General features: G+C 36.4%; 36 protein-coding genes and 3 tRNA genes. 19 read left to right on the plus strand and 20 right to left on the minus strand.

Annotated elements, in window-relative coordinates; genetic code table 11:
• Positions 1-46: 46 nt before the first annotated feature.
• Positions 47-122 (minus strand) — tRNA-Val (locus tag HMPREF1052_RS01025).
• A gap of 194 nt (positions 123-316) precedes the next feature.
• Between HMPREF1052_RS01025 and gltX the strand changes: the two genes are divergently transcribed.
• Positions 317-1759, plus strand: a complete 1443-nt coding sequence (gene gltX / locus HMPREF1052_RS01030) for a glutamate--tRNA ligase (protein ID WP_005758695.1) — start codon at positions 317-319, stop codon at positions 1757-1759.
• Positions 1760-1805: 46 nt separating this feature from the next.
• Positions 1806-1881, plus strand: a tRNA-Ala gene (locus tag HMPREF1052_RS01035).
• A gap of 106 nt (positions 1882-1987) precedes the next feature.
• Here HMPREF1052_RS01035 and nanQ read toward each other — a convergent pair.
• Positions 1988-2464: an N-acetylneuraminate anomerase gene (nanQ, locus tag HMPREF1052_RS01040; RefSeq protein ID WP_005758714.1), complete on the minus strand. Its 477-nt coding sequence runs from the start codon at positions 2462-2464 to the stop codon at positions 1988-1990.
• Between the two features lie 254 nt (positions 2465-2718).
• Here nanQ and pnp point away from each other — a divergent pair, with 254 nt between their 5' ends.
• From pnp to HMPREF1052_RS01055, 3 genes are all read left to right on the plus strand, one after another.
• Positions 2719-4857, plus strand: a complete 2139-nt coding sequence (pnp, locus tag HMPREF1052_RS01045) for a polyribonucleotide nucleotidyltransferase (protein ID WP_005758759.1) — start codon at positions 2719-2721, stop codon at positions 4855-4857.
• Between the two features lie 110 nt (positions 4858-4967).
• Entirely contained in the window at positions 4968-5936 is a 969-nt protein-coding gene (gene nlpI / locus HMPREF1052_RS01050) for a lipoprotein NlpI (protein ID WP_005758703.1), read from the plus strand.
• Between the two features lie 104 nt (positions 5937-6040).
• A complete protein-coding gene (locus tag HMPREF1052_RS01055) occupies positions 6041-7939 on the plus strand; it encodes a DEAD/DEAH box helicase (RefSeq protein WP_005758772.1) in 1899 nt (632 codons plus the stop codon).
• Between the two features lie 163 nt (positions 7940-8102).
• Here HMPREF1052_RS01055 and dauA read toward each other — a convergent pair whose 3' ends face one another.
• The gene (gene dauA / locus HMPREF1052_RS01060; RefSeq protein WP_005758731.1) at positions 8103-9857 is read right to left on the minus strand and encodes a C4-dicarboxylic acid transporter DauA; all 1755 of its coding nucleotides are present in this window, start codon (positions 9855-9857) and stop codon (positions 8103-8105) included.
• Positions 9858-10040: 183 nt separating this feature from the next.
• Here dauA and HMPREF1052_RS01065 point away from each other — a divergent pair.
• The 7 genes from HMPREF1052_RS01065 (at position 10041) to hemB (ending at position 15210) form a co-directional block, all read left to right on the plus strand.
• Positions 10041-10130: transfer RNA gene (locus HMPREF1052_RS01065), tRNA-Ser, on the plus strand.
• A 164-nt stretch (positions 10131-10294) separates the two neighbouring features.
• The gene (locus HMPREF1052_RS01070; protein WP_005758774.1) at positions 10295-10996 is read left to right on the plus strand and encodes a 7-cyano-7-deazaguanine/7-aminomethyl-7-deazaguanine transporter; all 702 of its coding nucleotides are present in this window, start codon (positions 10295-10297) and stop codon (positions 10994-10996) included.
• A gap of 18 nt (positions 10997-11014) precedes the next feature.
• A complete protein-coding gene (locus tag HMPREF1052_RS01075) occupies positions 11015-12328 on the plus strand; it encodes an MFS transporter (RefSeq protein ID WP_005758762.1) in 1314 nt (437 codons plus the stop codon).
• A gap of 109 nt (positions 12329-12437) precedes the next feature.
• A complete protein-coding gene (gene tatA / locus HMPREF1052_RS01080; RefSeq protein ID WP_005758750.1) occupies positions 12438-12665 on the plus strand; it encodes a Sec-independent protein translocase subunit TatA in 228 nt (75 codons plus the stop codon).
• Positions 12666-12668: 3 nt separating this feature from the next.
• The gene (tatB, locus tag HMPREF1052_RS01085) at positions 12669-13298 is read left to right on the plus strand and encodes a Sec-independent protein translocase protein TatB (RefSeq protein WP_005758724.1); all 630 of its coding nucleotides are present in this window, start codon (positions 12669-12671) and stop codon (positions 13296-13298) included.
• 18 nt (positions 13299-13316) lie between these two features.
• A complete protein-coding gene (gene tatC, locus HMPREF1052_RS01090; protein WP_005758737.1) occupies positions 13317-14096 on the plus strand; it encodes a twin-arginine translocase subunit TatC in 780 nt (259 codons plus the stop codon).
• A gap of 91 nt (positions 14097-14187) precedes the next feature.
• Positions 14188-15210, plus strand: a complete 1023-nt coding sequence (gene hemB / locus HMPREF1052_RS01095) for a porphobilinogen synthase (protein ID WP_005758733.1) — start codon at positions 14188-14190, stop codon at positions 15208-15210.
• Positions 15211-15285: 75 nt separating this feature from the next.
• On the opposite strand, the gene HMPREF1052_RS01100 is transcribed toward hemB, so the two are convergent.
• The 3 genes from HMPREF1052_RS01100 to epmB all read right to left on the minus strand — a co-directional run bounded on the left by HMPREF1052_RS01100 (position 15286) and on the right by epmB (position 18369).
• On the minus strand, positions 15286-15723 hold the full coding sequence (locus tag HMPREF1052_RS01100) for an MliC family protein (RefSeq protein ID WP_005758710.1): 438 nt from the start codon (positions 15721-15723) through the stop codon (positions 15286-15288).
• A gap of 15 nt (positions 15724-15738) precedes the next feature.
• Entirely contained in the window at positions 15739-17112 is a 1374-nt protein-coding gene (oapA, locus tag HMPREF1052_RS01105; protein ID WP_005758701.1) for an opacity-associated protein OapA, read from the minus strand.
• Positions 17113-17358: 246 nt separating this feature from the next.
• A complete protein-coding gene (gene epmB, locus HMPREF1052_RS01110; protein ID WP_005758732.1) occupies positions 17359-18369 on the minus strand; it encodes an EF-P beta-lysylation protein EpmB in 1011 nt (336 codons plus the stop codon).
• A 34-nt stretch (positions 18370-18403) separates the two neighbouring features.
• Between epmB and efp the strand changes: the two genes are divergently transcribed.
• On the plus strand, positions 18404-18970 hold the full coding sequence (gene efp, locus HMPREF1052_RS01115; protein ID WP_005758743.1) for an elongation factor P: 567 nt from the start codon (positions 18404-18406) through the stop codon (positions 18968-18970).
• Positions 18971-19112: 142 nt separating this feature from the next.
• On the opposite strand, the gene lpxH is transcribed toward efp, so the two are convergent.
• Positions 19113-19820: a UDP-2,3-diacylglucosamine diphosphatase gene (lpxH, locus tag HMPREF1052_RS01120; protein WP_040596145.1), complete on the minus strand. Its 708-nt coding sequence runs from the start codon at positions 19818-19820 to the stop codon at positions 19113-19115.
• A gap of 133 nt (positions 19821-19953) precedes the next feature.
• Between lpxH and HMPREF1052_RS01125 the strand changes: the two genes are divergently transcribed.
• A complete protein-coding gene (locus HMPREF1052_RS01125) occupies positions 19954-20679 on the plus strand; it encodes a 1-acylglycerol-3-phosphate O-acyltransferase (RefSeq protein ID WP_005758763.1) in 726 nt (241 codons plus the stop codon).
• 5 nt (positions 20680-20684) lie between these two features.
• Entirely contained in the window at positions 20685-22088 is a 1404-nt protein-coding gene (locus tag HMPREF1052_RS01130; RefSeq protein WP_005758708.1) for a multicopper oxidase domain-containing protein, read from the plus strand.
• A 91-nt stretch (positions 22089-22179) separates the two neighbouring features.
• On the opposite strand, the gene HMPREF1052_RS01135 is transcribed toward HMPREF1052_RS01130, so the two are convergent.
• From HMPREF1052_RS01135 to HMPREF1052_RS01165, 7 genes are all read right to left on the minus strand, one after another.
• Positions 22180-22902: a DUF554 domain-containing protein gene (locus HMPREF1052_RS01135; RefSeq protein WP_005758765.1), complete on the minus strand. Its 723-nt coding sequence runs from the start codon at positions 22900-22902 to the stop codon at positions 22180-22182.
• Positions 22903-22993: 91 nt separating this feature from the next.
• Positions 22994-23791 carry an energy transducer TonB gene (locus HMPREF1052_RS01140; RefSeq protein WP_005758697.1) on the minus strand — a complete coding sequence of 266 codons (798 nt, stop codon included), beginning with the start codon at positions 23789-23791 and terminating at the stop codon, positions 22994-22996.
• Between the two features lie 2 nt (positions 23792-23793).
• A complete protein-coding gene (gene exbD, locus HMPREF1052_RS01145) occupies positions 23794-24180 on the minus strand; it encodes a TonB system transport protein ExbD (RefSeq protein ID WP_005758719.1) in 387 nt (128 codons plus the stop codon).
• A gap of 1 nt (position 24181) precedes the next feature.
• Positions 24182-24640 (minus strand): TonB-system energizer ExbB, encoded by a 459-nt coding sequence (exbB, locus tag HMPREF1052_RS01150; protein WP_005758722.1) that lies wholly within the window; start codon positions 24638-24640, stop codon positions 24182-24184.
• Positions 24641-24845: 205 nt separating this feature from the next.
• A complete protein-coding gene (locus HMPREF1052_RS01155; RefSeq protein WP_005758694.1) occupies positions 24846-26840 on the minus strand; it encodes a TonB-dependent receptor domain-containing protein in 1995 nt (664 codons plus the stop codon).
• Between the two features lie 226 nt (positions 26841-27066).
• Positions 27067-28326: an HlyC/CorC family transporter gene (locus HMPREF1052_RS01160; RefSeq protein WP_005758748.1), complete on the minus strand. Its 1260-nt coding sequence runs from the start codon at positions 28324-28326 to the stop codon at positions 27067-27069.
• Positions 28327-28418: 92 nt separating this feature from the next.
• Positions 28419-29216, minus strand: a complete 798-nt coding sequence (locus tag HMPREF1052_RS01165; protein ID WP_005758718.1) for a cytochrome C assembly family protein — start codon at positions 29214-29216, stop codon at positions 28419-28421.
• Positions 29217-29355: 139 nt separating this feature from the next.
• Here HMPREF1052_RS01165 and ffh point away from each other — a divergent pair, with 139 nt between their 5' ends.
• On the plus strand, positions 29356-30735 hold the full coding sequence (ffh, locus tag HMPREF1052_RS01170) for a signal recognition particle protein (protein ID WP_005758706.1): 1380 nt from the start codon (positions 29356-29358) through the stop codon (positions 30733-30735).
• An 88-nt stretch (positions 30736-30823) separates the two neighbouring features.
• On the opposite strand, the gene HMPREF1052_RS01175 is transcribed toward ffh, so the two are convergent.
• The 4 genes from HMPREF1052_RS01175 to dapF all read right to left on the minus strand — a co-directional run bounded on the left by HMPREF1052_RS01175 (position 30824) and on the right by dapF (position 34040).
• A complete protein-coding gene (locus HMPREF1052_RS01175) occupies positions 30824-31540 on the minus strand; it encodes an HAD-IA family hydrolase (RefSeq protein WP_005758721.1) in 717 nt (238 codons plus the stop codon).
• A 9-nt stretch (positions 31541-31549) separates the two neighbouring features.
• Entirely contained in the window at positions 31550-32437 is an 888-nt protein-coding gene (xerC, locus tag HMPREF1052_RS01180) for a tyrosine recombinase XerC (protein WP_005758745.1), read from the minus strand.
• 15 nt (positions 32438-32452) lie between these two features.
• The gene (locus HMPREF1052_RS01185; RefSeq protein ID WP_005758741.1) at positions 32453-33148 is read right to left on the minus strand and encodes a DUF484 family protein; all 696 of its coding nucleotides are present in this window, start codon (positions 33146-33148) and stop codon (positions 32453-32455) included.
• 67 nt (positions 33149-33215) lie between these two features.
• Positions 33216-34040, minus strand: coding sequence for a diaminopimelate epimerase (gene dapF / locus HMPREF1052_RS01190; RefSeq protein WP_005758726.1), 825 nt, complete (start codon positions 34038-34040; stop codon positions 33216-33218).
• A 357-nt stretch (positions 34041-34397) separates the two neighbouring features.
• Between dapF and clpB the strand changes: the two genes are divergently transcribed.
• Positions 34398-36968 (plus strand): ATP-dependent chaperone ClpB, encoded by a 2571-nt coding sequence (clpB, locus tag HMPREF1052_RS01195; RefSeq protein ID WP_005758699.1) that lies wholly within the window; start codon positions 34398-34400, stop codon positions 36966-36968.
• Between the two features lie 157 nt (positions 36969-37125).
• Here the strand turns inward: clpB and cysK are convergent, their stop codons facing one another.
• On the minus strand, positions 37126-38076 hold the full coding sequence (cysK, locus tag HMPREF1052_RS01200; protein ID WP_005758739.1) for a cysteine synthase A: 951 nt from the start codon (positions 38074-38076) through the stop codon (positions 37126-37128).
• A 181-nt stretch (positions 38077-38257) separates the two neighbouring features.
• Positions 38258-39106, minus strand: coding sequence for a sulfate transporter CysZ (cysZ, locus tag HMPREF1052_RS01205; protein WP_005758735.1), 849 nt, complete (start codon positions 39104-39106; stop codon positions 38258-38260).
• A gap of 266 nt (positions 39107-39372) precedes the next feature.
• Here cysZ and zipA point away from each other — a divergent pair, with 266 nt between their 5' ends.
• Entirely contained in the window at positions 39373-40500 is a 1128-nt protein-coding gene (zipA, locus tag HMPREF1052_RS01210; RefSeq protein WP_005758769.1) for a cell division protein ZipA, read from the plus strand.
• A gap of 72 nt (positions 40501-40572) precedes the next feature.
• On the plus strand, positions 40573-42591 hold the full coding sequence (gene ligA / locus HMPREF1052_RS01215) for an NAD-dependent DNA ligase LigA (protein WP_005758712.1): 2019 nt from the start codon (positions 40573-40575) through the stop codon (positions 42589-42591).
• Positions 42592-42629 lie beyond the last annotated feature (38 nt).

A 42629-nucleotide genomic window follows, 5' to 3' on the forward strand; every position in this document is an offset into this window, starting at 1 on the left:
TCGTTAGTTTAAGCATATAACAGGAAACTTAAATTAAAAATAAAAGTGGTGGGCGATACCGGTCTCGAACCAGTGACCCCCTCCTTGTAAGGGAGGTGCTCTCCCAATTGAGCTAATCGCCCCTGTTGTGGGTTGGCATTATAATTGTTATATGCTTTCAGTCAACTTATTTTTGCAAAAAACTAGTTAATTGTTGTAAATTTAGCCATAAATTTGCATTTTATTTTATCAAGAATAAAACTTTCCTTAAAGATTAAAACACGTTGTAGTACAATACTTACAATTTTTTGACATCCAAATTCAAAGGTTATAATAAATGGACATTAAAGCATTATTTAATTTAGATCCGAATATTAAAGTACGTACTCGCTTCGCACCTAGCCCAACAGGTTATTTACATGTAGGTGGTGCACGCACAGCACTTTATTCTTGGTTATATGCAAAACATCATCATGGTGAATTTGTATTACGTATTGAAGATACGGATTTAGAACGTTCAACACCTGAAGCCACAGCTGCAATTTTAGAAGCAATGGAATGGTTAGATTTGGCTTGGGAACATGGTCCATATTACCAAACTAAACGTTTTGATCGTTATAATGAAGTTATTGATCAAATGATTGAACAAGGTTTGGCATATCGTTGTTATTGCTCAAAAGAAAGATTAGAAGAATTACGCCATACACAAGAAACCAATAAAGAGAAACCTCGTTATGATCGTCATTGTTTAAATGATCATAGCCATCTTAGCGATGAGCCTCATGTTGTTCGTTTTAAAAATCCACAAGAGGGATCAGTTATATTTGATGATGCAGTTCGTGGCCGTATTGAAATTAGTAATAGTGAATTAGATGATCTAATTATTCGTCGTACTGATGGTTCTCCAACTTATAACTTCTGTGTAGTAGTAGATGACTGGGATATGGGGATTACTCATGTTGTTCGAGGTGAAGACCATATTAATAATACTCCTCGTCAAATTAATATTTTAAAAGCATTGGGAGCACCTATTCCAACTTATGCTCATGTTTCTATGATTAATGGTGATGATGGTCAAAAATTATCAAAACGTCATGGTGCGGTTAGTGTAATGCAATACCGTGATGAAGGTTATTTGCCAGAAGCATTATTAAACTATCTAGTTCGTTTAGGCTGGGGACATGGTGACCAAGAGATCTTTACTCGTGAAGAAATGATTAATTTATTTGAATTAGATCATGTAAGTAAATCGGCGAGTGCTTTCAATACAGAAAAATTGTTATGGTTAAACCAACATTATATGCGAGAGTTACCCGCTGAATATGTGGCTAAACACCTCGAATGGCAATATAAAGACTTAGCCATTGATACGTCAAATGGCCCAGCCTTGACGGATATAGTGACCATGCTCGCTGAACGCAGTAAAACTTTGCGTGAAATGGCATTAGCAAGCCGTTATTTCTTTGAAGATTTTGAAGCATTTGATGAAGCTGCTGCGAAAAAACATCTTAAAGCGAGTGCAATTGAGCCATTAGAAGTGGTTAAAGCTAAATTGGCTGCATTATCTAGTTGGGATTTACATAGCACTCATCAAGCTATTGAACAAACTGCGGCTGAATTAGAAGTCGGAATGGGCAAAGTAGGAATGCCTTTGCGTGTTGCTGTTACTGGCGTAGGACAATCTCCGTCAATGGATGTTACCCTAGTAGGAATTGGCCGTGAACGTGTATTAGCGCGTATTAATCAAGCAATTGAGTTTATTAAAACAAAAGTTGCTTAATTTTCATTGACAATTTAAGCGTTGGATTTTATTATTCACCGCATTTGGGGATATAGCTCAGTTGGGAGAGCGCTTGAATGGCATTCAAGAGGTCGTCGGTTCGATCCCGATTATCTCCACCAAATTTACAGCCTTGAATTTTATTCAAGGCTTTTTTTGTGATAAATTTTCATTAAAAAGACCGCACTTTTTACGCCTAAAGTGCGGTCTTATTTTAAAAAATTTTAATTAAACAACCATTTCAACGGGAATTTTTACGACTAATTTTTTTAAACTGATAACTTTACCATCGACATTACAGCATGGACGATGTAATTCCCCCGGGAAGAAAACTGCAAACATTTTAGGTTTTAAAGTAATTGTATGCATGACTAAACTATCAAAATTTGGTGATAATTGGTAGTCATCTTCCTCATTGTATTCATTACATTGACTTAAGTCGATTTGGTTTGTACTGCATTCAATGGTTTCAGATTCACTGATTAATACTTGAACATCGATATATTTGCGGTGCACTTCCGCTTGTTTTTCAGAAGGTGCGGTAGTCGTCGGCTCCATTACATTCATATAGATTTTATCTGTAATATCATGACGACCTTTTTCTAAGCTTACTAAGTCTAAAGTATTTAAGTAATCGCAAATATCTGCAATCACTTTAGGTAAACCTACTTTGAAGGTTTTACTTGTTAAATCACCAATAATCATAGTCACTCCTTGGTTTGTAAATAAAGTATAGCTATCATACATTTTCCTTATAATGGAGTAAAATGTTGGAGTGGAAAATAATATTACAATTCATCTAAAACTCTGTATAATAAACAAGTTTTATTTTCCGTTTTAGCGTGCGGCTATCAAAAGTGATTTTTATAAATTTTTTCAAATTTATTTTAAGATTACTTTTGCTAGTCGCAATTTGGAGAATAGAACATTGTAACTTATTAATATAAAAGGAAAAAATAATGACTCCAATTGTTAAACAATTTAAATATGGTCAACACACGGTGACATTAGAAACTGGTGCTATAGCACGTCAGGCAACTGCTGCAGTAATGGCGAGTATGGATGACACCACAGTATTTGTTACCGTAGTTGCAAAAAAAGAAGTCAAAGAAGGACAAGATTTCTTTCCATTAACAGTTGACTATCAAGAACGTACTTACGCCGCAGGTAAGATTCCTGGTGGTTTCTTTAAACGTGAAGGCCGCCCTTCAGAAGGTGAAACACTAATTGCTCGTTTAATTGACCGTCCAATTCGTCCATTATTCCCAGAAGGTTTCTTAAATGAAATCCAAATCATTGCTACTGTGGTTTCTGTAAATCCACAAATCACTCCTGATTTAGTGGCAATGATTGGTGCTTCAGCTGCGCTTTCCTTATCTGGTGTACCATTTAATGGCCCTATCGGTGCTGCTCGTGTTGGTTTTATCAATGACCAATTTGTATTAAATCCAACTATGACTGAACAAAAACAAAGCCGTTTAGATCTCGTGGTTGCTGGTACAGATAAAGCAGTATTAATGGTTGAATCTGAAGCTGATATTTTAACTGAAGAACAAATGTTAGCAGCAGTAGTATTCGGTCATCAACAACAACAAGTGGTGGTTGAAGCGATCAAAGAATTTGCCGCAGAAGCAGGCAAAGCACGTTGGGATTGGGTTGCTCCAGAACCAGATACAGCCTTGATTAATCAAGTTAAAGCTATTGCTGAAAGTCGCTTAGGTGATGCTTACCGTATTACTGAAAAACAAGTTCGTTATGAACAAATTGATGCACTTAAAGCAGAAGTTATTGCACAAATTACCGCTGAAAATGAAGAAGTGAGTGAAGGTAAAATTATTGATATTTTCACTTCTCTTGAAAGTCAAATTGTGCGCGGACGTATTATTGCTGGTGAACCTCGTATTGATGGACGTACGGTAGATACTGTACGTGCTTTAGATATTTGTACAGGGGTATTGCCTCGCACTCATGGTTCAGCAATTTTTACTCGTGGTGAAACACAATCTCTTGCTGTTGCAACTCTGGGTACTGAACGTGATGCACAAATTCTTGATGAATTAACAGGCGAACGCCAAGATACTTTCTTATTCCATTATAACTTCCCTCCATATTCTGTAGGTGAAACTGGTCGTATTGGTTCGCCTAAACGCCGTGAAATTGGTCATGGTCGTTTAGCAAAACGTGGTGTGGCAGCAGTGATGCCAAGTATTTCTGAATTCCCATATGTTGTTCGTGTTGTTTCTGAGATAACAGAATCTAATGGTTCATCTTCAATGGCTTCTGTTTGTGGCGCATCTCTTGCGTTAATGGATGCTGGTGTGCCAATTAAGTCCGCCGTTGCAGGTATTGCCATGGGCTTAGTAAAAGAAGAAGACAAATTTGTCGTGTTATCAGACATTTTAGGCGACGAAGACCACTTAGGTGATATGGACTTCAAAGTGGCAGGTACTCGTACAGGTGTGACTGCACTTCAAATGGATATCAAAATTGAAGGAATTACGCCAGAGATTATGCAGATTGCATTAAATCAAGCGAAAAGTGCTCGTATGCATATTCTAGGTGTGATGGAACAAGCTATTTCTGCTCCTCGAGCTGAAATTTCTGATTTTGCACCACGCATTCATACTATGAAAATTGATCCTAAGAAAATTAAGGATGTGATTGGTAAAGGTGGTGCGGTTATTCGTGCGTTAACAGAAGAAACTGGCACATCAATTGATATTGATGATGACGGTACTGTGAAGATTGCCGCGGTTGATGGTAGTGCGGTAAAACAAGTAATGGCACGTATTGAAGAAATTACTGCTGAGGTGGAAACTGGAGCAATTTACACAGGTAAAGTAACTCGTCTTGCAGATTTTGGCGCCTTTGTTGCTATTTTAGGCAATAAAGAAGGTCTTGTACATATTTCTCAAATTGCAGAAGAACGAGTTGAGAAAGTGAGTGATTACCTTGCTGTTGGTCAAGAAGTGCAAGTTAAAGTAGTTGAGATCGATCGCCAAGGTCGTATCCGTTTAACCATGAAACTTGCGCCTAAAGCAGAGGTACAAGAGCAAGTTGCTGAACAACTTCAAGAAGATGTTGTTGAGCAAGAATAATTCTTAAAATTTAGACCGCACTTTACTGAATTTCCTTGTTATTAGAGGAGTGATTAGCTGTAAAGTGCGGTATAAATGTAAGAAATTTGTCTAACTAAGGCTTATCGGTAATGATACAACTGAGAAAGTTGTTTAACTTTGTATTATTCTTACCTAGTTTGTTTTTTATTTGCTTGATATCTGGCTGTATTAGTAGCTCGGATCAAGTTTTTGTCTCTAAAAATAAAGTTGTTTTAGGTGAGCAATATCCCAATGCACATTTTGATCAAGAAGTGATGATTGTGCGTATTAGCCAAATGCTGATTGTTGGACAATTGAGTAAAAAAGAACGTGCTGATCTACATTTTGAACGAGGTGTTTTATACGACAGCCTTGGTTTGTGGGGACTGGCTCGTTATGACTTTACTCAAGCCTTAGCATTGCAGCCAAAATCGCCTGCAATCTATAATTATTTAGGACTTTATTTATTATTAGATGGTGAATATGACAGCGCATTGGAAGCTTTTAATGCGGTGTTAGAACTTGATACTAACTATGAATATACATACCTAAATCGTGGGTTGGATTTTTATTATATGGAACGTTATAACTTGGCTCAGAATGACTTACTTAAGTTCTATCAAGCAAATAAAAACGATCCTTATCGAGTGTTATGGTTATATCTTAACGAATTAAAATTTAAACCTACCGAGGCAACGCAAAATTTAGTAGAACGAGCTAAAACACTCTCTACTGAATACTGGGGAACCTATATTGTTCAGTATTATCTGAACCAGATTTCTGTTAAAGATCTTTTAGACAAAGCGAAAGCTTTTGTTGATCCGCAGTCTTCTCAATATGCGGAAGTATTAACAGAAACTTATTTTTATCTAGCAAAACAAAAACTCAATGCAGGCCATATAGAAGAAGCGGAAACGCTATTTAAGTTAGCTATGGCAAATCAGGTGTATAACTTTGTTGAGTATCGTTTTGCATTGTTCGAGCTTGCAAAACTAAAAGATGCAAGTGAGTTAACAGAACAGGCTGTTGTGCAACAAATGAAATTTACTCAAGATAGTTCTAATTCTAAAAAGAATTAACTACAGAGTAATCTGCAATTACTGCATACTTATTTTTTCTCAACAAAATTTTTATACATATAGGAAGCATTGAGCTTTCCTTATTTTATATTCGAGTATTTTTAATGACTGAAACTACAATTACTTTTGGGGATTTAGGCTTGCCTGAATTCATTCTTTCTGCTGTTTCCGATATGGGTTTTGAAACGCCATCACCTATACAACAAGCTTGTATTCCACATCTTTTAGAAGGCCGTGATGTACTTGGTATGGCACAGACAGGGAGTGGTAAAACTGCGGCATTCTCTCTTCCATTATTGGCACAAGTAGATATTGAACAAAGACATCCTCAAATGTTAGTTATGGCACCCACGAGAGAGCTTGCTATTCAAGTGGCAGATGCTTGTGAGCAATTTACAAAAGGTGCAAAAGGCATTCATACAGTAACTTTATATGGCGGACAACGCTATGACATTCAGTTACGTGCATTACGTCAAGGTGCGCAGGTTGTTGTTGGCACACCAGGTCGTATTCTAGACCATATTCGTCGTGGCACTTTAGACCTTTCTGAATTGAAATTTATTGTTCTTGATGAAGCAGATGAAATGTTACGCATGGGCTTTATTGATGATGTTGAAACTGTGATGGCAGAATTACCTGAAAAACATCAAACGGCCCTGTTCTCTGCCACTATGCCAGAGCCAATCCGTCGCATTACAAAACGTTTTATGACGGATCCACAAGAAGTTAAAATTCAATCTACACAACGTACGAATCCAGATATTGCTCAAAGTTGTTGGTATGTACGAGGCTTCCGTAAAAATGATGCATTGTTACGCTTTTTAGAAGTAGAAGATTTTGATGCAGCAATTATTTTTACAAGAACTAAGACTGGCACCTTAGATATTACGGAATTACTAGAAAAACACGGTTTCCGTGCTGCAGCGTTGAATGGTGATATGACACAACAATTACGTGAGCAAACTTTAGATCGTTTGCGTAATGGTAGTCTTGATATTTTAGTAGCAACTGATGTAGCAGCTCGTGGTTTAGATGTTGAACGTATTAGTTTGGTGGTTAATTATGATATTCCATTAGATGCGGAATCTTATGTTCATCGTATTGGACGTACTGGTCGTGCAGGTCGTTCTGGTAGTGCTATTTTATTTGTAGAACCTCGTGAACGTCGTTTATTAGGTAATATTGAACGATTAATGAAGAAGCCAATTGAAGAAGTGGAAGTTCCGAACCATGAGGCATTACAAGCAAGTCGTCGTTCAAAATTTACCGCCAAAGTTACTAAGCAATTAGAACATCGTGATTTAGAACAATATCGCTTGTTGTTAGAAGACTTATTTACAGCGGATCAAGATCAAGAAGATATTGCAGCAGCCATGTTGATGTTACTTCAGGGCAAACAGAAACTTATTCTTCCACCTGATCCACCAATGGAAAAACGCACTCGTCGTGAACGTGATGATCGTCGTAGTGAACGTGGCGATCGACGTGATCGTCGTGATAGTCGTTCAGAAGAGCGCCGTGGTTATGGTAATCCTATTCCAATGGATTTATATCGTATTGAAGTGGGTCGTGCTGATGGTGTGGATGTCCGCCATATTGTCGGTGCTATTGCAAATGAAGGCGACATTAATAGTCGTAATATTGGACATATCAAACTTTATGATGAATATTCAACGGTTGAATTACCGCAAGGCTTGCCGAAAGAATTATTAAACGTATTTGCTAAAGCACGCGTCTTAAATAAACAAATGCGTATGACGTTTGTAAGTGAAGCCAATGGTTCAACAGGGCGTGAGCGTGGCGAACGTCGTAGTAACGGTAATCGTCGTAGTAACGGTAATCGTCGTAGCAATGACCGTAATGACCGTCGAGATAGTGGCAGACGCGAAGAGCGTCGTTTTAATGAGCGTGGTGGTCGTTCATTTAACGAACGCGAACGCTCTCCTCGTAAGGAATTTAAAGAGCGTGGTGAAGCTAAAGAGCGCTGTCAACGCCGTAGCTAATAATCATCAAATATTAAAAAAGGAATCGTAAAGATTCCTTTTTTATTAATATGCTATAAGATGACTAGTCGCTACGACAAAGTGCGGTTGAAATCTGAAAAATTTTCTTTAATAAAATAATAAAAGGAGATATATCCCTTTTTATGATCAATTTAACTTCAATTTATTCTAATGATGATTTATATCCTGCTTCCAATGTACGGATTTTATTATAAGTAATTTGTAGATTCTTACTGAAATGAATACGTTTTATTTCTGGTACAGAATTAGATTTCACAATCATACGTAATGGTTGGAACTGCATGTTACACATATATAACTCTTGGTGGGGTAGCATATGTTGTACAAAACGGCTTAATGCGTGAATTCCACCTGCATCGAGTACGGTTACCGAATCACAACGTAGTACAATATGGCGAATAGTATAGTCTGTATGAACAGTTTTTTCATGTAAATCTGCAAATAAGTTGTCTGCTGCTGCAAAGAATAATGGGCCACTAATTTTATATACTAAAACATCATCTAAATCTTCTGGCGGGACAACTTCAAATGATTTCGTCATTTCTGCAATTGTTCGGATAAATAATAAGCTTGCTAATAACACACCAACAGTAATAGCAATAACCATATCAAATAATACAGTTAAAATTAAACAGGTTAATAATACGGCAATTTCATTACGACCTGAACGACGAATAAGGCTGATAATTTGTGGTACGTTAGCCATATTCCACGCCACCATGAGTAATAGAGCTGCCATTGATGATAATGGTAAATAAGAAAGTATGTCAGCGAAAAGTAATAATGCTAATAATACTAAAATTGCATGTACAACACTTGCGATAGGGGATTGTGCTCCTGCTTTTACATTTGCTGCTGAACGTGCAATAGCTGCTGTAGCGGTGATCCCTCCTAAGAATGGAGAGACAATGTTGCCTAATCCTTGTGCTAATAATTCATTATTTGAATGGTGTTTAGTATCAGTCATGTGATCTAATATTACGGCACATAATAATGATTCTATTGCACCGAGTACAGCCATTGAAAAGGCAGCGGGTAAAAGTGCTTGTATACTATCAAAATTCCAATTGACTACTTCACCTTGTGCATTAGGAATGTTCCAAGGTAAGGTAATTTCAGGCAGAACATTAGGAATGCTGTGACCAATAGAACCATCAGCTAATGTAAATGTAAAGGCTGAACCAATACTTGAAACATGAAAACCACAGCTAATTAAGCCTAAAGAAAGTAATGTACCAATAATGACCGCAGGAAGATGCCCAGGAATGGATAAACGGAGTTTATGCCAATTAATCAGCACTAATAACGTTACTATACCAACAGCTGCATCAGCCCAATTAATCGTTGGCATCGCTATGATTAATGTGTGAAGTTTATCCAAATAGTGTTCAGGCATTTTTGTGATATTTAAACCAAAAAAATCTTTGATTTGTAGTGTACCAATCGTAATGCCAATACCAGAGGTAAACCCTAAAGTTACGGGTAATGGAATATATTCAATAAGACGACCTAAACGTAGGAATGCCATGATAACTAAAATAATACCAGATAATAAGGTTGCTATGAGTAATCCACTTAATCCAAATTGTTGTGTTACTGGGTAGAGAATAACCACAAATGCAGCAGTAGGGCCAGAAATATTGAACCGAGAACCGCCTGCGAGTGCGATAATGATACCTGCCACAATAGCAGTATAAAGTCCATGCTGTGGAGGAACCCCACTTGCAATGGCAAGTGCCATAGAAAGGGGGATAGCTATCACACCAACAGTTAAGCCTGCAATGATATCTTTGATAAGGTGTTGTTTGGTATATTGATGATGAAAGCTATCCTTAAGTGCACTGAAAGGTTTAACAGTAAGAAAGGCATTTTTAGTAATAAACCATTTTTTTAACATATAAATCCAAATATAGGGGTAAAAATAGAAGATTAACTCTGTTGATGAGTAACAATATGTATATTTTATCCTTAAATTGTTCATATATTCATGAGATAACTCAATAAAAAACAAAAAAAACTTGACGAAAGCCAAGTAAATTCTTATAGTTTCTGCCCCAGTTACATTCTGTAACGCCAAAATGGTGAGATGTCCGAGTGGTTGAAGGAGCACGCCTGGAAAGCGTGTATGTGCGAAAGTGCATCGGGGGTTCGAATCCCCCTCTCACCGCCATTCTATTTATTATTAAATTTATTCATATAAATCCATAAACTCTTTCATTTGATTTCTAGTTGCATATTTTTTTATATTAAGTATTATTCTGCGCTCGTATTACATTTTGTGATGTAGTTTTTCAGTTTGGGTTCCCTAACCCCAATTTTCAAAAAGGTATATCAATGAAAGCATATCTTCAGATCTTCAATGATCAACAAAAACAACGGGCGTTAATTTTTATAAGTTTGTTTCATATTTTAGTGATCGCCGCTAGTAATTATTTAGTTCAAGTTCCTTTTGAAATTCATTTACCTCTGACCGCACTTGGTGCTCAAGAGGATTTTAGTTTTCATAGTACTTGGGGGACTATTACTTTTCCATTTGTATTTTTAGCAACAGATTTGACAGTTCGAATCTTTGGGGCAAAAGAGGCTAGATGGATTATTTTTGTTGTAATGGTTCCTGCGCTGGTGATTAGCTATGTGATTTCAACATTATTTTCTGATGGTCAATTCCAAGGTTTTGGAGCATTGCTATCCTTTAATAGTTTTGTGTTTCGCATTGCAATTGCAAGTTTTTTGGCTTATGCCTTTGGCCAATTATTAGATGTATTGGTATTTAATCGCTTAAGACAATTAAAACATTGGTGGATTGCACCAAGTAGTTCAATGGTATTTGGTTCAATGGCAGATACCTTTTTGTTCTTTGCGGTCGCATTTTACCAATCAACTGATCCCTTTATGGCTGAGCATTGGCTAGAACTTGGGATTGTAGATTATTTATTTAAGTTATTTGTCGGTATTGTATTGTTTGTACCTGCGTATGGAATTGTTTTGAATTTTATTCTTCGCAATTTATTAGTAGTCCAATCATGCAATAACTAATATTAAGAAGGACCCCCTATGAACCTAAGAGAAACAATTGATAGTAGTATCATGTCAGCATACCAATGGATGATAATTATTATTGCTAGTGTCATGAATTTATTAGATGGTTTTGATGTGTTAGCGTTGGCTTTTACTGCTACTGCTATTCGAAATGACTTAGCTTTAACTGGCACTGAACTTGGCTCTTTATTGAGTGCTGGGCTTTTAGGAATGGCAGCAGGTTCATTATTTTTGGCTCCTGTGGCTGATAAAATTGGCCGCCGACCATTATTACTTATTTCTGTTAGCCTCTCAGCATTAGGAATGTTGGGTTCAGCCTACAGTGCAAGTTTCAATAGTTTAGCCATTTGGCGTGTAATTACTGGACTTGGTGTTGGTGGAATATTAGTGGGCACTAATGTCCTTACTAGTGAATATTCATCTCGTAAATGGCGTAGCCTAGCAATTAGCATTTATGCTTCTGGATTTGGCGTAGGTGCTGTATTAGGCGGAATGTTTGCGGTCATGCTACAACAGGAATATAGTTGGCACGCGGTTTTTATTGCCGGCTTTGTATTAACGACAATTTGCTTATTTGTTTTGGTATTTTGGTTGCCAGAATCTATTGATTTTTTAATCACTAAACAACCTCGTAATGCCCAATGTAAATTGAATAAAATTACAAGGAAAATGGGGCTGAAAGGTGAATGGTTACTGCCTGAAAAAGTAACTTCGACAGTGAGTAAATTACCAATTAACCAATTATTTAACCAAAATTATCGAAAATCTACCGCACTTATTTGGATTGCTTTTTTTTCCATAATGTTTGGCTATTACTTTGTCAGTTCTTGGACACCGGCTTTATTAAAAGACGCGGGAATGACTACAGAACAAAGTGTTAGTGTAGGCATGATGATTTCTCTAGGAGGAACTTGTGGTTCATTGCTTTATGGTTTACTTGCGAGTCGTTGGTCAGCTAAAAGCATTTTATTAGCTTTCACCATATTATCAGCGATAACTGTTGTAGTATTTATCCTTTCAGCTTCTATGCTTTGGTTGGCAATGATCTTTGCTATTTTAGTTGGTGGGTTTATGAATGGTTGTATTAGTGGGCTTTATACATTAAATCCAAGTATTTATGCTTCTGATATTCGTAGTACTGGTGTTGGTTGGTCTATTGGTATTGGTCGTATTGGTGCAATTTTGGCACCTATTGTAGCTGGCTTGTTATTAGATGATGGTTGGAATAAACAAAGTTTATATATCGGCGTCGGCTTTGTATTGTTTATTTCAACATTAGCATTATCATTTCTAAAAATACGAACAACTTTGGGCTCGATCAAAGAGTGATGAAATAAATACAAAAAATAGAAAATAATCCCTGTTGGCTATTGTTCATCTTGACTAAACGAGGTATATTCACCGACAATTTATTCATTATTATTAAAAAGGAAAATCTATGGGCGGAATTAGTATTTGGCAATTACTTATCATTGTGGCAATTATTGTTTTATTATTTGGTACTAAAAAATTAAGAACTTTAGGTACGGATTTAGGTGAATCAGTAAAAGGTTTCAAAAAAGCAATGAATGAAGATGCTCCTAAAGATGCTGAATTTAAATCTTTAAATAAAGATGATTCAGCGGCAGCAACTTCTGAAAAAGTAAAAGATAAAGAACAGGCTTAATCTGTGTTTGATATTGGTTTTTCTGAGTTATTTTTAGTTTTTGTTGTGGGCTTAGTGGTGTTAGGTCCACAACGTTTGCCTGTGGCAATAAAAACGATCATGGGATGGGTTCGTACAATTCGTGGTTTAGCAGCCAATGTACAAAATGAGTTATCTCAAGAACTAAAACTTCAAGAATTACAAGAAAGCATTAAAAAAGCTGAAAATCTCAATTTGAAAACGCTTTCTCCTGATCTGGCAAAAACAGTCGATGAATTAAAAGCTTCAGCAGAAAAAATGAAGGCTGACTTGGATAAAGCTGCCGCTGAAACTAATACGACAATGCAGGAACAGATTCAAAAAATGCGTGAAGAAAATGCGCTTGCAGAAAATGTTTCAGACCAAGTTGCTCAAGTATCTGAGCAGGTAGAACAGATTGCGCAATCTACAGAAAATTCACTGAATGTAGAAATTTCTGAAAATCTTACCGCACTTTCAGCTAAAGCAACGGAACAACTCGAAGAAGAAGCAGCTGAGTTAGACACTCAAGCAGAGTTAGAACGTCAACAGGCTGAGATTGAACATCAAGCAGCAGAAATGCTTGCAAAATATGCACCCCCAGATGATGACATGGTCATTGAGCGTAAAAGCTAAATTAATCTAGAGAATCCTATGAGTAGCGTTGAAGAGTCTCAACCCCTAATTACCCATTTAGTTGAATTACGTGATCGTTTACTGCGTTCACTTATTTTTGTATTACTGGTGTTTTGTGGATTGGTTTATTTTTCTAATAATATTTATCATCTAATCGCAACACCATTGTTAGATCAAATGCCACAAGGTTCAACAATGATTGCAACGAATGTGGCAGCCCCATTTTTTACACCGATAAAACTTACTGGTATTGCGGCAGTGTTTCTTTCTGTGCCGTTTATTTTGTATCAAATTTGGGCATTTGTTGCTCCAGCTTTATATCAACATGAGAAAAAATTGGTTTATCCATTGTTATTCTCAAGTACTATTCTGTTTTATGCAGGTGTGGCATTTGCATACTATGTTGTATTCCCATTAGTATTTAGTTTTTTAACTAAAACCGCACCTGATGGCGTAGCTATTGCGACGGATATTAGTAGTTATTTAGATTTTGTTTTAACCTTATTTTTAGCTTTTGGCGTGTGTTTCGAAGTTCCTGTAGCTATTATTTTGCTATGTTGGACAGGGGTGACAACACCAGAAGATTTAAAAAACAAACGCCCTTATATTATTGTGGGTGCGTTTATTGTTGGTATGTTACTTACACCTCCAGATGTTTTTTCTCAAACCTTATTAGCCGTTCCAATGTGCTTATTATTTGAGATTGGCGTCATGTTTGCTCGATTCTATAAACCTAGAATTGAAGATGAAGAAGATAGTGTGAGTAGTCAATCAACAGATGTTGTAGAACATAAATAGTAAAAAATGATTTACGTGTAGGCGCGAGCAATAGTTCGTGCCTTTTTATTTTCTTTAATTTCAAAAAAGAACAAAGAAAAGGATATATCTTATGACCCAACAAATTTTTACTGGCTTCCCATCTCGCCGTTTACGTCGTTTACGTAAACATGATTTTAGTCGTCGTTTAGTGGCTGAAAATACGTTAACTGCAAATGATTTAATTTATCCCGTTTTCGTGATTGAGGGCGAAAATTATCGTGAAGCTGTTCCATCAATGCCTAATGTTGAACGTTTAACAATCGATCAATTGCTTATTGAAGCAGGGTTATTAGTGAAATATGGTGTGCCAGTAATTGCTTTATTCCCAGTGGTAGGGGCTGAACATAAGTCATTGATGGCTGAGGAAGCATATAATCCAAATGGTTTAGTACAACGAGCTGTAAAAGCATTAAAATCTGCTTATCCTGAATTAGGAGTATTAACAGATGTAGCATTAGATCCTTATACATTACATGGTCAAGATGGTATTATTGATGATGATGGTTATGTGCTAAATGATGTGACTACAGAAGTATTAGTTAAACAAGCTTTATCTCATGCTCAAGCAGGTGCAGATATTGTCGCTCCAAGTGATATGATGGATGGGCGTATTGGTAAGATTCGAGAGGTATTAGAAGCTAATAATTGCATTAATACCCAAATCATGGCGTATTCTGCAAAATATGCATCAAATTACTATGGTCCGTTCCGTGATGCTGTGGGTTCTGCAGGTAATTTAAAAGGTGGCGATAAGAAAACTTATCAAGTAGATCCAGCTAATAGTAATGAAGGTCTGCAAGAGGTAGCTTTGGATTTACAAGAGGGTGCTGATATGGTGATGGTAAAACCAGGGATGCCTTATTTAGATATGGTTCATCGTGTTAAAGACTATTTTGGCGTTCCAACTTTTGCCTATCAAGTTTCGGGTGAATATGCAATGCATATGGCCGCGATTCAAAATGGTTGGTTGAAAGAGAAAGAATGTATTATGGAAAGCTTGTTATGTTTTAAACGTGCGGGTGCAGATGGCATCTTGACTTATTTTGCTAAACAAGTTGCAGAATGGTTATATGAAGAAAGTAAAAATAAATAATTTCTCTTAATATAAAAAATGCAGAGATGGGTATAAGCTTATCTCTGCATTTTTTTATTAGCTGATTAAGAACAGTTATTTTTGTTTGGTTGCTGTATGAGCTGAAAATGAACTATTTGCGATAATACATTGTTCTGCTAATACTTGACCTACACTTGTTGTGAGAATATTGAAATCATCACGTTCAAACCAATGCCAGTGAATATTCGTATAGCTATTACCGCTTTCTGATACGGTTGAGGTGAGTTTTTCCGTAATATTGTTAAAGGTTACATTAATGGAGGAAAATCGGTTTTGTTTTCCCATTTTAGCCTTTTTATTTTGAATATTGCGGATAATTCTTACTTCTTTGTCATCTTTACAACGATAAAGTATGGCGCTTCCTTTTTGAAATGATTTATCTGAAACCTCGTTAGTTTTTGCTATAGGTTTCGGATTTTCTGGCATTGTATTCATTATTTGAGTACAAGCAACTGTCATAAAAGGAATAAGAAGTAAGAATGCTTTTTTCAAAATATTTGCTCCATATTATTTTTTATATTGGTATGTGCCATCAGCTTGACGTGTGAATGTTGCACCATTTGATAAACGCATAGTGCTAACACGTCCTTGAGGGTTCAATGAAACCTGAACTTTATCACCAGGTTTAAAGCCACTTAATGCACCATTTGCACCATTTGCTTTTGTCATGGCATTGACATCAGATATATTTAAATTGTTATCACGAAAGACTTGCATTAATGATGTACCTTGTGGAATCGTTAATGTCTTTTGGCTAGTGCTTTGCGTGATTTTGGTGCTAGCACTGCTTGTCGTCGCTGGTTTAGCTTCTGTCACCATTGGTTTATTAGTTGCTGAATTTTGCGGTTTTTCAGCAGGTTTAGCTTTGACTTGTTCCACTACCTTAGTTTTTTCTGTTGGTTTCACTTTAGTGACTTCAACGGTTTTAGCTTTTTCAACAGATTTTGTTTTAACTTGTTCTTGTGGTTTTACTTTTTCAATTGCTTTAGGTGCTTCAGTGGTAACTGGTTTTACCGGTTCTGCTGTTATTTGTGAAGCAATTGGAGTGGATTGTGTAGTTGGCATTTGTGGTGCATTTGTTGTTTCTGGAGCTGGTGTTGCCGCTTGGCTAGCATCTACAGGTGCAGCGCCATCTTGAGTAGCAACAACATTATTTGCATCAGCGTTTTCAACAGGTTGATTTTGATCTAATGGTTGGAATTCAATCGGTAAATTGTTATTTCCACCAGTTTGAAAATCTTGCACGGTATCAGAGCTTGGTTTTAACCACAGTAAGGCTAATAGAGCAAGCAACGCAACAACAATTGCAATTACTAAACGGCGGTGTTTACGAGGTAATTTTTGCATTACTTTCCAATCCTCAGGATTTTTAATTTTTGCTTTTTCAGTATTATCTGATAAATGCTGAGGTTGATTTGTAGGAGAGGCTTCGGACAATGTAGATTGTGCTTTTGGAATTTCAGTGTTTGGCTCAGTACGGATTGGCTCAACATTGGATTTTAATGTTTCTGTCGAAGCTATAAATTCTGATTTAATCTCGTGTGCAGTAGTATTAGACTCATTTCCTATAGATGTTGAACTGTTTTCTACTTTGACTACCGTTTCTTCTATTGCTTTTTCTACTTTAATATTTGATGTAGCGGGATTCATTGAACTTGGTTCGCCAAAAGTAGGTTCTTTACGAACAGCAAATTGATTTGGTGATAGGTTTTCTTTTTTAGCAAAAATACCTTTGAAGCCACCTTTTGCTTTATCAAAAATTGATGTTTCTGAGGTGTACACTTTTTTAGGTGTTACAGGCTCAATTTGGTTAATGCCTAAATCCAATTCTTTTTGTGATGGATTTTCTGAAGATGGATTATTTTCTGGCGTTCTGTCCACAATATACCTCAATGCTAAACTTTATTTTACTCAGGGATGCACTTAAAAGTGCGGTCACAAAATGAAAAATTTTGTGGTTGAAATTGTTCTAATGAAAACTCACTAGATAATATCATCTTGATTATTGTTCTACTCAATGAGTTGATATCAATAAAACTGATTTATTTTATCGGATCTTTCAAGTTTTGCCTAGAATATTCTCATGCTAAGCACTGCTATGTTAAATCTAAAATTTATTTATTTCAATTAGCCTACATAAAGGGTTTTATTGGGTTCATGAGCAATTTCTCTAGCGAGTTTTGGTACCAAATAACCAGAGGTTAGCGTTTGTAATTCTTTATAAATTTTTACCGCACTTTCATCGGGAATATAAAAATGGCTTGCGCCTTGAACTTTGTCAAATAAATGTAAGTAATAGGGAAGAATACCGACTTTAAATAATTTATCACTTAAGGTTTTTAAGGTTTGTGCATTATCATTCACATTTTTTAATAATACCGATTGATTGAGTAAGGTGACATTGGCCGCCTTAAGTTGAGCTAAAGCCAGTGCTAATTGTTCATCAATTTCATTTGCATGATTAATATGTGTGACGATGACTATCTGTAAACGAGAGCGATTAAGCAGATTGCAGAGTTCTACGGTAATACGCTGCGGGATAACTACAGGTAAACGGGTATGAATACGTAAACGTTGTATATGGGGTATGTCTTCAAGATGTTGAATCAACCACGCCAGTTCGTGATCTTTCGCCATAAGTGGATCGCCACCTGAAAAAATCACTTCTTCAATTTGTGAATTTTGTTCAATATATTCCAATGCTTTTGTCCAACTAGCCTTATTGCCAGGATTTTCCGCATAAGGGAAATGGCGACGAAAACAATATCGACAATTAATTGCACAACCACCTTTGACCATTAATAACAAGCGATTATGGTATTTATGTAAAACATTCGGTGCTGCGAGTTGTTGTTCTTCGAGTGGATCGGTAGAAAAACCTTCAACTATAGAAAATTCTTCTTTTGATGACATCACCTGTAAGAAGAGTGGGTCATGCATATTTCCTTTCTCCATTTTTTGCACAAATGGCATAGGTACACGCATAGCAAATAATTTACGTGCAGCAATATCTTTTTCAAATTTTTCAATAGGTAAGTTAAGTTTCTCTAATAAAACTTTAGGATCCGAAATAGAATTTGCAAGAATTTCTAGCCAATTCTCTTCTCTAATTGGGGGATTTTGGGTTAAAATACGCACTTTAAAAAACAACTCTATCAAATTGAGGATAATAATGGCTACATATACTACCAGTGATTTCAAACCAGGTCTAAAATTTATGCAAGATGGTGAACCTTGCGTTATCGTTGAAAATGAATTTGTAAAACCAGGGAAAGGCCAGGCTTTTACGCGTACTCGTATTCGTAAATTAATTTCAGGTAAAGTATTAGATATTAACTTTAAATCAGGAACCTCTGTTGAAGGTGCCGATGTAATGGATTTAAACTTAAATTATTCATATAAAGATGAAGATTTCTGGTATTTTATGCATCCAGAAACATTTGAACAATATTCAGCAGATGCTAAAGCCGTGGGCGATGCTGATAAATGGTTATTAGACCAAGCTGAGTGTATTATTACATTATGGAATGGTAATCCAATTACAGTGACTCCACCAAACTTCGTAGAATTAGAAGTTGTTGATACTGATCCAGGTCTTAAAGGTGATACCGCAGGTACCGGTGGTAAACCAGCAACATTAAGTACAGGTGCTGTAGTTAAGGTTCCTCTATTCGTTCAAATTGGTGAAGTGATTCGAGTGGATACTCGTTCAAGTGAATATGTTTCACGTGTTAAGTAACTTGCATATTTGATGTTACTTTAGGATTACAGTTTTTTTGCACTAGTTGTACGCTATATCTAAATATTTCCTGTGCCTTAGTGCAGAACAAATCTGGATTTTTAACACAATGATCAAGCCCATTATGCAATGGGCTTTTTTATTAGATAAATTGATATCCCTGTTCACTAAATTCTAATACGGAAGGTGCGTTAGGTCTCCAGTCACCTAATACAATGCGAGTAAAGTGCGGTGGAATTTTATGAATATTTTGACGGTGAGTATGGCCGTGGAGCATTAGAGTAACATTAAAATCTTTAAAGGTTTGTAGTACAAACTCACCATTTACATCCATAATATCTTCAGATTTCAGTTTCTTATCTGCATTACTCTGCATGCGAATTTTTTTACCAATGGCAATACGAATTTTTAATGGTAAATGTAAGAATAACCATTGACGCCATTTTTGATGGACTTTTTTGCGGAATAATTGATATTTTTCATCATCAGTGCATAAGGTATCACCATGGCAAATTAAGGTTGGCGTGCCATATAAATCAATTACCTGATATTCAGGTAAGAGTTGTAATCCACAAGGCTCCGCAAATTTTTTACCAACTAAGAAATCTCGATTGCCATGAATGAAATAGCAAGGAATTCCTTGTGTAGTAATAAATTTTATTTGCTCTTGTACCGTTTTAATTACTGAAGACTTCTCATCATCTCCGATCCAAAAATCAAATAGATCGCCAAGAATATAAATAGATTCTGCTTGTGGCGCTTGATTTTGCATAAAGTCAATAAAAAGTGCGGTGAGTTCTGGATGATTTTCACTAAGGTGAAGATCGGCAATAAAATAAGTTTTTTTCATTAATTTCATTCAGTTAACTTGTTATCAAAATAGAAGCTAAAATAGGTAAGAACCCGATTTTTTATTGCGATGTTCTACACTTATTTTCCTAATTTCGTTATACTTTACCAAATTTATCAAAGGTATCAAATTTATGTTGAAATTACTTCGAATTATTGTAGTGACGGTCTGCTGTATCTTAATTTGTGTATTAGGCACAATTTATTCATTTATTCGTTTTAAAAAACCAAGTAATGTAGGAGTAATGGCGCGTTGTTTTGGGCGTTTATGTCCATTATTTGGATTAAATGTGGAACATCGTTTTCCTGAGGGTGTAGCTACCTATCCTCGAGCTGTCTATATTGGAAATCATCAGAATAACTACGATATGGTGACCATTTCTTATATGGTGAGAGATCGCACGGTGACCGTGGGTAAAAAAAGCCTTATTTGGATTCCTTTCTTTGGACTTTTATATTGGGTGACAGGCAATATTTTTATTGATCGTGAAAATAAAAGTCGTGCTCATAATACTATGGCTGAAGTTGCTGCCCGTATTAATAGTGATAATTTATCAATTTGGATGTTTCCAGAAGGAACGCGTAGCCGAGGTAGAGGATTGTTGCCTTTCAAAACGGGGGCTTTTCATGCCGCTTTAACTGCTGGCGTACCTATTATTCCTGTGGTTTGTTCCACAACACATAATAAAATTGATTTAAATCGTTGGGATAATGGTAAAGTAATCTGTGAAATTATGCAGCCGATTGATGTATCCAATTATACAAAAGATAATGTACGTGAACTTGCGCAATATTGTCATGATTTAATGGAAAAGCGCATTGCAGAACTTGATGCTGAAATTGCTCAGTCAGGAAAATAGTTTTTATGGAAAATTATTCTCGTCGTCAATTTTTTAAAAGAACCTTAATTGCGACAGCTCTTACTGCTATTCCCATGCCTTTATTAGCGGCTAGCCGTCAACCGTTAATAATCCCACCCGTGCTAGAAAGTAGTCGAGGACGTCCTGTGATTCTCAGCACAGAAACTACACAGTTTGAATTCAATTCAGGAAAATTAGTGGAGGTTTGGGGATTCAATGGTCGTTATTTAGGGCCGACAGTTCGAGTAAAACAAGGTGATTTTGTTAAGTTAACCTGGCGAAATAATTTATCTCAACTGGTGGCGTTCAATATTCAGGGCCTACAGGCTTCGGGTGAATTAATTGGGGGAATTGGTCATGGCTTAAAGCCCGGTCAAGCTTGGTCTCCTATTCTTCCAATTAGCCAACCAGCGGCCACTTGCTATTATCATGCTTGTACCTTAGCCAGTTCCGCATATCAAACCTATCGAGGGCTAGTAGGGCTTTGGATTGTCGAAGATGAGGAAAGTCGTAAAGCAAAATTGCCCAATAAATATGGTGTAAATGATATTCCTTTAATTTTACAAGATCATAAAATTAACAGTACTGGCACACAATTATTTCAACAAAATGAACCGCACTTTTATGGTGAACGCCTATTAGTAAATGGTCAAGAATCTCCTTATTTATCGGTTAGTCGAGGATGGATTCGTTTACGTATTGTTAATGCTTCTCTTTCTCGAGCTTATGATCTACGAATGGAAGATGACCGTGATTTATTCGTCATCGCTAAAGATCAAGGTTTTTTACCGCAAAGTAAAGCTGTGAAGAATATTTTTGTTGCTCCTGGTGAGCGTGTTGAATTATTAGTTGATCTCAATGAAGGCGGAAATGTTTCTTTAATTGCAGGTGCGAAACGAGGAATTGTAGATAAAGCGAAGCTATTATTTGATTCAGATAATGAGCTATCCGAAAACACAGTTCTTGAATTTAGACCTGAAGGGCTATTATCTGTATTTAATGGTAATCCTAATTTACAATTTACTAGTCATGCAATGTTGCCGAAACAGATTACTCAAGAGCGTTCATTCCATATTGATGCGAGTAACGGTATGATTAATCAAAAACGCTTTGACCCTCGTCGTATCGATATTAATGTGAAACAAGGCTCAATTGAACGTTGGCATTTAACCAGTTCAATTCCAACTGGGTTTTATATACAAGGCGCTAAATTCCTGATCGAAAGTATTGATGGACAAGTCACTGAAGAAAGTGAATTAGTTTGGAAAGATACAGTTTGGATTAAGGGAAATGTTCAACTAATAGTCAAATTTGATAATCTATCTTCTAATATGCAACCTTTTCTATTTGGTGCATCTGATTTAATGCAGGCGGATAAGGGAGCGATAGGATTAATTGTCGTGCAATAAATTCTTAAACAGCCAGGCATAATGCCATACCTCTTTGTAAGAAAGTGCGGTAAAAAATAATAAAATTTAGACCGCACTTTTATTAATTCCATTAGACCATAAATTTAATCCATAATGCAGAAATAGGCATGACGATAAACAGCGCTGGGAGCATATTGGCAATTTGGAAATTTTTTAATCCACAAATGCGAAAACCCGTTGCGACCATGATCATCCCTCCTGCTGCTGCAAAATCAGCTCGCATTTCAGGCGTGATTAAGGGAATAATAAAGATTGCACAATAGGCTAATATAACTTGTAAAATAGTTTGCGGTATTGCAGCTGTTGCTACAGCCATACCTAATGAAGTGGCAAAGATCATTGCGGTTAGAAAGTCTAAAAAAGCTTTTATAATTAAAATATTATTATCTCCAGTTAACCCCTCATTCATCGCCCCAAAAATTCCTGTGCCACTAAATGAAAATAAAATAATAATGCCTACAAATTTTTGTAGAAACTCTTCATACGATAAACCTTTCTTTTCATTATTTGGGAAAATTTTTTCAATAATAACTTTAGCTGAAGAGGCAATTCTATTAATACCACTTTCTAATAAAATTATTTCACCAATAATAGTCCCTAATAATAATGCGAGAATCATAGCAGGCATATTCGCTACTTTAGCGATCATCACGATCCCCATGCTCATGGAGCATAAACCAAATAATAGGGTAAGATTATTACGTAAACGCTCAGGAACACGTCCACCAAGGGCAGCACCAATAAGCGCACCAGTAATAATAGCCACAGCATTAATATAAGGCCCGATAATCATGATAAATCCTTAGAAAAATATGTATGAAATAAAAAAATGCGGTTAGAATTAACCGCACTTATTTTACGCTGAATTGTCGACAGTAGCAAAACTACTGGATTGTAAAAGAAATTGGCACACTAATTGCACTCGCCATACCATTTGGTTTTGGTCCTACTGAGTTTGCACTTTGTACCGCACTTAATGCAGAATTATCAAGATCGTCACTTCCTGATGACTGGACAATTCGTTCCCCAGTTAATGAACCATCTGCTCCAATATTGAATGCAACGATAACGGTACCTTGTTTACGCATCATTTTAGCTCGTTGAGAATATCTTTTATGGCGTTCAATTTCACGTCTAATCGCACTCTTATAAGCATCAATTTCTGAAGAGCTTGCCCCTTTTCCAGCTAAGCTTGTATCTGAGGTATTAACATTTCTATTAACACCAGTTATTTGTGAATTTGCATTCGCATTTGAAATAACTGCCTGATTCGCTTTTACTCCCACTTGTTGTGGTGAGACAGTGGCTTTTACAACTGTTTCACTTTCTTTTGGCTTCTCTTTTGGCTTCTCTTTTGGTTTTTCCTTAGGTTTTTCTTTAGGCTTTTCCTTCGGTTTTTCTTTTGGCTTTTCTTTTGGTTTCTCTTGAACTTTCTTCAATGTAGGATCTTCAACCGTTTCTTTTTCTATAACCTCTTCTTTCATTTGAGGTTCTGGTTCTGCTGGCGCGGATTCTTCAATCACTGTTGCTATCATCATTTCCATTGAAATATTCGTATCAATTACCTGTGCAGCGATTCCATTTGCACTATCATCACTTTTAAAACATGCAAATAATAAAGCTGCAAGCCCACCATGAAAAGCAAGAGACCCGAGAAAGCCCACCATGGAACGTTTCTGCATATCTATTTGCCTTTTTCTTTCATTGTAACTATGGCAACATTTTTAATTTCATTCTTTGCCATAAGATCAGTAATGGACACAAAATCTTGGAATGAAGCTTTCGAATCTACTTTTAAGGTAACCTTTTGTTCTTTATTCCAGGTATTGATTTCTTGTTCTAAACTCGCCAGTTGAATAGGTTTATCATTAAAAAAGATTTCGCCTGTTTCAGTGACTGTTAATAATTTTGCGAGATCATCTGCTTTAAAGGCTACTGTAGAAGAAGCTTTAGGTACATTTACTTGGATTTTACCTTGTGAAATAAATGAAGCAGTGATCAAAACAATTGCCAGTAGCACCAACATAATGTCGATGAATGGAATAATGTTAATTTCATCAAACTTTTTCACGTTACTCACCTATATTTTTTTGGCTATTTAAAGCTTTCCATTTTAAGCGGTTAACTTCTACTTTACGGAGGAGAGCACTATAAAAGACCATAGATGGGATTGCTACTAATATCCCCACTGCAGTTGCTTTTAAGGCAAGTGATAAGTGAAGCATAATGGCTGAGGCATCAATATCGCCACCAGAGTTACCTAAATCATAGAAAGTTAATAAAATCCCTACAACCGTACCTAACAAGCCAACATAAGGCGCATTTGCACCAATAGTAGAAATAATGGTGAGATGTCGATTGAGATCAATATCTAATTCGTGAATATTACTATATGTTTTTACTTTAACACGACCTAAGAAAATAAAACGTTCAATGACAAACCAAATCATTATAAAGCTCATTAAGCATAATAAACCGAGCACAATATAGTCACTATAAGCTTTTAAAAATTCAAATAATCCTTCTACCATGGTAAAACCTTAATAACGTTAATAAAATGTAAATATAATTGAGAATGAATTTCAATTAGATAGAGAATTCTAGCAAAGTTCGGTTTATTGGTAAATATTTCTATTGCTGTAATTGATAGAATTAATGATTTTTATTAAAAGTGCGGATAAAAAAAGGGAGAATTTTCATTCTCCCAATAAAAGGTCATCATGAGATGAGGAGGTATTAAAACTTGTAAGAGATACTTAATTTATAGTTACGACCTGGATCTAAATCTACAGCACCATAATATTGAGTACTTTGATCTACATAAGCTTTATTAAAGATATTATCAACACCAAAGGTTAATTCTAATCCTTTAACTTGTTTAGGTGCCCAAGAAATATAGGCATTACTCACAGAATAAGCTTCTTTATAAGTATATCCTGGATAATATCTTGCGCTTGGTCCACGGCCTGTGCTTAACTCATCATATAAGTTGATTCCTTTAACCCATAAAGTATTCCAACCTAACTCAATTTGTTGTTCAGGCAGATAATAATTTAAGCCAAAGCTATATCTATCACCTGTATCATCAAAGGCAGCATAGCCTGCGACAGGAGGATTCGCCATAGAACCAATGTTGGTATTTTGTTTACTTCTTGCTCTTGCATAAGAAAGAGAAGCGGTTAAGTTTTCAATACGGTATTTAACGGAAGCTTCCACACCTTTTAAAGTCACTGGGCCTAAGTTACCATAAGCAGAGCGGCCTGCAATTTTTACCGTTCTGCTAATATTGTCGTAATGGGTATGGAAATATTTTGCAGTAAAGGATAGATCATCATCCCCTGTGAATAAATTCGCTGTAGCAAAATTAAAACCAGCTTCATGGTTTTCACCTTTAGTCGCTTCAATGCTGGTATGGTAATTTCTAGCACCACTACGTACCACTAAATCTCCTGCATCAGGGCCTTTAAATAGTTCTGTATAGTTACCAAAAATGACTAAATTTTCGGTTAAAGCATAGCGTAAGCCTAATGCTTTAGAAAAACGATGATAGGATTTATCCACGGTTTCTGATAAATCTGCACGATAGTGATCATAGCGAACACCTGGAATAACAGTGAAATCACCTATTCCAATTTGGTCTTCAATATAGGCAGATGTGCTGTCTAATTTTACTTCATAATTATTAACAGTCGAACCTAAAGCTTTTTCGGTTGTTTTATAATATTCTCCACCAACTAAAATTCTATGATGGGTAAAATTTAGATCTGTTTCAGATGTATTAGATAGGGTTCCACCAACAGTTTTAATATTCGTTTTAGGATTTCCCATCACGGTTGTTTCAGTTTCTGTGCTATAAACATTAGCCTTGAAATTTACCCACGGATTATCAGTTGGATTAATCCCATAACCTAATGTATAGGTTTTACGCAATAATTTTGCATATTGTTTAGCTTCATTTGTCGGACTAGTTTCTAAGCATCCTGACATATTGGCTTTAGCGCAAGCAAATGCACTATTTGAATAGCGTTCTGCAGAAATTTTTACCCATTGATCTTCAGTAATATTATATTTAGCTTTAATTAAATAATCTTGAGCATGGTCTTTATTCGCATTTTTCGTACCATTTCCATCTTTACCATCTAATTGATGGCGATAGTTAAAGTAACCTAATAAATCTAAGTTATTCGCACGACCATATAACATTGCCATGGATTGGTGAGAATTACCGTTGCTGCCCCAACCATATTTAACTTTACCACCTGCATTTTGACCATCTTCTAGCATGTCAGCAGCTTCAACTGTTTCAAATTTAATTGAACCACCTAATGAGCCAGCTCCTGTTGCAACAGAGTTAGAGCCAACATCAATATCAACACGCTTTAACACTTCTGGATCGATTGCATAGTTACCACCATGGTGGAAAGCAAAACCATTTTGACGAGCACCATCAACAGTTACATTTAAGAATTCTTCTGTTACCCCACGAATGTTGTAGCGTTCAACCACAGAACGAGCACCATTTACATTAACACCAGGTACACCACGTAGCACATCAGACATTTTAGTTGCCTGACGTACTTTTACAGTACCTTTACCATTGATATTTTCAGTTTGAGGAGAGTAGTTATCACTTACAACATCAATAGTATCTAACTGGGCAGTGGATTGTGCATGTAGGGTTGTTGCCACAAATAAGGTAAGTGGCAATAAAGTCAACGTTACTTTACGCATTATTTTTTCCTTAGGTTGTTTATAAAAATAAAAACAATTATCATTCATGTGTCAAGTGAAATCAATATATTTATATAAAATTTAATTAAATTAATATTTGATTAAATTAAATTCTAATAAAACTTTACAAAAAGAAAGGGTATTTAAGAGAATATGAATAAAAATAAATTTTATATAAAATAGAAAGCGATGAAGATTTCATCGCTTTCAGAGGAATAACATGAAGTTATAATTTAATAACTTTAGCCTGTTTGACCATATTATCACTTGCTTCTAATATGGTGATTTTTAAACCATCGATCTCACATTCAGTACCTTCTTGAGGGATTTCTTCAAGATGTTCTAGAATCAGTCCATTGAATGTGCGAGCTTCATCTGTATTAAGATTCCAATCAAGTAATTTGTTGATGTCACGAATATTAGCAGAGCCATCAATAATCATTGAACCATCAGATTGCTGAATAATTTCTTCATTAATAGAAGGTGCTGTTGAGGTAGTAAATTCACCCACAATTTCTTCTAAGATATCTTCAAGTGTGACTAGCCCTTGAATACTGCCATATTCATCAACCACTAAACCAATTCGTTCTTTATTATTACGGAAATTGAGTAATTGAGCCGTTAATCCTGTGCCTTCAGGAATATAGTACACTTCATCCACCGCACGAACCAAAATTTCTTTGGTAAATTCATTTTTATCCATCATTAACCGATAAGCTTCACGTACCCGCAAAATACCGAGAATATTTTCTTCCATATTTTCTTTGTAGATGACCACACGGCTATGGGGAGCATGGTTGAGCTGACGCATAATTGATTTCCAATCATCGCTAATATCAATGCCTGAAATATCATTGCGAGGCACCATGATGTCATCCACAGTGACTTTTTCTAAATCAAGGATAGAAAGCAACATTTGTTGGTGGCTTGAAGGAATAAATTTACCTGATTCATTAACAATAGAACGTAATTCATCAGAACTTAATGAATGCGTTTTGTTATCTAATTTTAAGCCTGTAAGTTTGATCACCGCCTTAATAATTAAATTCATTAAGTATACTACTGGTGTCAAAATCTTCATCAAAACCAGAAGAATATGGCTTGATAAAGTTGCTATTTTTTCTGGATAGTTGGCTGCCACCGTTTTAGGATAGATTTCTGAAAAAATCAGCATGACGAAAGTTAATAAACCAGTGGCAATAGCTACTCCAGCATCACCAGAAATACGCATACCAATAATCGTTGCGATTGCAGATGCCGTTATGTTGACAACGTTATTACAGATGAGCAATAAACTGAGTAACTTATCAGTTTGTTTCAGCAGTTTTTCAGCCTTTTGTGCTCCTCGATGGCCTTTTTCAGCAAGGAAACGTAGACGATAACGATTAGCAGCTAAAAGTGCCGTTTCTGAACCTGAAAAGTAGGCAGATAAGATTAAGAGAATGATAAGGGTAATAAATAAGCTACTAAGGGGAATACTGTCCAAAGTATAAAATCCTTTTGTTAATTAACAATAAAAGTGCGGTGTTTTTCAAAAAAATTTTCTATTTTATTACCGCACTTTGTGAAATAGGTTGCCTATGATGAGATTAATCTACTTCCAAAATAAGCAATGGTGAGAAGGATCATACCTGAAATTGTATAAACAATCATCTTTTTTCCTTTCCAATGATATTTCCAGTGTCCAACTAGTCCAATCCCAAAAATAAGCCAGCCTGCACAAGAAAAGGCGGCTTTATGAATAGTTTCAATATTAATTGATTGCAAAAGGTGATAAGTGCCTGAAATTAAAGTGAATGTCAATAACAATTCACTAATTGTAAACAGACAGAAAAAATGACGTTCTACGGTCATTAATGGCGGTATAGCTGGCGAAAATTGAGTTTTTCTTGCTTTTAATGAACGATCAATCCAAACCAATTGAATAGAATAAAGCATTGCAATAAAACATAGGGCATAAGTGAATACGGATAAACCGATATGGAATAGCAATGATGTGTTTTGATTAAGTAATTGGATAATATGGCTTGGGATAAACGTGGCTGCCACGATATTGATAATAGCAAAAGCATAGACTATTGGTAGTAACAACCACATGGTGTTAACACGCAACATAAATAATGCCGCAAATATCGCAATGATAACGCTAAATAATGAGCCAATTTCTAACAAAGTAAAGTTTTGACCCGTAACTAAATCGGTGAGTAATGGATAAATACTAAAGATATGGAACACAATGGCACAAAGTGCGGTAATAAATAAAGGCAGTTTTTGTGGTCTTTTACTATCTTGCACAGATTTTGTATTTAGTAAAATAGGGGCAATCAGCAGCAATGCCAGTACATAAAATACAATAGATAAAATTGAAAACCACATAAATTACTCACTCGATAAAAAACATATGTCTGTTATTTTAGCTATGTACAAGTAAAATCGCTATAAATTTATTTGAAATGATGAAAATCTATTAGATTTCAGTATAATTACAAAAATTTTGAAAAAAGTGGAATTAACAATGTTTGAAAATTTATCCGATCGTCTATCGAAAACTCTGCGTAATATCACAGGGAAAGGACGTTTAACAGAAGATAATATTAAAGAGACATTACGCGAAGTGCGTATGGCTTTGTTAGAAGCTGATGTAGCTTTACCTGTAGTACGTGAATTTATTAATAAAGTTAAAGAACGTGCGATCGGTGAAGAGGTAAATAAAAGCTTAACGCCAGGTCAAGAGTTCTTAAAAATTGTTCAATCTGAGCTTGAACTGGCAATGGGCGAATCAAATGAAGAGCTTAATCTCGCCACTCAGCCTCCTGCAGTCATTTTAATGGCAGGTTTGCAAGGGGCGGGTAAAACAACATCTGTCGGTAAATTAGCAAAATTCTTAAAAGAACGTCATAAGAAAAAAGTATTAGTGGTTTCAGCTGACGTTTACCGTCCTGCGGCAATTAAACAATTGGAAACCTTAGCAGAAGCTGTTGGTGCAGATTTCTTTCCATCAGATGTGCAACAAAACCCAGTTGCCATTGTTCAAGCCGCATTAGCTGATGCAAAATTAAAATTTTATGATGTATTAATTGTCGATACTGCGGGGCGTTTACATGTCGATAGCGATATGATGGATGAGATCAAACAGATTCACGCTGTATTAAATCCAATTGAAACACTATTTACTGTTGATGCGATGACTGGTCAAGATGCTGCTAATACGGCAAAGGCTTTTAATGAGGCTTTACCATTAACAGGTGTAATCTTGACTAAAGTTGATGGTGATGCTCGTGGTGGTGCTGCTTTATCTATTCGCCAAATTACCGGCAAACCAATTAAATTTTTAGGTGTCGGTGAAAAAACAGATGCCTTAGAACCTTTCCATCCAGAGCGAGTTGCCTCTCGTATTTTAGGGATGGGAGATGTGCTTTCATTAATAGAAGATTTACAACGGAATGTGGATCATGAGAAAGCTGAAAAAATTGCCAAGAAATTTAAGCAAGGTAATAGTTTTACTTTAGAAGATTTTCGTGAACAATTAATTGAAATGAAAAAAATGGGCGGTATGATGTCCATGCTTGATAAATTGCCTGGTGCGAAAAATTTACCTGATCATGTTAAAAATCAAGTAGATGATAAAATGTTCGTAAAAATGGAGGCAATCATCAACTCAATGACCCTTAAAGAACGTGCAAATCCTGATATTATTAAAGGCTCACGTCGTCGCCGTATTGCATTAGGTTCAGGTACACAAGTTCAAGATGTGAATAAACTTTTGAAACAATTTGATGAAATGCAACGTATGATGAAAAAAATGCGTAATGGCGGTATGGCGAAAATGATGCGTAGCATGAAAGGCATGATGGGTGGTATGGGCGGACTAGGCGGATTGTTCGGAAAACATTAATAAAAGCCATTTAATTTATATAAGCGGACTTGAATAAGCAGAATATGGCTTAATGAATTGGTGTTGGGAACGTTTCATATGAGTTTTATCATTTATGAATTAAGTTTAATAAGTCTGTAACTGCAAAGATTTCCAAAGTCGGGAATAGACTTGCCTCCACCAATTGATCTAATGATTGATTGGATAAATTAATCCATGCAGCTTGGCAGCCCGCTTGAATAGCACCTTGTACATCGGTAATTAAATTATCACCGACATGCAGAATTTCATTAGGTTGTACTTTGAAATAATCCGCTGCTTGATGGAATAAATCTTGGTGTGGTTTTGCTCGACCATGCACACCTCCAGTTAAAACTAAATCAAATTGATTCAAGCCTGCACGCTGAGGAGTGACATTGCCATTAGTAATCGCAGCTAATTTATAATAGTTTTTTAATTGATTGAGTGCCTCTAGGTTGGCTTGAGGCACTTGCATTTTATGACGCCATTCAAAGAAATTTTCCATCGCTATATTAGAAATTTTTTCAATTTCTACCGCACTTTTCTTATGATGAGTAAGTAACTCATTAATCGTTTGAATACGCCACTCTGTGACATTTTCCATTAATAATGGAAGGCGTTTAGCAATCTGTTCTTTCCATTGGTTCCAATAATCACGGTTTAATTCAGCGATACCACTTAATTCATGTAGTACGTCAACACAACGTTGTTCAGCACCTAAGATAACTTGTGAGTTATCATATAACGTATCATCTAGATCAAAGCTTATCACTTTAAAGGGATAAAGAGTGCGGTAGTATTTCATAAAATTTTCCTATTTATGTCGTTTAGCCCGAGGGTGTGCTTGGTCGTATACTTCGGCTAGATGTTGGAAATTTAAGTGTGTATAAATTTGTGTTGTTGCCAAATTACTATGCCCTAAGAGTTCTTGTACTGCCCGTAAGTCTGAGCTGGCTTCTAACATATGGGTGGCAAAAGAGTGACGTAATTTATGAGGATTCAAATGGCTACTTAATCCTTGGCGTATTCCCCAAATTTCTAAACGTTTTTGAATTGAACGATGGGACATCCGATTACCTAATTGACTCACAAACAATGCATCATCTTTTGGATTAAACAGTGAACGGACTTTGAGCCATTCTTGAATAGCATGAGAAGCATGATGACCAAAGGGTAAAATGCGTTCTTTATTCCCTTTACCTAAGACTTTTACTTCACGGGCTCGGAAGTTTAAATTAGTAAGATTCAATCCTTGTAGCTCTGATAAGCGTAATCCTGAGCTATACATGAGTTCCATCATCGCATGATCACGTATATCAATCGGTTCTTTACTATTTGAGCTTAACAGTTTGTTCACTTGCTCTGCATCAATATTTTTCGGTAAATGTTTAGCTTGTTTAGGTGCCGAAATACCAATTGCTGGATTGACCTTAAGTTCACCTTGGGCAACTAGAAAGCTTAAAAATTGACGTAATGCAGACAGACGTAAGGCAAGGCTTTTTTCATGTAAACCTGATTTTTTACTTTCTGCCAAAATGAAACGGACAACACTTGGCGAAAGTTGTTGCCAACTGCGAATATCATTTGCTTGCATAAGTCCTAATATTGCGTCCATTTGACGCTGATAGTTTGTTAGCGTATAAGGGCTTACTTGGCGTTCAATACGTAAATAATTCCAGTATTTTTGTAACCATTCCGTCATAGTATTATCTTTCAATTATTTTTGATAGTTTAATAACCAACGATGTAAATGTAATTCAACAATATCAATAATATGTCGAATAAAGGTTGTGTCTTGTCCATTATAAAAACGATCAGTTTCTCTTGCACTAAAAATTAGTAAAGCATTGGACTGATGTTGATTAGCTCGCATTCCTAATAAACAACAAGCAAGAGAGCCTACAGGTAATTCTTGAGGAAAAAACAGTAAGGATTTTTCCTTATTGGTTAATTCGCCTAGATAGATTTTACGTAATCCTAAACGCTCTAAACGAATCAATTCAAAGCCTTTACGATCTAGCCAGTATTGTGCTGGTACATCCAAACTTTTTTCCCAGCTATCCGTAAAAAGTAAAATTTTTACTTGTTGTAATTCAAACTCTTTTGCCCAATGATCTAAAACTTCAACACCTTCCATAAAATGTTGAGTGTTAGCCAGCCGCTTTTGTAATGGTAGCAGTGCTAAGAATATATCTTGATCTTGAATGGCTAACCGATAAAACCGCTCTAAATGTGATTCTAATTCTTTAATTCGTTCACGTTGTCGTTCTAATTGCATTTCTACAAGAGATAAATTGCCTTTTTGAACATGAGGAATGACTAATTGTTCAAGCAGATCTAAATGAGTTTCGAAAAAGTGCGGGTGCTTTTTCAAAAAATTGATGACAGTATCTTCAGTTTGTTCATGATACATAATTATGATCTCAATAATTTTATAACGCTAGAGAGAATAAAAGGCGTGATCAGACGCCTTAATCAAATTAAAGTTTAATGAAACCATCATACACATGAGTTGCTTCACCTGTCATATAGAGTGGATGCCCCTCACCTTCCCATTCGATCAGTAAGCTACCACCCACTAAATCTACTTGAACTTTCTTGTCTAATAAACCTTGCATGATACCGATTGCTACTGCTGCACAAGCACCGCTACCACAAGCTTGAGTTTCGCCAGCACCACGTTCATACACACGTAATTTGATATGACCAGGATTCATAATTTGCATAAATCCTGCATTCACACGTTCAGGGAAACGTTCATGGCTTTCAAGTAGTGGACCTAATTCCGCCACATTGGCAGTATCAATATCCTCTACAACTAAAGTACAGTGGGGATTCCCCATGGATACGGCGCCACAAAGCACAGTTTGAATATCAGTACGTAAAATATAGTTTTTCTCAAATTTGTTTGCTGTAAATGGAATTTTTGCAGGCTCCCAAATTGGTTCACCCATATTCACACGAACCATTCCATCTTCTTTTACGGTTAGCACCATACGCCCATTTGATGTACTTACGGCAATATCTTTTTTATCTGTTAAGCCTTTTATAGTGACAAAACGAGCAAAGCAACGAGCACCATTACCACATTGAGCGACTTCGCTACCATCGGCATTAAAAATACGATAGTGAAAATCTAAATCAGGATCATAAGGTGGCTCAACGATTAACATTTGATCAAAGCCAATACCACGATGACGATCTGCTAATTTACGAATTAGCTCTTCAGGAAAATAAACATTTTGTGTCACCGCATCTACAACGACAAAGTCGTTACCTAAACCGTGCATTTTTGAAAATTGCATGCCAATACCTATAAAATTATTTTTATTGAAGGCATTATAGAGGGCAACAAGAGGAGAGTAAATGAGATTATACCGATGAATAGTATTGTTTAATTTCTTCTAACGCTATGGCTAATGGGGGATTCCTCGCTAGCCATTAAGTCTATAAAAGTGCGGGTAGATTTTTGAAAATTTGAACAACGAGAGAAATTCTATTGCGCTCAGAAATTTTGCTAAATTTATTTATTCAGGTAACTCCAGTAATAGATTATTTATTTAACATAAAATATTTTATTTTTAACCTTGAAAGCGAAGAAATCGATCTTATTTACTGTTTTGTGAACAAAAAACGTTCTAAAGATTATAAGGAAGGCAAATATGAATATTGAAAAATTTACCACAAAATTTCAACAAGCTTTAGCCGAAGCACAATCATTAGCCTTGGGTAAAGATAACCAATATATTGAACCTGTCCATGTATTAAGTGCATTACTTAATCAACAGGATGGTTCAGTGGCTCCGATTTTAACCTCTACAGGTGTGAATTTAAGTGCGTTAAAATCAGAATTAGCCAGCGAAATGAATAAATTACCGCAAGTATCAGGCAATGGTGGGGATGTACAAATCTCCCGTCAATTACTTAACTTATTGAATTTATGTGACAAAATCGCGCAACAAAAACAAGATAAATTTATTTCATCAGAATTATTTTTACTTGCTGCATTAGAAGAAAAAGGTGGCGTAGGTGATGTGTTGCGTAAGTGCGGTGCGAAAAAAGAAAATTTACAACAAGCGATTCAACAGATTCGTGGAGGAGAAAGCGTGAAGGATCAAAACGCAGAAGAAAGCCGTCAGGCACTAGAAAAATATACAATAGATTTAACTGCTCGTGCAGAAAGTGGCAAACTTGACCCTGTAATTGGACGTGATGAAGAAATTCGCCGTGCAATTCAAGTGCTACAACGCCGTACCAAAAATAATCCAGTGCTAATTGGTGAGCCAGGTGTGGGTAAAACGGCGATTGTGGAAGGTTTAGCCCAACGAATTGTTAATGGTGAAGTGCCAGAAGGGCTAAAAGGTAAACGTGTACTTTCATTAGATATGGGTGCTCTGATTGCTGGTGCCAAATATCGTGGTGAATTTGAAGAACGTTTAAAAGCGGTTTTAAAAGAGCTTGCTCAAGAAGAAGGCAAAGTCATTCTCTTTATTGATGAAATTCATACTATGGTGGGAGCTGGTAAAACAGATGGAGCAATGGATGCGGGGAATTTATTAAAACCAAGTCTTGCTCGAGGTGAATTGCATTGTGTTGGTGCAACAACTTTAGATGAATATCGTCAATATATTGAAAAAGATGCGGCTCTTGAACGTCGTTTCCAAAAAGTATTTGTAGATGAACCAACGGTGGAAGATACTATTGCAATTTTGCGTGGTTTAAAAGAGCGTTATGAATTGCATCATCATGTGCAGATCACTGATCCTGCGATTGTTGCGGCTGCCACTTTATCTCATCGCTATATTTCTGATCGTCAATTGCCGGATAAAGCCATTGACTTAATTGATGAAGCAGCATCTAGCATTCGTATGGAAATTGATTCTAAACCGCAACCTCTAGATCGTTTAGATCGCCGCATTATTCAATTAAAACTAGAACAGCAAGCTTTGAAAAAAGAAGAAGATGAAGCTAGCCGTAAACGGCTCACCATGCTTGAAAAAGAACTCGCAGAAAAAGAGCGGGAATATGCAGAACTTGATGAAATTTGGAAAAGTGAAAAAGCCACACTTTCAGGTACACAACATATTAAAGCCGAGCTTGAAAATGTGCGTATGCAAATGGAACAAGCACGTCGGGCTGGTGATTTAAATAAAATGTCTGAATTACAATATGGTGTGATTCCTACTTTAGAAAAACAACTTTCTGATGCAAATAAAGCAGAAGGTAAGGAAATGACCTTATTGCGTAATCGAGTGACAGATGAAGAAATTGCAGAAGTGCTTTCACGTGCTACAGGAATTCCTGTTTCTCGCATGATGGAAGGTGAAAAAGAAAAATTACTTCGTATGGAAGATGAATTACATAAACGTGTGATTGGTCAAGGTGAAGCAGTTGAAGCCGTTGCTAATGCTATTCGTCGTAGTCGTGCTGGATTATCTGATCCAAATCGTCCGATTGGCTCATTCTTATTCTTAGGTCCAACGGGGGTTGGTAAAACAGAATTATGTAAAACATTAGCAAACTTTATGTTTGATGACGAAGATGCCATGGTTCGTATTGATATGTCTGAGTTTATGGAAAAACATAGCGTATCTCGTTTAGTTGGTGCACCTCCAGGTTACGTAGGTTATGAAGAAGGCGGATATTTAACTGAAGCGGTACGTCGTCGTCCATATTCAGTGATTTTATTAGATGAAGTGGAAAAAGCACATCATGATGTATTTAATATTTTGTTACAAGTATTAGATGATGGTCGGTTAACTGATGGCCAAGGTAGAACAGTAGATTTCCGTAATACCGTGGTGATTATGACCTCAAATCTTGGTTCAGATTTAATTCAAGGTAATCAAGATCTTGGTTATGATGGCATGAAGGAACTTGTTATGTCGGTAGTCGGACAACATTTCCGCCCTGAATTTATCAATCGTATTGATGAGACTGTGGTATTCCACCCATTGGCTAAAGAAAACATCAAATCTATTGCACAAATTCAATTAGCTCGTTTGATTAAACGAATGGCTGAACATGGATATGACATTCACTTTAGTGATGCTACTTTAGATTTTATCAGTGAAGTAGGTTATGACCCTATTTATGGTGCAAGACCGTTGAAACGTGCAATTCAACAAGAAATCGAAAATCCATTGGCACAACAAATTTTGTCTGGTAAATTATTGCCAGCAAGTCCAGTTACCGTGGATTATGTAGATGGAAAGGTTATTGCTAAGCAATAAAGCATAAAATTTTGTCAATTTATACCGCACTTTGGGAAGACTCAAAGTGCGGTATTTTTTTGGGAGTTTTTAGAAAATTTAAAACAACAAGCGGTCAATTCGCAAAATTGACTGTAAAGGGATTATAGGAAAGAAATTTATAGTTATTAGAAATTGATCAACCCTCGATATCTTCAAACAGTGCAGTACTTAAATAACGTTCTGAAGCAGAAGGAAGAATTACCACAATAAGTTTATCTTGGAATTCTGGTAATTTCGCGATGCGATCTGCTACAGCAACGGCGGCACCTGATGAGATTCCAGCAAGAATGCCTTCTTCAGCCATTAATCGACGGGCGGTGCTGATAGCGGTGTCACTATCTATGGTTTCAACACGGTCGATTAGGCTTAAATCTAAGTTTTTGGGAATAAAGCCTGCACCGATACCTTGGATTTTGTGTGGACCGGGTTTCGCTTCTTCACCTGCAAGGGTTTGTGTAATAACTGGGCTTTCTGCCGGTTCTACGGCAACAGAAGTGATTGCTTTGCCTTTGTCTAATTTGATAGCACGTGAAATACCTGTGATCGTACCGCCAGTACCAACACCTGCCACAATAACATCTACTTTACCTTCGGTAGCTTCCCAAATTTCAGGGCCTGTCGTTTGTTGGTGAATTGCTGGATTAGCAGGGTTTTCAAATTGTTTTAAGGTCACATAACGATTAGGATCTGATGCTGCAATTTCTTCTGCTTTGGCGATTGCACCTTTCATGCCTTTGGCACCTTCTGTTAATACTAGGTTCACACCTAAACCACGCAATAAACGTTTACGTTCTAAGCTCATAGTTTCAGGCATGGTTAAGGTGATTTTATAACCACGTGCAGCCGCTACATAAGCAAGGGCAATACCTGTATTACCACTAGTTGCATCGACAATTTCTTTGCCTTTGGTTAACACACCATCTTTTTCAGCTTGCCATACCATATTTGCACCAATGCGACATTTCACACTAAAACTCGGGTTCCGACTTTCAATTTTAGCAACGATGTTACCGTTGTTGCCAAAGTGTTTTAAACGAACTAATGGAGTATTACCGATAGAATATGAATTATCTGCAAAAATTGTCATAGTTATATTCTCCTTAAAAACTATCAATTTAGTAGCAATAGTTATATCACTGCAACTTATATAAAAAAATAGTTATTAGATCTATTTTATAACTAAATTCTATTTAAGAAAAATTGTCTTATTTTTTAAATAGATACAAAAAAAGCAGATAACCTATCTGCCTAATAACATGAAGAAATAATTATTTAGATTGGATATCCCTATTAGCTCGAACCACTACATCAGCTGCCTTGCTATTATTTTCTTGTGTTGAAACTGCGGTAGATTTTTCTGAATTTTTATTGAGGTATAATTGTTTACGATAAGTATCTACCCACATAGCTGTTGAGCCACAGACGGCGACGGGAATAATTACAAAGTTAAGTAATGGAATAAACGTACAAAGGGTAACAAATGAGCCAAACACTAAACTTTGTGTGCGATTTTCAGCTAATTTAAAACGCATGGTGCCAAATGAAATTTTATGGTTATCAAAGGCATAGTCGCAATATTGGATCGCCATCATCCATGCGGTAAATAAAAAGGTAAGCACTGGAATAATACTTTGTCCCACCACAGGAACAAAATTTAATAAAAATAAACCAATATATTTAGGTAAGCTATAGATTAATTTTTGCCATTCTCGAGCAAGCATACGGGGAGTATCTTTAATAAATTCTGCTGTAGTCATATTTTCAGGGCCTTCGCCTGTTAACATGACTTCAACTTTTTCCGCTAATAGGCCATTAAATGGTGCAGCAATAAAGCCTGATAACGCATTAAAAATAAAGTAGAAGACTAACAGAATCATCAGAATGGATAAGGCTAAGAGAATACCGCTTAACCAGCTTAGCCAGTCAGGAATAAAACTCATAATACTTTCAATCATACTTGAAATTTTACTCACGAAAAGCCAGAATAAGCCACTTAAAAGTACAATATTCAGCAAAATAGGCATAATCACGAAACGGCGTAAGCCTTGTTGTGTAATTAAATGCCAACCCATTACAAAGTAATGAAATCCTGATTTTATTTGTTTTTCTTCAATCATAGCAAATCCTAAATTTTACTTTCCAAATCATGTTAAATCACAGTTAGCATACAAAGTGCGGTAGGAAAATACAATATTTTTTGAACATTGCTTAGTCAGTGTGGACTAAGTGTGAGAACAACACTTGAATTAAATGTGAAGTGTCTTGCAATTTATCAAGATAAACATATCACTAAATTAATAAAATATGATAAGCTAATACCATTTTATAGGTCACATTGATTATGTGATGAGGTTGTAAAAACAGGAAAAGGAATCGCTTAGCAATGGATTTAAATACAATTTTAATTATTTTAGGCATTCTAGCGCTAATTGCTTTAGTTGCTCACGGATTATGGTCAAATCGTCGTGAAAAGTCTCAATATTTTCAGAATGCTAATGCCTTCAGCCATTCTGGACAAGCCCTTAATTCAACTCCACATAATGGACCTTATAATAAAGCAACCAGTGTTGCACCGACATTTACGCAGCCTAAACAGGCGGTTATTCATCAAGAACCGCCCGTGCCAGCAGAACCTTCTATTGCATCAACACAGCAAACCTTGAATTTTGAAAATTATCATGATGATCATTTGCAAGCGGCTCAAGATATGAGACCCGATCCTCAATCTGTCGATCAAATTAAAATTACTTTGCCTAATGTTGATATTGCCCCTATAGAAACGGCTCCTGTATATGAAATGAGACCTTCTACAGCAAGAGTTCAAGCAACATCTCATCCGCAATATTATGCACAAAATGCTTCTGTTCAACCTCAACCTGTACAAAATTTAGCACAGCAAAGTATTGCCGATATTGAAGCTAATATGGATTTAGATGAAGGTATTAATTCTTCATCAGAGTTATTACGTGTACAATTACAAGAAGCTTCACAAGCAGGCAATCAAGTCTTTGCACAGTCACCGATTTCAAAAGCACCATTACAACAACCGATTGAAGTCCAAGAAGAACCTGTTGTTACTGTTCAGGAACAAGCTACACTAGCTTCAGATGAAGACAGTGAATTTGTGATGTTATATGTGGTCGCTCCAGAAAATCGTGAATTCCACGGTGTGACTTTAGTTCAAGTGTTAGAAGACCTCGGCTTTATTTATGGAGAAGGTAGCATTTATCACCGCCATTTGGATTTAACCGTAGCAAGTCCAGTGTTATTTAGTGCTGCCAATATTACTCAACCAGGTACATTCAATCCTTATGCATTGCAAGAGTTATACACTGTCGGTGTGGCAATCTTTATGCGTTTACCTTCGCCTGGTAATAATCTTACTAATTTAAAAATTATGATGCGAGCCGCTAAAACTTTAGCAGAACAGCTTGGTGGTTTTGTGTTAACGGAACAACAAGAATTATTAACTGAGGCATCGGAACAAGAATATTTTGACCGAGTAAAATAAACTTAAATTTTTTGAAAAATCGACCGCACTTTTGAGCACTTGAAAGTGCGGTTTGTTTTGTTGGAAAATCCCATGACAGATATTAATCAACAAATTAAACAATTAAGAGAACAACTTCGTTATCACGAATATCAATATCACGTATTGGATAATTCGCAGATTCCAGATTCGGAATATGACCGTTTATTTCATCAATTGAAAGCTCTAGAACAGCAATATCCTGAATTAGTTACTGCTGATTCACCAACTCAACGTGTAGGCGCCAAACCACTTTCAGGGTTTGCTCAAATTACTCATGAACTGCCGATGTTATCCTTGGATAACGCTTTTTCTGATGAAGAATTTTATGCCTTTGTGAAGCGTATTCAGGATCGTTTAGTTGTTTTACCTGATCCTTTAACCTTTTGTTGTGAGCCTAAGTTAGATGGTTTAGCCGTAAGTATTTTGTATGTGAATGGCGTGCTTACTCAAGCAGCGACAAGAGGTGATGGTACTACTGGCGAAGATATTACCTTAAACATTCGTACGATTCGCAATATTCCATTGCAGTTATTGACTGATCATCCACCAGCACGTTTAGAAGTGCGTGGTGAAGTATTTATGCCTCAAGATGGTTTTAATCGTTTGAATGAACGAGCGTTGGAACATGGTGAGAAAACTTTTGCAAATCCTCGTAATGCTGCCGCAGGCTCATTGCGTCAACTTGATCCGAAAATTACTAGCCAACGCCCATTAGTCCTTAATGCCTATAGTATTGGCATCGCTGAGGGAGTGGAATTGCCACCAACCCAATATGAACGCTTACAATGGTTAAAATCTATTGGTATTCCAGTGAATCCAGAAATTCGCCTTTGTCATGGTGTGGATGACGTATTAGGTTTTTATCGTCACATTCAAGAAGTGCGTCCAACTCTTGGTTATGATATTGATGGAACCGTATTAAAAATTAATGATATTGCGCTTCAACAACAACTTGGTTTTATTTCTAAAGCACCACGTTGGGCAATCGCTTATAAATTCCCTGCACAGGAAGAAATGACTGTACTGAAGGATGTAGAATTCCAAGTGGGACGTACTGGTGCGATTACCCCTGTAGCAAAATTGGAACCTGTGTTTGTTGCTGGGGTAACGGTCAGTAATGCCACACTACATAACGGAGATGAAATTGCTCGTTTAGATATTGCTATTGGTGATACGGTAATTGTTCGTCGTGCAGGTGATGTTATTCCACAAATTATTGGCGTGGTGCATGACCGACGTCCAATGGATGCACAATCGATCATATTTCCTTCAGAATGCCCTGTATGTGGTTCGCAAATTGTCCGAATTGAAGGCGAAGCTGTAGCTCGCTGTACAGGTGGGTTATTTTGTGATGCACAACGTAAAGAAGCACTCAAACATTTTGTTTCTCGTCGAGCCATGGATATTGATGGTGTTGGTGCAAAACTCATTGAGCAATTAGTGGATCGTGAATTGATTCATACACCCGCAGATTTATTTAAACTTGATTTGTTTACCTTGATGCGTTTGGAACGAATGGGCGCTAAATCCGCTGATAATGCCTTAACAAGTTTAGAACGTGCAAAAAATACGACATTATCTCGTTTTATATTTGCTTTAGGTATTCGTGACGTAGGCGAAGCAACCGCTCGTAGTTTAGCAAACTATTTTAAAACTCTTGAGGCTTTACAAGTAGCAAGTTTAGAACAATTGCAAGAAGTACCTGATGTAGGTGAGGTAGTTGCAAACCGTATTTATGTATTCTGGCGTGAGCAACACAATCTTGATGTGGTAAATGACTTAATTCAACAAGGTGTACATTGGGAAACCGTGGAAGTCAAAGAGGTCGGTGAAAATCCATTTAAAGATAAAACTGTGGTTTTAACCGGTACGTTAACCCAAATGGGGCGTAATGAGGCAAAAGAGTTGTTACAACAACTTGGTGCAAAAGTAGCTGGCAGTGTTTCAGCCAAAACACATTTTGTGATTGCGGGAGATAATGCTGGTTCAAAACTGGCTAAAGCTCAAGAGTTTGGTGTACAAGTAATGACTGAAAACGAGTTTTTAGAAATTGTGAATACTTTTCTATAATGCTTGAAATGAATAAGTGCGGTCAGAATTTTGAAAAT

Source organism: Pasteurella bettyae CCUG 2042 (assembly GCF_000262245.1).
Classification (GTDB): domain Bacteria; phylum Pseudomonadota; class Gammaproteobacteria; order Enterobacterales; family Pasteurellaceae; genus Basfia; species Basfia bettyae.

Excerpts from the sequence above, each read along its gene's own strand:
- gltX (WP_005758695.1), top strand. The coding sequence starts at position 317 with ATGGACATTAAAGCATTATTTAATTTAGATCCGAATATTAAAGTACGT.
- nanQ (WP_005758714.1), bottom strand. The coding sequence starts at position 2,464 with ATGATTATTGGTGATTTAACAAGTAAAACCTTCAAAGTAGGTTTACCT.
- pnp (WP_005758759.1), top strand. The coding sequence starts at position 2,719 with ATGACTCCAATTGTTAAACAATTTAAATATGGTCAACACACGGTGACA.
- nlpI (WP_005758703.1), top strand. The coding sequence starts at position 4,968 with ATGATACAACTGAGAAAGTTGTTTAACTTTGTATTATTCTTACCTAGT.
- HMPREF1052_RS01055 (WP_005758772.1), top strand. The coding sequence starts at position 6,041 with ATGACTGAAACTACAATTACTTTTGGGGATTTAGGCTTGCCTGAATTC.
- dauA (WP_005758731.1), bottom strand. The coding sequence starts at position 9,857 with ATGTTAAAAAAATGGTTTATTACTAAAAATGCCTTTCTTACTGTTAAA.
- HMPREF1052_RS01070 (WP_005758774.1), top strand. The coding sequence starts at position 10,295 with ATGAAAGCATATCTTCAGATCTTCAATGATCAACAAAAACAACGGGCG.
- HMPREF1052_RS01075 (WP_005758762.1), top strand. The coding sequence starts at position 11,015 with ATGAACCTAAGAGAAACAATTGATAGTAGTATCATGTCAGCATACCAA.
- tatA (WP_005758750.1), top strand. The coding sequence starts at position 12,438 with ATGGGCGGAATTAGTATTTGGCAATTACTTATCATTGTGGCAATTATT.
- tatC (WP_005758737.1), top strand. The coding sequence starts at position 13,317 with ATGAGTAGCGTTGAAGAGTCTCAACCCCTAATTACCCATTTAGTTGAA.
- hemB (WP_005758733.1), top strand. The coding sequence starts at position 14,188 with ATGACCCAACAAATTTTTACTGGCTTCCCATCTCGCCGTTTACGTCGT.
- efp (WP_005758743.1), top strand. The coding sequence starts at position 18,404 with ATGGCTACATATACTACCAGTGATTTCAAACCAGGTCTAAAATTTATG.
- lpxH (WP_040596145.1), bottom strand. The coding sequence starts at position 19,820 with ATGAAAAAAACTTATTTTATTGCCGATCTTCACCTTAGTGAAAATCAT.
- HMPREF1052_RS01125 (WP_005758763.1), top strand. The coding sequence starts at position 19,954 with ATGTTGAAATTACTTCGAATTATTGTAGTGACGGTCTGCTGTATCTTA.
- HMPREF1052_RS01130 (WP_005758708.1), top strand. The coding sequence starts at position 20,685 with ATGGAAAATTATTCTCGTCGTCAATTTTTTAAAAGAACCTTAATTGCG.
- HMPREF1052_RS01135 (WP_005758765.1), bottom strand. The coding sequence starts at position 22,902 with ATGATTATCGGGCCTTATATTAATGCTGTGGCTATTATTACTGGTGCG.
- HMPREF1052_RS01140 (WP_005758697.1), bottom strand. The coding sequence starts at position 23,791 with ATGCAGAAACGTTCCATGGTGGGCTTTCTCGGGTCTCTTGCTTTTCAT.
- exbB (WP_005758722.1), bottom strand. The coding sequence starts at position 24,640 with ATGGTAGAAGGATTATTTGAATTTTTAAAAGCTTATAGTGACTATATT.
- HMPREF1052_RS01155 (WP_005758694.1), bottom strand. The coding sequence starts at position 26,840 with ATGCGTAAAGTAACGTTGACTTTATTGCCACTTACCTTATTTGTGGCA.
- HMPREF1052_RS01165 (WP_005758718.1), bottom strand. The coding sequence starts at position 29,216 with ATGTGGTTTTCAATTTTATCTATTGTATTTTATGTACTGGCATTGCTG.
- ffh (WP_005758706.1), top strand. The coding sequence starts at position 29,356 with ATGTTTGAAAATTTATCCGATCGTCTATCGAAAACTCTGCGTAATATC.
- HMPREF1052_RS01175 (WP_005758721.1), bottom strand. The coding sequence starts at position 31,540 with ATGAAATACTACCGCACTCTTTATCCCTTTAAAGTGATAAGCTTTGAT.
- xerC (WP_005758745.1), bottom strand. The coding sequence starts at position 32,437 with ATGACGGAATGGTTACAAAAATACTGGAATTATTTACGTATTGAACGC.
- HMPREF1052_RS01185 (WP_005758741.1), bottom strand. The coding sequence starts at position 33,148 with ATGTATCATGAACAAACTGAAGATACTGTCATCAATTTTTTGAAAAAG.
- dapF (WP_005758726.1), bottom strand. The coding sequence starts at position 34,040 with ATGCAATTTTCAAAAATGCACGGTTTAGGTAACGACTTTGTCGTTGTA.
- clpB (WP_005758699.1), top strand. The coding sequence starts at position 34,398 with ATGAATATTGAAAAATTTACCACAAAATTTCAACAAGCTTTAGCCGAA.
- cysK (WP_005758739.1), bottom strand. The coding sequence starts at position 38,076 with ATGACAATTTTTGCAGATAATTCATATTCTATCGGTAATACTCCATTA.
- cysZ (WP_005758735.1), bottom strand. The coding sequence starts at position 39,106 with ATGATTGAAGAAAAACAAATAAAATCAGGATTTCATTACTTTGTAATG.
- zipA (WP_005758769.1), top strand. The coding sequence starts at position 39,373 with ATGGATTTAAATACAATTTTAATTATTTTAGGCATTCTAGCGCTAATT.
- ligA (WP_005758712.1), top strand. The coding sequence starts at position 40,573 with ATGACAGATATTAATCAACAAATTAAACAATTAAGAGAACAACTTCGT.